This is a genomic window from Paraburkholderia nodosa DSM 21604 (genome assembly GCF_000519185.1).
Lineage (GTDB): Bacteria > Pseudomonadota > Gammaproteobacteria > Burkholderiales > Burkholderiaceae > Paraburkholderia > Paraburkholderia nodosa.
Map to the genome: position 1 here is coordinate 57,672 of NZ_JAFA01000021.1, position 56,809 is coordinate 114,480.

The 56,809-nt window shown below is 64.7% G+C and carries 52 protein-coding genes (2 of these 52 only partly in view); 31 read left to right on the forward strand and 21 right to left on the reverse strand.

Annotated elements, in window-relative coordinates; genetic code table 11:
• The 4 genes from A3CW_RS0126935 to A3CW_RS0126950 all read left to right on the forward strand — a co-directional run.
• Nucleotides 1-930, forward strand: partial view of a cbb3-type cytochrome c oxidase subunit I gene (locus A3CW_RS0126935; RefSeq protein ID WP_028206327.1) — the 3' portion only. The gene continues 696 nt to the left of window position 1, outside the view; only the last 930 of its 1,626 coding nucleotides appear in the window; its start codon lies beyond the left edge, outside the window; its stop codon occupies nt 928-930.
• Nucleotides 927-1,724, forward strand: coding sequence for a c-type cytochrome (locus tag A3CW_RS0126940; protein ID WP_028206328.1), 798 nt, complete (start codon nt 927-929; stop codon nt 1,722-1,724). The genes A3CW_RS0126935 and A3CW_RS0126940 overlap by 4 nt, the downstream gene beginning before the upstream one ends.
• 79 nt (nt 1,725-1,803) lie before the next feature.
• Complete coding sequence (locus A3CW_RS0126945) at nt 1,804-2,232, forward strand: OsmC family protein (RefSeq protein WP_028206329.1); 429 nt, start codon at nt 1,804-1,806, stop codon at nt 2,230-2,232.
• Nucleotides 2,233-2,241: 9 nt separating this feature from the next.
• The gene (locus A3CW_RS0126950) at nt 2,242-2,580 is read left to right on the forward strand and encodes a cupin domain-containing protein (RefSeq protein ID WP_028206330.1); all 339 of its coding nucleotides are present in this window, start codon (nt 2,242-2,244) and stop codon (nt 2,578-2,580) included.
• A 93-nt stretch (nt 2,581-2,673) separates the two neighbouring features.
• On the opposite strand, the gene A3CW_RS0126955 is transcribed toward A3CW_RS0126950, so the two are convergent.
• Together A3CW_RS0126955 and A3CW_RS0126960 are read right to left on the reverse strand one after the other, a co-directional pair.
• Nucleotides 2,674-4,107 (reverse strand): cytochrome-c peroxidase, encoded by a 1,434-nt coding sequence (locus A3CW_RS0126955; protein WP_028206331.1) that lies wholly within the window; start codon nt 4,105-4,107, stop codon nt 2,674-2,676.
• 184 nt (nt 4,108-4,291) lie between these two features.
• Entirely contained in the window at nt 4,292-5,977 is a 1,686-nt protein-coding gene (locus tag A3CW_RS0126960; protein WP_028206332.1) for a phospholipase C, read from the reverse strand.
• A gap of 624 nt (nt 5,978-6,601) precedes the next feature.
• On the opposite strand from A3CW_RS0126960, the gene A3CW_RS47760 reads away from it, so the two are divergent.
• On the forward strand, nt 6,602-6,859 hold the full coding sequence (locus tag A3CW_RS47760; protein WP_035514085.1) for a hypothetical protein: 258 nt from the start codon (nt 6,602-6,604) through the stop codon (nt 6,857-6,859).
• A gap of 106 nt (nt 6,860-6,965) precedes the next feature.
• On the opposite strand, the gene A3CW_RS47765 is transcribed toward A3CW_RS47760, so the two are convergent.
• The 3 genes from A3CW_RS47765 to A3CW_RS47770 form a co-directional block, all read right to left on the reverse strand.
• Nucleotides 6,966-8,303, reverse strand: coding sequence for a multidrug efflux MFS transporter (locus A3CW_RS47765; RefSeq protein ID WP_081771830.1), 1,338 nt, complete (start codon nt 8,301-8,303; stop codon nt 6,966-6,968).
• A 174-nt stretch (nt 8,304-8,477) separates the two neighbouring features.
• Nucleotides 8,478-8,882: a DUF302 domain-containing protein gene (locus A3CW_RS0126975; protein ID WP_028206333.1), complete on the reverse strand. Its 405-nt coding sequence runs from the start codon at nt 8,880-8,882 to the stop codon at nt 8,478-8,480.
• A gap of 118 nt (nt 8,883-9,000) precedes the next feature.
• The gene (locus A3CW_RS47770; RefSeq protein WP_051481745.1) at nt 9,001-10,422 is read right to left on the reverse strand and encodes an MFS transporter; all 1,422 of its coding nucleotides are present in this window, start codon (nt 10,420-10,422) and stop codon (nt 9,001-9,003) included.
• A gap of 142 nt (nt 10,423-10,564) precedes the next feature.
• Here A3CW_RS47770 and A3CW_RS0126985 point away from each other — a divergent pair, with 142 nt between their 5' ends.
• Nucleotides 10,565-11,299: an ArsR/SmtB family transcription factor gene (locus A3CW_RS0126985; protein ID WP_322787971.1), complete on the forward strand. Its 735-nt coding sequence runs from the start codon at nt 10,565-10,567 to the stop codon at nt 11,297-11,299.
• 14 nt (nt 11,300-11,313) lie between these two features.
• Here A3CW_RS0126985 and A3CW_RS0126990 read toward each other — a convergent pair whose 3' ends face one another.
• Both A3CW_RS0126990 and A3CW_RS0126995 read right to left on the reverse strand, forming a co-directional pair.
• The gene (locus A3CW_RS0126990) at nt 11,314-12,525 is read right to left on the reverse strand and encodes a M20 aminoacylase family protein (RefSeq protein ID WP_028206335.1); all 1,212 of its coding nucleotides are present in this window, start codon (nt 12,523-12,525) and stop codon (nt 11,314-11,316) included.
• A 58-nt stretch (nt 12,526-12,583) separates the two neighbouring features.
• Complete coding sequence (locus A3CW_RS0126995) at nt 12,584-13,879, reverse strand: MFS transporter (RefSeq protein ID WP_028206336.1); 1,296 nt, start codon at nt 13,877-13,879, stop codon at nt 12,584-12,586.
• Between the two features lie 436 nt (nt 13,880-14,315).
• Between A3CW_RS0126995 and A3CW_RS0127000 the strand changes: the two genes are divergently transcribed.
• From A3CW_RS0127000 to A3CW_RS47775, 7 genes are all read left to right on the forward strand, one after another.
• On the forward strand, nt 14,316-15,167 hold the full coding sequence (locus tag A3CW_RS0127000) for a transporter substrate-binding domain-containing protein (protein WP_028206337.1): 852 nt from the start codon (nt 14,316-14,318) through the stop codon (nt 15,165-15,167).
• 71 nt (nt 15,168-15,238) lie between these two features.
• The gene (locus A3CW_RS0127005) at nt 15,239-15,970 is read left to right on the forward strand and encodes an ABC transporter permease (RefSeq protein ID WP_035514088.1); all 732 of its coding nucleotides are present in this window, start codon (nt 15,239-15,241) and stop codon (nt 15,968-15,970) included.
• Nucleotides 15,971-15,987: 17 nt separating this feature from the next.
• Nucleotides 15,988-16,734 (forward strand): ABC transporter permease, encoded by a 747-nt coding sequence (locus A3CW_RS0127010; RefSeq protein WP_028206339.1) that lies wholly within the window; start codon nt 15,988-15,990, stop codon nt 16,732-16,734.
• A gap of 25 nt (nt 16,735-16,759) precedes the next feature.
• Nucleotides 16,760-17,551: an ABC transporter ATP-binding protein gene (locus A3CW_RS0127015; protein ID WP_028206340.1), complete on the forward strand. Its 792-nt coding sequence runs from the start codon at nt 16,760-16,762 to the stop codon at nt 17,549-17,551.
• A 25-nt stretch (nt 17,552-17,576) separates the two neighbouring features.
• Nucleotides 17,577-19,190, forward strand: coding sequence for an HAL/PAL/TAL family ammonia-lyase (locus tag A3CW_RS0127020; RefSeq protein WP_028206341.1), 1,614 nt, complete (start codon nt 17,577-17,579; stop codon nt 19,188-19,190).
• 13 nt (nt 19,191-19,203) lie between these two features.
• On the forward strand, nt 19,204-19,953 hold the full coding sequence (gene hutC / locus A3CW_RS0127025; RefSeq protein ID WP_035514090.1) for a histidine utilization repressor: 750 nt from the start codon (nt 19,204-19,206) through the stop codon (nt 19,951-19,953).
• 84 nt (nt 19,954-20,037) lie between these two features.
• On the forward strand, nt 20,038-21,027 hold the full coding sequence (locus A3CW_RS47775) for a LysR family transcriptional regulator (RefSeq protein ID WP_035514093.1): 990 nt from the start codon (nt 20,038-20,040) through the stop codon (nt 21,025-21,027).
• 18 nt (nt 21,028-21,045) lie between these two features.
• Here the strand turns inward: A3CW_RS47775 and A3CW_RS0127035 are convergent, their stop codons facing one another.
• A complete protein-coding gene (locus A3CW_RS0127035) occupies nt 21,046-22,173 on the reverse strand; it encodes a 4-hydroxyphenylpyruvate dioxygenase family protein (RefSeq protein WP_028206343.1) in 1,128 nt (375 codons plus the stop codon).
• Nucleotides 22,174-22,478: 305 nt separating this feature from the next.
• On the opposite strand from A3CW_RS0127035, the gene shiA reads away from it, so the two are divergent.
• Nucleotides 22,479-23,792 (forward strand): shikimate transporter, encoded by a 1,314-nt coding sequence (gene shiA, locus A3CW_RS0127040; protein ID WP_028206344.1) that lies wholly within the window; start codon nt 22,479-22,481, stop codon nt 23,790-23,792.
• Between the two features lie 97 nt (nt 23,793-23,889).
• On the forward strand, nt 23,890-24,660 hold the full coding sequence (locus tag A3CW_RS0127045; RefSeq protein WP_028206345.1) for an IclR family transcriptional regulator domain-containing protein: 771 nt from the start codon (nt 23,890-23,892) through the stop codon (nt 24,658-24,660).
• Between the two features lie 165 nt (nt 24,661-24,825).
• On the opposite strand, the gene A3CW_RS0127050 is transcribed toward A3CW_RS0127045, so the two are convergent.
• From A3CW_RS0127050 to A3CW_RS0127060, 3 genes are all read right to left on the reverse strand, one after another.
• Nucleotides 24,826-26,016, reverse strand: coding sequence for an arginine deiminase (locus tag A3CW_RS0127050; protein WP_245623753.1), 1,191 nt, complete (start codon nt 26,014-26,016; stop codon nt 24,826-24,828).
• Between the two features lie 174 nt (nt 26,017-26,190).
• Nucleotides 26,191-27,615, reverse strand: coding sequence for a basic amino acid/polyamine antiporter (locus A3CW_RS0127055; protein WP_028206347.1), 1,425 nt, complete (start codon nt 27,613-27,615; stop codon nt 26,191-26,193).
• Between the two features lie 87 nt (nt 27,616-27,702).
• Entirely contained in the window at nt 27,703-28,164 is a 462-nt protein-coding gene (locus A3CW_RS0127060) for an outer membrane lipoprotein (protein ID WP_028206348.1), read from the reverse strand.
• 294 nt (nt 28,165-28,458) lie between these two features.
• On the opposite strand from A3CW_RS0127060, the gene A3CW_RS0127065 reads away from it, so the two are divergent.
• The 8 genes from A3CW_RS0127065 (at nt 28,459) to A3CW_RS0127105 (ending at nt 40,489) form a co-directional block, all read left to right on the forward strand.
• Nucleotides 28,459-29,874 (forward strand): basic amino acid/polyamine antiporter, encoded by a 1,416-nt coding sequence (locus A3CW_RS0127065; protein ID WP_028206349.1) that lies wholly within the window; start codon nt 28,459-28,461, stop codon nt 29,872-29,874.
• A gap of 98 nt (nt 29,875-29,972) precedes the next feature.
• Nucleotides 29,973-30,929 (forward strand): cation diffusion facilitator family transporter, encoded by a 957-nt coding sequence (locus tag A3CW_RS0127070; RefSeq protein WP_028206350.1) that lies wholly within the window; start codon nt 29,973-29,975, stop codon nt 30,927-30,929.
• Between the two features lie 657 nt (nt 30,930-31,586).
• Entirely contained in the window at nt 31,587-32,387 is an 801-nt protein-coding gene (locus tag A3CW_RS0127080; protein WP_028206351.1) for a potassium channel family protein, read from the forward strand.
• Nucleotides 32,384-34,117: a SulP family inorganic anion transporter gene (locus A3CW_RS0127085; protein WP_028206352.1), complete on the forward strand. Its 1,734-nt coding sequence runs from the start codon at nt 32,384-32,386 to the stop codon at nt 34,115-34,117. Before A3CW_RS0127080 ends, A3CW_RS0127085 begins: the two co-directional genes overlap by 4 nt.
• 57 nt (nt 34,118-34,174) lie before the next feature.
• Nucleotides 34,175-35,629: a DUF2252 domain-containing protein gene (locus A3CW_RS0127090; RefSeq protein WP_028206353.1), complete on the forward strand. Its 1,455-nt coding sequence runs from the start codon at nt 34,175-34,177 to the stop codon at nt 35,627-35,629.
• A 61-nt stretch (nt 35,630-35,690) separates the two neighbouring features.
• Complete coding sequence (locus A3CW_RS0127095) at nt 35,691-37,244, forward strand: phospholipase D family protein (protein ID WP_028206354.1); 1,554 nt, start codon at nt 35,691-35,693, stop codon at nt 37,242-37,244.
• A gap of 179 nt (nt 37,245-37,423) precedes the next feature.
• A complete protein-coding gene (locus A3CW_RS0127100) occupies nt 37,424-38,041 on the forward strand; it encodes a LysE family translocator (protein ID WP_028206355.1) in 618 nt (205 codons plus the stop codon).
• Nucleotides 38,042-38,113: 72 nt separating this feature from the next.
• Nucleotides 38,114-40,489: a DNA polymerase II gene (locus A3CW_RS0127105; protein WP_028206356.1), complete on the forward strand. Its 2,376-nt coding sequence runs from the start codon at nt 38,114-38,116 to the stop codon at nt 40,487-40,489.
• Between the two features lie 21 nt (nt 40,490-40,510).
• Here the strand turns inward: A3CW_RS0127105 and A3CW_RS0127110 are convergent, their stop codons facing one another.
• Nucleotides 40,511-41,914, reverse strand: a complete 1,404-nt coding sequence (locus A3CW_RS0127110) for an aminotransferase-like domain-containing protein (protein WP_028206357.1) — start codon at nt 41,912-41,914, stop codon at nt 40,511-40,513.
• A gap of 171 nt (nt 41,915-42,085) precedes the next feature.
• On the opposite strand from A3CW_RS0127110, the gene A3CW_RS0127115 reads away from it, so the two are divergent.
• The 3 genes from A3CW_RS0127115 (at nt 42,086) to A3CW_RS0127125 (ending at nt 45,039) form a co-directional block, all read left to right on the forward strand.
• Nucleotides 42,086-43,414 (forward strand): aspartate aminotransferase family protein, encoded by a 1,329-nt coding sequence (locus tag A3CW_RS0127115; RefSeq protein ID WP_028206358.1) that lies wholly within the window; start codon nt 42,086-42,088, stop codon nt 43,412-43,414.
• A 264-nt stretch (nt 43,415-43,678) separates the two neighbouring features.
• Nucleotides 43,679-43,927 carry a hypothetical protein gene (locus A3CW_RS0127120; RefSeq protein ID WP_028206359.1) on the forward strand — a complete coding sequence of 83 codons (249 nt, stop codon included), beginning with the start codon at nt 43,679-43,681 and terminating at the stop codon, nt 43,925-43,927.
• A gap of 44 nt (nt 43,928-43,971) precedes the next feature.
• Nucleotides 43,972-45,039: an NAD(P)/FAD-dependent oxidoreductase gene (locus tag A3CW_RS0127125; protein WP_028206360.1), complete on the forward strand. Its 1,068-nt coding sequence runs from the start codon at nt 43,972-43,974 to the stop codon at nt 45,037-45,039.
• Between the two features lie 37 nt (nt 45,040-45,076).
• Here A3CW_RS0127125 and pcaC read toward each other — a convergent pair whose 3' ends face one another.
• The 5 genes from pcaC to A3CW_RS0127150 form a co-directional block, all read right to left on the reverse strand.
• Nucleotides 45,077-45,466, reverse strand: coding sequence for a 4-carboxymuconolactone decarboxylase (gene pcaC, locus A3CW_RS0127130; RefSeq protein ID WP_028206361.1), 390 nt, complete (start codon nt 45,464-45,466; stop codon nt 45,077-45,079).
• Entirely contained in the window at nt 45,466-46,254 is a 789-nt protein-coding gene (gene pcaD, locus A3CW_RS0127135; protein ID WP_028206362.1) for a 3-oxoadipate enol-lactonase, read from the reverse strand. The genes pcaC and pcaD overlap by 1 nt, the downstream gene beginning before the upstream one ends.
• Before the next feature lie 29 nt (nt 46,255-46,283).
• Nucleotides 46,284-47,651: a 3-carboxy-cis,cis-muconate cycloisomerase gene (locus A3CW_RS0127140; RefSeq protein ID WP_028206363.1), complete on the reverse strand. Its 1,368-nt coding sequence runs from the start codon at nt 47,649-47,651 to the stop codon at nt 46,284-46,286.
• A 129-nt stretch (nt 47,652-47,780) separates the two neighbouring features.
• On the reverse strand, nt 47,781-48,440 hold the full coding sequence (locus A3CW_RS0127145) for a 3-oxoacid CoA-transferase subunit B (RefSeq protein WP_028206364.1): 660 nt from the start codon (nt 48,438-48,440) through the stop codon (nt 47,781-47,783).
• Between the two features lie 17 nt (nt 48,441-48,457).
• Nucleotides 48,458-49,165 (reverse strand): 3-oxoacid CoA-transferase subunit A, encoded by a 708-nt coding sequence (locus tag A3CW_RS0127150; RefSeq protein ID WP_028206365.1) that lies wholly within the window; start codon nt 49,163-49,165, stop codon nt 48,458-48,460.
• A gap of 305 nt (nt 49,166-49,470) precedes the next feature.
• On the opposite strand from A3CW_RS0127150, the gene A3CW_RS0127155 reads away from it, so the two are divergent.
• The gene (locus A3CW_RS0127155) at nt 49,471-50,394 is read left to right on the forward strand and encodes a LysR family transcriptional regulator (RefSeq protein ID WP_028206366.1); all 924 of its coding nucleotides are present in this window, start codon (nt 49,471-49,473) and stop codon (nt 50,392-50,394) included.
• A 90-nt stretch (nt 50,395-50,484) separates the two neighbouring features.
• A complete protein-coding gene (gene folE / locus A3CW_RS0127160; protein ID WP_081771832.1) occupies nt 50,485-51,177 on the forward strand; it encodes a GTP cyclohydrolase I FolE in 693 nt (230 codons plus the stop codon).
• Nucleotides 51,178-51,224: 47 nt separating this feature from the next.
• Here folE and epsC read toward each other — a convergent pair whose 3' ends face one another.
• Together epsC and A3CW_RS0127170 are read right to left on the reverse strand one after the other, a co-directional pair.
• On the reverse strand, nt 51,225-52,154 hold the full coding sequence (gene epsC / locus A3CW_RS0127165) for a serine O-acetyltransferase EpsC (RefSeq protein ID WP_028206368.1): 930 nt from the start codon (nt 52,152-52,154) through the stop codon (nt 51,225-51,227).
• Between the two features lie 124 nt (nt 52,155-52,278).
• Nucleotides 52,279-52,512, reverse strand: coding sequence for a hypothetical protein (locus A3CW_RS0127170; protein WP_028206369.1), 234 nt, complete (start codon nt 52,510-52,512; stop codon nt 52,279-52,281).
• A gap of 324 nt (nt 52,513-52,836) precedes the next feature.
• Between A3CW_RS0127170 and A3CW_RS0127175 the strand changes: the two genes are divergently transcribed.
• Nucleotides 52,837-53,277, forward strand: coding sequence for a DUF3005 domain-containing protein (locus tag A3CW_RS0127175; protein WP_051481750.1), 441 nt, complete (start codon nt 52,837-52,839; stop codon nt 53,275-53,277).
• 465 nt (nt 53,278-53,742) lie between these two features.
• On the forward strand, nt 53,743-54,447 hold the full coding sequence (locus A3CW_RS0127180; RefSeq protein WP_028206371.1) for a helix-turn-helix transcriptional regulator: 705 nt from the start codon (nt 53,743-53,745) through the stop codon (nt 54,445-54,447).
• Here the strand turns inward: A3CW_RS0127180 and A3CW_RS0127185 are convergent.
• Nucleotides 54,431-54,745 (reverse strand): helix-turn-helix domain-containing protein, encoded by a 315-nt coding sequence (locus A3CW_RS0127185; RefSeq protein ID WP_035514098.1) that lies wholly within the window; start codon nt 54,743-54,745, stop codon nt 54,431-54,433. The genes A3CW_RS0127180 and A3CW_RS0127185 overlap by 17 nt on opposite strands.
• Nucleotides 54,746-54,913: 168 nt before the next feature.
• On the opposite strand from A3CW_RS0127185, the gene A3CW_RS0127190 reads away from it, so the two are divergent.
• Nucleotides 54,914-55,504 carry an acyl-homoserine-lactone synthase gene (locus A3CW_RS0127190; RefSeq protein WP_028206373.1) on the forward strand — a complete coding sequence of 197 codons (591 nt, stop codon included), beginning with the start codon at nt 54,914-54,916 and terminating at the stop codon, nt 55,502-55,504.
• Between the two features lie 139 nt (nt 55,505-55,643).
• Here A3CW_RS0127190 and A3CW_RS47780 read toward each other — a convergent pair whose 3' ends face one another.
• Nucleotides 55,644-56,809: the 3' portion of an MFS transporter gene (locus A3CW_RS47780; RefSeq protein WP_051481746.1), read on the reverse strand. The gene runs 397 nt beyond the window's last position; 1,166 of the gene's 1,563 nt are visible here — the last part of the coding sequence; the start codon falls outside the window, past its right edge; the stop codon is at nt 55,644-55,646.

Below are 56,809 nucleotides of genomic sequence, written 5' to 3' on the forward strand. Positions count from 1 at the left end.
ATTCCGCGCGCGATTGGCGGCCGGCTCTACAGCGACGTGATGGCGCGCATTTCGTTCATCCTGTTTCTCGTGGTGGCCATGCCGATCGGCCTGCACCACCTCTTCACCGATCCGCAGGTGGGCTCGGGCTTCAAGTTCGTGCAGTCGGTGTTCACGGCGCTCGTCTCGGTGCCCACGCTGCTCACCGTGTTCACGATCTGCGCGTCGGTCGAAATCGCCGGGCGGCTGCGCGGCGGCAAGGGCCCGTTCGGCTGGATCGCGAAGCTGCCGTGGCAGAACCCGCAAATGCTGGCCGTGGCGTTCTCGTTCGTCATGCTCGGCTTTGGCGGCGCGGGCGGCCTCATCAACATGAGCTACCAGCTCGACCAGACCATCCATAACACGCAGTGGATCACGGGCCACTTTCACCTGATCTATGGCGGCGCGATCGTCATCATGTATTTCGCCATCGCCTACGACCTGTGGCCGCAGATCACGGGCCGCGCGCTCAACAACTGGCGCCTCATGCGCTGGCAGTTGTGGCTGTGGTTCATCGGGATGATCGTGACGACCTTTCCGTGGCACCTGGTCGGCCTCATGGGCATGCCGCGGCGCATGGCCTACTACGACTACAGCGACCCGGCGCTCGCGGGCCAGGGCGCACTCGTGGTGCTCTCGGCCATTGGCGGACTGATCCTCGTGATCTCGGCGGTGCTGTTCTTCACCGTGCTGCTCCAGGGGCATCGCAGCGAGGCGGCCGCGCCCGAGGAATATCGCTTCAGCAAGCCGGTGCACGAGTCGGCCACGCTGCCGGTGGCGCTCAATAGCTTCGGGCTGTGGGTCGTGCTGATGATCGCGCTCACGATCACCAACTATGGCTACCCGATCGCGCAACTGCTGGCGACGCCCGAAACGGCCGTGCCCGCGATCCCGATTGGAGCACAGCGATGAGCGACGAACGCCTGTTCTCGTTTCGCAATGTGTGGTTTCGCGCGGGCGTGGGCACGGCGATCGTCGTGTTCGTCGTCTCCGTGCTGATCGGCTTCATCTGGCTGCCTTCCGCCAAGAGCGACCCGTATTTTCAGGGCATCTGGACGGCGATCTGCAGCGCGGCCGGCGTGCCGCGCGAGTGGCACCCGGTCGGGTCGGCGGTGCCGCCGGGCTACCAGCTGAGCCAGGTCGAACTGACGCCGCACATGCTCGACGGCGCGACGACGCTCTCGGTTGGCCGCGGCGCGACGCTCGCCTTGCGCTGCACGATGTGCCATGGCCCGCGCGGCATCAGCATGGCCAATTCGCCGAATCTGGCGGGCCAGTTCGCCATCGTGGTCTTCAAGGAACTGCACGACTTCCAGACCGGCGCCCGCCAGAACGCGGTGATGTCGCCCATGGCGCGCGACCTGTCCGACGAGGACATGCGCGACCTCGCCGCCTACTACGCCTCGCTGCAGCCGATCGCGCACCTGCATGGCGGCGCACCCGCCATCGTGGCGCACGGCGCGCCGCTGCGCAATATTCCCGCGTGCGCGGCCTGCCATGGCGGCGTGGACAGCAAGATCGGCAGCCCGTGGCTCGACGGCCTGCCGGCCGCGTACACCAAGGCGCAGTTGCTCGCGTTCGCGAACGGCACGCGCCATAACGACATTTCCGAGCAGATGCGCAACATCGCGCGCAACATGACGCCCGAGGAAATCGACGCGGCCGCCGCCTGGTACGCGGGCGAAACGCCGCCGAAGCAACCCTGAACCCAACCACGCGGGGCTTGCGGCGGTACGCAAATTGCGCGCCCTGCACGTCCCTCACCCAACCTCGCGGAGCGACATCATGCAAAAGACGGCATCGGCAAAATGGCACGGCGGCATCAAGGACGGACAGGGCACGATCTCCACGCAAACCGGCGTGCTCAAAGAAGCGCCGTATGGCTTCGCCTCGCGCTTCGAAGACGGTCCCGGCACCAACCCCGAGGAGTTGATCGGCGCGGCGCACGCGGGCTGCTTCACGATGGCGTTCTCGCTCTTTCTCACCCAGGCGGGCTTCACGGCCGAGAGCATCGAGACGAAATCGACCGTCACACTCGACAAGGTGGGCGAAGGCTTCGCCATCACGAGCTGCCAGCTCGACATGACGGCGAAGATTCCGGGCATCGATCAAGCGAAGTTCGACGAGCTTTCGAAGGGCGCCAAGGAAAACTGCCCGGTGTCGAAGCTCTTCGCCAACAACGCGAAGATCACGCTCAACGCGAAGCTCGTTTGAGAGGCTGTCATGGCCATCCCCCATGCCGCGCCGGGTGAGGTCTTCGACGTGCGGCCGCTAGGCGGCGCGCTCAAGACCACGAAGTCGACTACCCTGATCCGCGCGCAGCAACTCGAAGTCATGCGCATCGTGCTGCCCACGGGCAAGCGCCTGCCCGAGCACAGCGTACCCGGCGAGATCACGGTGCAGTGCGTGGAAGGCGTGATCCGTTTCTTCGTGAACGGCGACCCGCGCACCATGCACGCCGGCGACATGCTGCTGCTCGGCGGCGGCGAAACGCACGCGCTGGAAGCGCTCGACGACGCCTCCGTGATCGTCACGATTCATCTCGCCCATGGGGACAAGTAAGGGTTAGTGCAGCATCCGCCACAAAAAAGGGCGTGTCCCGGCGAATGCCGGACACGCCCTTTTACTTGTCGAAGACGGGTTGCCCGGCCTCGCTCATTGCTTCGACGGCTGCGGATCGTCGTCGAGCGTCTTGAGGAACGCGATGATGTCCTGAATGTCGCTTGGCGTCATCGCCGGCTTGTCGCCGAACTTGCGGTCGAACGGCGCATCGGTCACGTCCACGTTCTTCTGGAACTGCGGCGGAATATCGTCGTACTTGTCGATCTTGCCGTCGGCGCCGTGCGGATAGAACTTGCCCGGGTCCGTATTGCGATCGTTGTAGAACGCCATCACGTCGTCGAGGTTGTGGTACACGCCGTTATGGAAAAACACCGTGCGCGTAGCCGAATTGCGCAGCGTGGGCGTGAGGAACATGCCGCAGTACTGCGTCTGGTCCTTGAAGTCCGAGCGGAACGGGCCGCACACGCCCATATCGAAGAAGTGCGGGTCCTTGTTCTGCGCGAGCTTGTTGTTGCGCGGCACGCCCAGCGCCTCGTACTGGTAGTCGGTGAACATGGGCGGCAGGCCGTCCTTGCCGGGCTTCGAGAGGTGGCAGCCCGCGCAGTTCGCCTTGTTCGGGTCGTTGAAGAGGCGCAAGCCGCGCAGCTCGGCTTGCGAGAGGCGCGCATGGCCTTCGAGCCAGCGATCGTACCTGCTGTTATAGGGATGGAACGACTGATCTTCCACCTGGTAGCGCGAGATCGCGAACATCGCCTCCGCCACCGCCAGCTTCGGGTCGCCAAAGATCCGGTCGCCGAACAGCTCCGTGAAGTGCTTCGCATACGGCGCCTTTTCGAGCTTCGTCGCCACCTGTTCGATGCTCGTGTTCGCCATTTCCACGGGATTGAGCAGCGGGCCATACGCCTGCTGCTGCAGCGTGTCGGCGCGGCCGTCCCAGAACAGGCCGCCCTGCGGCACCATCTCCACGGAAGTCGATGCGCCGCCCGCCACCTTCTGCGACTTCACGACGTCGGCTGCGGCCGTGGCCTGCTGGGCGACCGTCGGCGCGTCGTCGGCTTCGCCCTGGTCGGGCCCGATGCTGAAGTTCGGTTGACGGTACAGATACATGAGCGAAGGCGGCGGACGATAACCCTGCTGGTTCATCGCGAGGCCGCCCAGCTGCACGTCGTGCCCATTGGGAGGACCGTAGGAACGATCGGGGCTATGGCACGACGCACAGGACTGCTGACCGGAGCCCGAGAGCGCCGGATCGAAAAAGAGCTGCTTGCCGAGCTGCGCCATCGCCGAAAGCGGTGCGACTGGCGGGCGCTGCAGCACCACCGGGTGCGGATTCGCGCCCGTCAGGTTCTCGACGACCTCGCCCACGGCATCGGGCACGTTGGCCGGAAACGCCACGGCGTAGGCGCAAAAACCCAGTGCGCCGACCGCGATCACGGCGGCGGCAGCGCGCAGGACGACCCGCGTGGGCCTCGCCGCGCTACGCGGTTTGGGTGAAGACGGTGTAGGCGAAGTGGAAAGCTCGGACATGATGCGATCTTTCTTTGCGTAATACCACGAGAAGGAAAAGCCGAACGCCGCGAGCACCCAGCGAACATCGAAGCTGGCGCGCAACGCGGCGAGAGCCACACGACGTGACAACGGCGCGAGGCCGGCCGTCCTGCACGCGCGCGACTTGCGCGTGCCGACGGTCGAACCTCGCGCCGGACGTCGATCAGATCGACGGCGCGGAGCTCAACTGCGTGCCCAGCGTGCCGTCGAGATACAACACCGGCAGATTACCCGTACCGCTAAAGTTGAACAGCGCGCGCATGTCGCCTGCGGCTGCGTCGAACGAACCGCCGCCGAGACGTCCGCCGCCGAGCCAGTTGTCCTCGATGAAGCGCACGACCGAAGCTTGATCGATGAACGTATGGTCGACGTAGTTGGCCTTCGCCCACGGCGAGATCACGAGGAACGGAATGCGCGTGCCCGGACCGCAACGGCCGTTGACCGGTGAGCCCGCGATACCCGTGGGCTGCGTGCCGCTGCCGCACACGGCGTTGCCGTTGAGCTGATCGGCCGCGTTCAGCGACGAATGCACCGGCGCCATGTACTGGTGGTCGTACCAGCCGTCCGAATCGTCATAGGTCACGACGACGGCCGTGTTCTTCCAGTCCGGCTGCTGCATCAGGAAGTTCACGACCTTGGTCACGAACTGCTGCTCGTCGAGCGGGTCCGAATAGCCCGCGTGCGCGTCCTGGGCAGCGGGTGCCTTGAGGAAGCTCACCGACGGGAAGGTGCCCGCCGTCACAGCCGCGAAGAAGTCGTCCGTGTCGTACTGGTGGTTGGCCGGGTCCAGCGTCTTGCCGTCCGCTTCGAGCGTCGAGCCAACGGCCGCCGTCGCGCTCGGGCGCAGATGCTGCGGATTCGCCGTCGTCTTGAAGTACTGGAACCAGTTGTGGTGCGGGCTGTAGTCGGCGGTCGCCGCGTTCACGGCCGTTGCGACCGTGCTGCGCAGGCAGCCCGTCGTGCCGTTGGCGTTGACCGTCTGCAGGTTGAAGCCGCCCATGAAGCCGCCCCACGTGATCTTCTGCGCGTTCAGCAGGTCGCCGATGTTCTGCGCGTTGATCATGCCCTGGTCGGTCTTGCTCGAGCACGTGTCGTAGCCCGGATCCACGTCACCCATCATCGTCAGGCCGCCTGCGCCGTCTTCGATGTAGTAGCTGGGCGCCGCAACCGTCGAAGGCAGCTTCGACGTGTTCACGAGTTCGAGACCGTTGGTCTGGCCCGAGACGACTTCGAGTGCGCCCGGCGTCGACGGACCGTAGGTCGTGGTCCATGCGTTGTCGCTCATCGCGAACTTCTGCGCGTAGTTCCACAGCGCCGTGACGGTGTTGCCGTCGTAGAAGCCCATCACCTGGCCCTTCGTGCCGAAGGCGCCCGCGCCGCCGCTCGTGCCCTTACCCGTGTACGTCGGGAACAGGTCGAGCAAGCCGTTGTCGCCGGCCTGCTGTTCGGCCGTGTAGGCGTGATTCTGATCGGCCGTGGCGGCCTGCGTGCGGTCGAGACGGAACGGCGGCGAAGCGTTCGCGCCGTTGAGCGTCGTGCTCGCGTTGCCGTTAGAGTTGATCAGCGCGGTGGTGAGGCCGTTGACCGTCGGCGTGCCCGAAGCGGCCGTGAAGGCCGGCTCGCCGCTCGGATTCGTGGCGCTCGGGTAGGTGGCGAAGTAGTGGTCGAACGAAACGTTCTCGCCGTAGATCACGACGAGGTGCTTGATCGGCGTGGCCGTCGTCAGCGTATCCTGCGCCGACGCGGCTGCGGCTGCAGACGTCCCCGAATTCGAATTGCTGCTGCCACATGCAAACAGCGCGGCAGCGAGGCCCGCACAAGGCAGGGCGAGTAATGCTCGGCGATACAACATGTAGTTAGGCTCCATCGATTGTTTGAGTTGCTTTTTAGAGTCCTTCAGACGCGGCGCGCACCAGTGCGCCCTGCCGCCGCGCCGTTCAGGCGGCGCCCATCCAGCCTGCGGACGGGCTCCAATGCGCCTTACATCAGAGCGAGCGCATTACAACATCGCAAGATGACTACACGGCGACCGTTTAATTTCCGAATACTTTCAGTAATTTTCAGAATCGAAAGAATCGTTGAAGGGACTGTGTGTGCGGGGTTCTGGATTCGGCCCTGGATTCGGTCCGCGCGCGGGGCCGGGATTGAGCCAATTGCACTCCGTGCGGCGCGAGCTATAACTGAAAGCACAGTGCGGATGTTCTCTGCGCGCCCGCTCGCCCCTTCTTCTTGCGTCGCGCCGCGCTGTGCCGCCCCCGAATGCGTGGGCGAGCTTCCTTCGTGAGCAGTGAGCTAAGACGTTCGGCAGCCGTGCGCTGCGCGCAGGCATCCCGACTTTCCAGATGAGTGTGCGGCTTGAGGCTTTGCCTCTCGCTCGCGCGCACCTTCGCCGCGGAGCCACTCCGCCGTTATCCCGCAGTGACTTCGTCATTGCCGCGAAGGCGCACTCACGAACTCGAGAAAGGAGGTTGATATGACATTACGCCTGGCATTGATCGCCACATGCGTGGCGGCCGTGACAGCCGTTGCGCCCGGCACGGCGCGCGCGAAGGACGAACCCGTTTCGCAGGAGCGCGCGCATCAGACGATGACCGACGACGCCGATGCTTCGGCTCAGGCCAGCACCGACATGTCGTATGGCGGCACGCCCGATACGCACAGCGCCTCAGGCCATCGCACGGGCAAGATGTGCTGGCCGCGTCCCGACTGCGACGTTTTTTTTGGTCACTGACCCGCGCCCGCTGAACGAGCGCCGATGAACCTGAGGCGGCGGCGCGCAAGATCCGCCGCCCTCGCCTCTCACACTTTCAACGCCTGCGCGCAGCCTGCCCGCCGCGTTACGCGCGCCGGGCGAAACCCACCGCGCGCCACGCAAACAGCGCGCCCGCCAGCATCAGCAGGCTCGTGCCGAGGAACACGGCGCGCATGCCCAGATGCCCGCCGACGAAGCCGCCGATCAGCGGCCCGAGCACCTGCCCCGCGAACTGCGCCGATACCGAATAGCCGAGCACGCTGCCCGCGGCATGGTCCGGCGCGTTGTGACGAATCACGGTCGCGATGCACGGCAGCAGCGCCGCGAGCGACACGCCCATGAGAAAGCGCAGCGCGACGAGTTGCCAGCCCGCCGTGACGAACGCCTGCGGCACGAGCAGCAATGCCGAGGCCGCCAGCGCCCCGACGATCACTTTCGCGTGCCCTGCACGGTCCGCGACGCGCCCGAGCCGCGAAGCCGCGACGATGCTGCCGAGCGCCGCCGCCGACATCGCGAGGCCCGCGACGAAGGTCACGCGTGCGGGGTCGTGCACGAGCGTCGCCACGTACACAGTGATGATGGGTTCGATCGACATGTTGGCGAGCATCAGCAGCATGCCGGTCACGAGCATGGCGACGATCGGGCGCTTGTTGGGCAGCGCCGACCAGCCGCCCTTCTGCGCCGCATGCTGCGCGGCGCGCGCGGGGCGCGGCGCTTCCTTGACGAACACGCAGGTCGCGATAAAGGCCGCGAAGATCGTCGCGCCCGCCACCCAGAACGTGGCGCGCAGGCCGATGAGCGGCGGCAGCGTGCCACCCAGCAGCGGCCCGATCAGATTGCCGGCCATGATGCCCGACGACAGCACGCCGAGCGCCCACGCCGAGCGGTGACGCGGCGTTTGCGTGGCGACGAGGATGGTCGAGCCCGACGAATAACCGCCCGCGAAACCCGCGAGCAAACGCAGCGCGACGAGCTGCCAGATATTGCGCGACATGCCGATGAGCGACATCGTGATCGCCATGCCGAGGCTCGCGCGCACGAGCATGGGCTTGCGGCCGTAGCGGTCGCCGAGGCGCCCCCACACGGGAGCGACGAGCGCGGCCGTGAAAAACGTCGCGCTGTACGCAATACCCGACCACTGCACGATCGCCGCGTGGCCGTGCACGCCCAGTTCCTCCACGTAGAGCGGCAGGAACGGCAGCATCAGCGTCATGGCGACGAGCGTCGTGAACGAGCCCACCACGCAGACCGCGAGATTGCGCCGCCAGTGTTGCTCGACATCGGCGTCGTGCGGGTTTTCGGGTAGCGCTTGCTGCGTGCGGGAGACGGCAGGCGATGGCGTCGATGAAGATGCGGAAGTCGAATCGGACACCCCGGCACGATCGCGAGGCGGATCGTCGGGGTCTTCTGCGCGGGAGGTCATCGGCGGATCGAGGCAGCGGCGGGCGACGCGCTTCGCCCGCTCGCCGGGTGAAGTCGCAAGGCACCTACGTTAAGCGAAGCGCGCCGCGGCTGTCAATTTTTTAAGCGTCCGCCGAAGATGGGCGCTCGGGCGCCGGCCGAAGCTACTGGCGCGAGGCGCGCAGTTCGTTTGCCGCTATTGCACGGCGGTCTGCAGCAGCCCCACCACGCGCTGCAGCGGCACGAGCACTTCGGCGTCGATGCCATAGAGCGGGCCGAGCGTCTGCGAGACGTCGCGATAGTCGAGCCGCGTGTGCCCTTCGTTGTCTTCCCAGATCACCATGCGCAGCGGCAACTCGACCGCCGCGTGCGGGTTGGCCGCCATGACGGGCGTACCGGCCTTCGGATTGCCGAACAGGATGAGGCGCGTGCGGCGCAGGTTGAGCCCGGCGGTCTCGGCGGCTTCGCGCTGGTCGACGTCGGCGAAGATATCCGCGCCTGCCTTGGCCAGCGCGGTCTTCAGGCGCGTGATCGTCGTGTCGAAGTCGTGGGCGCTCTTGAGCGCCAGCACGGACGAGGGATGTTGCCCGTATTCGGCCATGACAAACTCCTCCTATGGCGCACGGCCCGCGCGAATGCGCGATGCATGCAACGGCACTTTATCCCAGAATGCACAGCGGATGATCCAGGGCGCGCGCGGGGAGGAATCAGGCGCACGGCTACCCGGCATGGGTCTTCTTCGCGCCATGCGACTCGGCGGCATGCGTTGCGTAGCGGGACCACGCACGCCACCACGCCCACGCCGCGCCTGCCGAGAGCACGACGGCGATCAGCAGATTCACGCGCATGCCCGCGCCGATCGACGCGCGCCCCGCGATCATGGCGCCCGCCACGGCCACGCCGAGCGCCGCGCCGGTCTGCCGGGCGGCGTTGAGCACGCCGGCGGCGATGCCCGCGCGGCCCTGATCGACCGTCGCCATGAGCGCCGCCGTGGCCGCAGGCGTGATCAGACTCGCGGCAAAACCGATGGCCGGCAGCGGCAAGGCCAGCAAGTCGTATCGCGCCGTCGCGCCGCAAACCGCCGCGCCGAGATAGCCGGCCGCCGCGAGCAGGCAGGCGAGCGCGACGAGCGCGCGCGGGCCGAGCCACGCCACCGCGCGCCGCGACAGCAGACTGCCGATCGGCACCACCACGGTGAGCGGCAGGAAGGCGAGACCCGCGCGCAACGGCGCGTAGCCGCGCTCGTGCTGGAGATACAGGCTGAGTCCGAATAGCAGACCGTAGAACGTGAACGCCGAAATCATCGAGACCAGCACGGCCGCGCTGAACACGCTCTCGCGGAAGAAGCCGAGCGGCAGCATCGGTTGCGCGCGGTGCTTTTCGAGCGCGACGAAGGCGATCGCCGCCCCACCCGCCAGCACGAGACCGCCCGCGACGAGCGGCGCATGCCAGCCGTGCGCAGGCGCCTCGATGATGGCGGCATTGAGCAGCGCCAGCGCCGCGATGGCCGCCGCCTGGCCCGCGAGATCGAGCCGGCGTGGCGCGCCTCTTCGCGGCTGCGGCGCCACGCGCGCGGCCATGACGATGCCGGCGAGGCACACCGGCACGTTGAGCAGAAAGATGCTGCGCCAGCTGGCGAGCCCGATCAGCACGCCGCCCAGCAACGGGCCCGCCGCCATCGCGACGCCGCCGAGTCCAGCCCACACGCCGAAGGCGGCCGCGCGCTCGCGCGCGTTGGCGCACGCGCCGTTGATGAGCGCCATCGAGGCGGGCACGAGCAGCGCCGCGCCGAGGCCCTGCAGCACGCGTCCAAGCGTGAGCAGCGCGAGGCTCGGCGCGGCGCCGCACAACGCCGAGGCCGCGGTGAAGACCGCGAGGCCGGCCATATAGACCCGGCGCGCGCCGAGCCGGTCGCCGAGCGTGCCGCCCGAAAGCAGCAGGCTCGCGAACGTGAGCGTATAGGCGTTCACGACCCATTGCAGGCCGGCCACGCCGCCAGCAAGGCTCGCGCCGATGCGCTCCAGCGCGACATTGACGATCGAGGTGTCGAGGATCACCACGACATAACTGATGCTCGTGGCCCAGAGCACCCGGCATTGCTGCTCGCGGCTGTGCGTCTCGTGCGTCTCGTGTATCTGCATGGGCTCTCCCGCTACGCCGGCGCGCGTTGGGCGCCGGTCACGAGCCCAGTATCGGGCGCACGGCAGGGCCGATGCTTCGATGCGTGTCGAAACATGCGACCCGGCTCGCGCGCTACGCTATGCGTATGTCCTGGAGAAACGCATGAATGGCATGAACACGCACCCGAGGGTGTCCGCCACGGCCTTCCTGATCGCCGACCCCGCGCGCGCCGCGATGCTGATGGCGCTAGCCGATGGCCGCGCGCTGCCCGCCGGCGAACTAGCTTACGCGGCCGGCGTGACCGCGCAAACCGCGAGCAGCCATCTGGCGAAGCTGCTGGACGGTGGGCTGCTCACCGTGGAAAAGGAAGGCCGCCACCGCTACTACCGGCTCGCGGATGCCCAGGTCGCGACCTTGCTCGAAAACCTCGCGACGGTCGGCGCGCGCGCACCGGTGCGCCGCAAGCCGCTGGGCCGCGAGGCGCGGGACCTGCGCTTCGCGCGCTGCTGCTACGACCATCTCGCGGGCCAGGTCGGCGTGGCGATCACGGAGCGCCTCACGGACGCGGGGCTCATCACGGCGCAAGCGGACAAACGCTTCGCGGTGACGCCCGCGGGCGAGACATGGTTCGGCGAACTCGGGCTCGACGTCGCCGCGCTCAAGCCGGGGCGCCACGGCATTGCGCGTCAATGCCTCGACTGGACCGAGCGCCAGCATCATCTGGCCGGGCCGCTCGGCGTGGCCTTGCTCACGCTGCTGTGCGAACGCGGCTGGATGCGTCGCACGCGTGCGTCGCGCGCGGTGCAGGTCACGCCGCGCGGCTGGCTCGATCTGCGCGAGCGGCTGGGCCTGACGCCCGACCTGCTGGCCGCCCACGCAGATGATTCGAATGACTAACGACTTGCACTTCGTCACGCGACGAGAAACCGCTGCGCGAGCCGCACCCAGCACGCCGCGCCGAGCGGCAGCACCTGGTCGTTGAAGTCGTAGCCGGGGTTGTGCACCATGCAGCCGCCGAACTCCCCTTCTCCGTTGCCGAGCAGCAGGTAGCAACCGGGCACCGCATTGAGCATCCAGGCGAAGTCCTCGCTGCCGTTCAAGCCCTTGGGCGCCTGCATGACCACGTTGTCCTCGCCCACCAGCTCCGCGCAGACCTGCTGCGCGAGCGTGGTTTCCGCCGGCGTGTTGACCATCGGCGGCGTGAGCTGCCGGTAGTCGATCAGCGCCTCCACGCCGTGTGCCTGGGCGGTGAGCGTCACGATCTCGCGCACGCGCGCTTCCACCAGCGCGCGCGTTTCGGCGCGCGCCGCACGGATGTTCAGCCCGAGCGTGACCGTCTCCGGGATGACGTTGTGGGTCGCGCCGCCGCGAATGTAGCCCACGGACACCACCGCGGATTCGTCGGGCGCCACGTTGCGCGCGACGATGGTTTGCAGCGCCGTCACGAGCGCCGCCGCGGCCACGATGGGGTCCTTCACGCGGTGCGGCATCGCACCGTGGCCGCCCACGCCCTTGAGCGTCACGTCGGCCACATCCGACGAAAGACTCACCGACCCCGGCAGCACGCGAAACGTCCCGGCCGGCACGCCCGGCATGTTGTGCAGCGCGTAGACCGCGTCGCAGGGAAAGCGCTCGAACAGACCGTCTTCGATCATCGCCTTCGCGCCGCACAGGTTTTCTTCGTCGGGCTGGAAGATCAGGTTGAGCGTACCGTCGAAATCGCGCCGCTCCGCCAGCGCTTTCGCGGCGGCGAGCAGGATGGCCGTGTGGCCGTCGTGGCCGCACGCGTGCATCTTGCCGGGCGTCTGGCTCGCGTACGGCAGACCCGTGTTCTCGACGATCGGCAGCGCGTCCATGTCGGCGCGAATGCCCAGGCGCCGCTTGCCGTCGCCCACCTTGAGCTGCCCCACGACGCCGCTCTTGCCGATGCCCGTATGCACGTCGTAGCCCCAATTCTCCAGCAGCATGGCGACGAGCTTCGCCGTGGCGCCCACTTCGAAGCCTAGTTCGGGCTGCGAATGAATCTGGCGGCGAATGTCGATGAACGTCCCGGCGTCGATCTCGATTTCGGGCAGCAAGGTGGGCAGCAACTGGAACGGCGTGAGCGACGGTTCACGTTTCATGAGGATTCCGTTAATCGTGTGAAGGATCGAAAGGCGAAAAGCTGCGCGCAACGCATCGTCAGCCGACGCGCCGCTCGCGAATCGCGCCGACGGCGCACAGCGAGATGAGCCCGCAAACGACGAGATAGACCGCGGGCGAAAGCGGATTGCCGGTCTTCGCGAGCAGCCATGTGACGATGAACTGCGAACTGCCGCCGAACACTGTCACGCCCACGCTATAGATGACCGAAAGACCGCTTGCGCGCACGCCGGCGGGCAGCATTTCCATGAGCATCAGCAGCATGGGGGTGGAGCCGAGATTCGCCGCGGCCGTGATCATGACCGAGAGCGCGAGCACGAGCGGCACGCCCGGCATGCGCGTCATCAGCCAGAACGCGGGCACGATGGCCACGATGTTGAACAGCAGCGCACCGAGCACGAGCCGCTTGCGGCGCGCGAGGCGGTCGGCGAGACGCCCCGAGACGAGCGATGCGACGAGCATCGTGAAGCCCGTGGCGCAGCCCGAAAGCAGCGAGAGCGACGGCGGCATCTTGAGCACGCGGATCATGTAGGTCGGCATGAAGAACACCACGAGATACATGCCCACGGTGCCCGCCGTGATCGAGAGAATGCCGAGACCCACTTTCGCGCCGTGCTCGCGCATGAGCGTGCCGAGCGGGCTGGGCGCGTCGGGCTCGGCCTCGTGCGTTTCGTCGAGTTTCGAGCGGATATAGAGGCCCACCGGCGCGATCAGCAGGCCCCCCAGGAACGGCAGACGCCAGCCCCAGCTCTCCAGCGCCTGCGGCGAGAGCGTGGCGTAGAGCACGGCGCCCGTGAGCGCGCCGACGAGCGCCGAGATGCCCTGGCTGCCCAGCTGCCAGCTCACGCGAAAGCCGCGCTGCCCCACCTCGCCGGACTCCATCAGCATGGCCGTGGACGCGCCGATTTCGCCGCCGAGCGAGAAGCCCTGCAGGAGCCGCCCCGCGAGAATCACGAGCGAGCCCAGCACGCCGGCCTGCGCATAGGTCGGCGCGAGCGAGATGCACAGCGTGCCCGCCACCATCAGCGCGATGGTCAGCGTCATGGCGGCCTTGCGCCCGCGCCGGTCGGCATAGCTGCCGATCACGAGGCCGCCCAGCGGCCGCATCACGAAACCGATGCCGAACGTCGCCACGGCCAGCAGCAGCGAGCCGTAAGTGCTGTCCGAGGGGAAAAAGAGCCGGCCGATCAGCAGCGCGAAAAAGCTGTAGACCGTGAAGTCGTACATTTCGAGCGCATTGCCGATCGAACACGCGGCGATCAGGCGGAACTGGCTCTGGCGAGTGGCCGCGGGCGGCGCAAGCGGGGCGGTGGCGCTGAGCGTGGCGTCATTCATGGCGGATCTCCGCGAGACGTGGAGCGGTGGGAACAGGAAGCGGCCGGTCGATATTCAGGCAGGTCTCACTTTTGAAAGAAGTCACAAATTTTCATCTTGATAACCGGATGGAATCGCAGTGACGCGGAACGGCCATCGAGCGATGGCCGCCATTGCGCGTCTCCTTTTCATTACGGCTCACAGCCCTCGACATGACTAGACAAATTAATGAGGCACACCAATGACTGCGACAGCCCATGCCGCAACGACGTCTCGTCTTGCCACAAGCATGGATTCATCGCGAATCCACGCCTATGCACAGGGTTTTCCATGAGTCTGGATTTATGAAATTCTCTTGCACTCAAATTCTTTTCTCTCCATGCTTGTCTATGCAAGTCGCACGAACGAAAGAACGTCCCCACGAGTCCACGGTACCCACCGACAAAGGAGCATGGTCATGCAGGCGAAGTACACCCGGCTGGCAAAAGCGCTGATTGGCGCAGCACTCGGCGTCACGCTGCTTGGAAGCGGCAGTGCCGGCGCGAAGGAATGGAAAAGCGTGACGATCGCGCTCGACGGCAGCTATGCGCCCTGGAACCTGACACTGCCCGGCGGCAAGCTTGGCGGCTTCGAACCCGAACTCGTCGAAAACCTGTGTGCGCGTGCACAAATCCAGTGCAAGCTCGTCGCCCAGGACTGGGACGGCATGATTCCGGGCCTGCAGGCGGGCAAGTTCGATGTCCTGATGGATGCGATCTCGATCACGCCGGATCGCGAGAAAATCATTGCATTCTCGAAGCCCTATGCGGCCACCCCGGCAACCTTCGCCGTGTCCGATCCGAAGATCCTGCCGAAGGGCGGCCCGAACACGCCGCCTCTGAAGCTCGACGCAGACTCGCGCAGCAACGCGCCCGCCATCGAGTCGATGCGCAAGGCGCTGAAAGGCAAGACGATCGGCATCCAGTCGGGCACGGTGTACACCGGCTTCATCAACGCCAACTTCAAGGACGTCGCGTCAGTGCGCGTGTACAAGACCGCGCCCGAGCGTGATCTCGATCTCACCAACGGCCGCATCGACGCGACGTTCGACGACGTGACCTACTACGCCGCCAACGCCGACAAGTCGCCCGTCGTGATTGCCGGCACGATGATTTCCGGTCCGATCTGGGGTCCGGGCGAAGGCCTCGCGTTCCGCAAACAGGACGCCGACCTGAAGGCGAAGTTCGACAGCGCGATCACGGCGGCACTTGCCGACGGCACCGTGAAGAAGCTCGCACTGAAGTGGTTCAAGACCGACGTGACGCCGTAAGCGTCGCATCCTGGCCGCGCGCGCCGCGCCTGACGCGCGCCTTCGCTTCCCGACCCGCGTGGATCCATGCCATGTCTCTGTTATCGCTATTCAACACACTCGGCCTCGGGCCGGACGGCTGGGGTAGCGTTCTGCTCCTCGGCGCGTTGATGACCGTCGTGCTCACGCTTGCCGCATTAGCAATCGGCGCCGTGTTCGGTGCGCTCATCGCCGCCGCGAAGCTCTCGCGCTTGCGCGTGCTGCGCGTGTTCGGCGACTTCTACACGACCGTCTTTCGCGGCGTGCCCGAATTGCTCGTCATCTATCTGTTCTACTTCGGCGGCTCTTCTCTGGTCACCACCGTCGGTCAATGGTTCGGCGCCGAAGGATTCGTCGGCGTGCCGCCCTTCGCCGTCGGCGCGTTCGCGGTCGGCATGATTTCGGGCGCTTATCAGGCCGAGGTCTATCGCGCAGCCGTGCTCGCCGTGGCACGCGGCGAACTCGAAGCCGCTCGCGCGATAGGCATGCCGACGCTCACGCTGTTTCGCCGGATTTTGATCCCGCAGGTGCTGCGCTACGCGCTGCCCGGCATCGGCAACGTCTGGCAACTGAGCCTCAAGGACTCCGCGCTGATTTCGGTCACCGGGCTCGCCGAGTTGCTGCGGGCGAGCCAGATCGCAGCGGGCTCAACGCACCAGTACTTCCTCTTCTTCGTCGTCGGCGGTCTGCTCTATCTCGCCATGACGGGTGTGTCGAACCGTGTCTTCGGTCGCGCCGAAGCGGTCGTCGGCCGCTCGTTCAAGCGCAACTTTGCGCGCAACTGATCGGGGAGCGCACACTCATGAATATCGATTTCGCGTTCCTGCTCGACACGATGCGCCAGCTCATCGGCGCCGTGCCGACAACGCTCGGTCTTTTCTTCGCGTCGCTCGTGCTGGGCGGCTTGCTCTCGCTCGTGATCGTCACGATGCGGGTCTCGCCGCACTGGCTGCCGAACCGTTTTGCGCGCGCCTACATCCTCGTATTTCGCGGCTCGCCGCTGCTGATCCAGATGTTCCTCGTCTATTACGGCCTCGGGCAGTTCGGCGTGATTCGCGAAAGCTTTCTGTGGCCGGTGTTGCGCGAGCCCTATGTCTGTGCGGTCCTGTCGCTCGCGCTGTGCACGGCGGGATACACGGCCGAGATCATCCGCGGCGGCCTCATGGCGGTGCCCGTCGGACAAATCGAAGCCGGCTACTCGATCGGACTTTCCGGCTTCGCCCTGCTGCGCCGCGTGATCGGCCCGATCGCGCTGCGTCAGTGCCTGCCCGCGTATTCGACCGAAGCCGTGCTGCTCGTCAAGTCGACGGCACTGGCAAGCCTCGTCACCGTTTGGGAAGTGACGGGGGTTGCGCAGCAGATCATTCAGCAGACCTATCGCACCACCGAGGTGTTTACGTGCGCCGCGCTGATCTACCTGTTCCTGAACTTCGTGGTCGTGCGCGTGATCGGCTTCGTCGAGCAACGGCTGTCGCGCCACCTGCGCGCGGCGCCGCCCGCCCCGCGCAAACCCGCCGCGCCGCTCGAAGCCACGCGTGCCGCGTCGTGACCCGCCGCCCTACCTGGAGAGATTGATGAATACGTCAGCACCCGTTGCGCTGTCGGTGCGCAACATCCACAAGTCGTTCGGTGACCATCACGTGCTCAAGGGCATTTCGCTCGACGCTCACGAGGGCGACGTCATTTCGATTCTCGGCGCGAGCGGCTCGGGCAAGAGCACGTTCCTGCGCTGCCTGAATCTGCTGGAGACGCCGGACGACGGTTCGGTCGCGCTCGCGGGCGAGGAACTCAAGATGAAGCGCCGCAGCGACGGCAAGCTGCAACCGGGCGACCGCCGTCAGGTCGACCGCGTGCGCTCGCAGCTCGGCATGGTGTTTCAGAACTTCAACCTGTGGTCGCACATGACCGTGCTGGACAACCTGATCGAAGGCCCCATGCGCGTGCTCAAGCGCAGCCGCGCCGAGTCGGTCGAAGAAGCCGAGGCGCTGCTCGCCAAGGTCGGCCTTGCCGACAAGCGCGGCCACTACCCCGCACATCTGTCGGGCGGCCAGCAGCAGCGCGTGGCGATTGCGCGCGCGCTCGCGATGCATCCGAAGGTGATGCTGTTCGACGAGCCGACCTCGGCGCTCGACCCCGAGTTGGTCGGCGAAGTGCTGCGCGTGATGCGCACGCTCGCCGACGAAGGCCGCACGATGCTCGTCGTCACGCACGAGATGGGCTTCGCGCGCCACGTTTCGAATCGCGTGATGTTCCTGCACCAGGGCCAGGTGGATTCGGATGGCACGCCAGACGAGGTATTCGGCGAACTGAAGTCGGACCGCTTCCGCCAGTTCGTGTCGAGCCACCAGGATCGCAACGCTCACTGAACCCGCACCAGGCACACGCACTCCCATGGCCATCACCCGTACCCAGAATCCGCTCGACTGGCGCGCGATCGCCACCGTCGCCGCAGGCGAGCCGCTGATACTCTGCGCCGATGCGCAGGCGAACATTCGTAGCGCCCGTGTGCTCGTCGAACAGATCGTCGCGCGCGGCATCCGTGCGTATGGCGTGAACACGGGCGTCGGCGCGCTGTGCGACGTGGTCGTCTCGCAAGACGAACAGCACGACCTGTCGCACAACATCCTCATGAGCCACGCAGTGGGCGNGGGCGAGCCGCTAGACGCGGAAGAGACGCGCGCGATCATGGCTGCGGCCATCAACAACTTCGCGCATGGACACTCGGGTGTGCGCCTCGAAGTCGTCGAGCGTCTTGCCGCGCTGCTGGAGGCGAATTGCCTGCCGGAGGTGCCCGCGTTCGGTTCCGTCGGCTATCTGAGCCATATGGCGCATATCGCGCTCGTTTGCGTGGGCGCGGGACATGTGCGCTGGAACGGCGAGCGCGTGAGCGGTGCTCAAGCCCTGCAGCGGCTCGGCTTGCAGCCCCTGTCGCTCGAAGCGAAGGAGGGATTGAGCCTCGTGAACGGCACGCCGTGCGTGACCGGGCTCGCGGCGCTCGCGCTTCACCGCGCGGAGCGCTTGCTCGACTGGGCGGACGTCGTTGCGGCGATGAGCTTCGAGAATCTCGGCGGCCAGATCGCGGCGTTCGACACCCGTTCGCTTGCGTTTCGCGTGTCGCCGGGCCTCGCCCGCGTGGGCGAGCGTCTGCGCGCGGCGCTCGCCGGTAGCTCGCTGCTCGAGGTCTCGCTCGGGCGGCGCACACAGGACCCGCTCAGCGTACGCACGATTCCGCACGTGCACGGCGCCGCACGAGACACGTTCGCTGCAACGGCCGAAGTCGTGAACCGCGAGCTTGCCTCGGTGACTGACAATCCGATCGTTGCCGGCACGCCGGAGTCGCCCCAGGTGTACTCGCAGGCGCATGCGGTCGGCGCCTCGATCGCGCTCGCCATGGACAGTCTCGCAACCGCGATTGCGCAAGTCGCGGCAATGGCCGAGCGCCGTCTCGACCGTTTGGTGAACCCGCTCGTGAGCGGCCTGCCCGCCTTCCTCGCTCACGCATCCGGCACGCGCTCAGGTTTCATGATTGCGCAGTACACGGCCGCGTCGCTCGTCGCGCAGAACCGCCGTGAAGCCGCTCCCGCGAGTCTCGACGGCGGCGTGACATCGGGGCTGCAGGAAGATCACTTGTGCCATGCGACGCCGGCCGCGCTGAAGGCGCTTGTGGTGATCGAGAACAGCAACCGCATTCTCGGCATCGAACTGCTCGCTACGGCGCAAGCCTACGATCTGCAGCCGCTCAACGCGGCGCGCGCGCCCTACACGGATGCGCTTTACGCCAGCGTGCGCGCCACGCTGCCGACCTATCGCGACGACCGCCCGCTCTCCGACGATATGACTTTCGCGTTTCGCCTCATTGCCGACGGCGCCCCACCGCCGCTTCCCAGCCCGGCATGTGATGGCACCAGGACCGTCTCGCGGGAAACGGAGCTGGACATGCCGCCAGTCGCGCGCAGTACGGCGGCCCCGGCGAGCAGCGCGGTTCCCGGCACTGTCGGCGTCTGATGCGAGGTCAGGTATGAACGCGCCATCTTCGCTCATCGACAACTCGACGCATGCCGCGACAGCGCATAAGGCCGCTCCGGCGTACGAGCAGATCAAGCGCTACGTGGTCGATCGAATCACGGACGGGACCTGGAAGCCGGGTGAGGCCATTCCGTCGGAGACCGAGCTCGTCAAGGAATTCGGCGTCGCGAGAATGACCGTATCGCGCGCGCTGCGCGAACTGTCGGCCGAGCATGTGCTCAGACGCGTTCAGGGTGCGGGAACGTTCGTCGCATCGCGCGACGTCGAATCGACCGTCCTCGAGGTTCGCAACATTGCCGACGAAATCGCCGCGCGGGGTCACCGGCATAGCGCGCGGGTGCTGACGCTGGGAGCAAGCTCGAACGATCAGGCGATGGCCGCACTCGAGCTCGGCTGCGGTTCCGTGTTCCATTCGCGTATCGTCCACTACGAGGAAGACGAAGCGATTCTGTACGAGGACCGCTACGTAAACCCTCATGTGTTTCCGGGTTATCTCGAGCAGGACTTCACACTGGAAACACCGAATCACTACATGATGCGGCTCGCGCCGGTTCAACGGGCGGAGTTCCGGATCTACGCGCAAAAACCGGACGCGGACATACGACGCCATCTTTCGATGAATATTGGCGAGCCCTGCCTGCTGATGTGGCGGCGTACGTGGGTCGGCAGCGCCGTTGCGACCGCCGTCGAGCTTTGGCATCCCTCATCACGTTTTCATCTGGTCGGCAAAGTATCGACGTAACACCGGGCGCACCGCGCTCCGATGCTCGCCGCGTTTCGCAACGTTTAGAATCTCTTCCGATCGGAGAACGTTGGAGCACTACAGATGAAACTGCACCAGTTGCGCGTCCTGCTCGCGCTCGCGCAGCACGGCAGCATGCACGAGGCATCGCGCAGCCTGCATATCTCGCAGCCGGCGCTTTCCAAGGCGGTGGCGGAACTGGAGCGCGAACTGGGCGTGACGCTCATGTCGCGCTCGGTGCGTGGCGTGAGCCTCACGAATTACGGGCGCGCGCTCGCGAAGCGCGCGAGCGTGGTCGAACAGGAGTTGCGCCACGCGCTGGAAGATATCGAAGGCATGCGCGGCCATGCCGAGGCGCAATTGAACATCGGCTTTTCCGCCGTTGCATCGAGCGGGCCGCTGCCCGAGTCGATCGCGGCGTTTCGCGCGCGCTTTCCGGGCGTCGCGGTGCACGCCTATGAAATGCGGCCGCAACAGATACTCGAAGGGTTGCGCGAAGGCCGCCTCGACCTCGCGCTCGTCTCGACGAACAGCGGCCCCGGCACGAGCGCGTTTCAGTGGGAGCCGCTTTTTTCGGTGGGCATGGTGCTCGCCACGCGTCCCGGCCACCCGCTTGCACGCACGACGCGCCTGCGCGATCTGCTCGAGGCCGACTGGCTCACGCTCGACCCGCTGGACGATCCCGGCAGCCCGCTCGCGAGCCTCATGCGCCTGAATCGCCTCGAGATGCCGAGGCGCATCGTGCACAGCGTGTCGAACCTGCTCGGCCTGCAGCTCGCGACCTGCACGGATGTCATCAGCATCTGGTCGGACTTCGTGTTCTACGGCATGAGCGGGCCGCTCGTCCTCAGGCGCGACGCGTTGCACACGCTGCCCATTCGCGACGAGCTGCCGGACTTCCATGTGTTCATGGTGTACCGGTCCACGGACCTGATGACGCAGGTGTGCACCGAGTTCAGCAAGGAGGTGCGCCATCGCTGCCGCACGATGGTCTCGCCGCGCGCCGCCGCGCCCGGCACGGCGCGCACGCGCACAACAACGGGCGCAGCCGCGAAGTCACGTCTGGAGCGCTGACGTCGCGGACTGCGCGGTTTAACCGGGTGCGTGGCCCTGCTTCGCGCCCGCCTCGCGCGCCCGCGCGAGCACGTCGAGATTGCCCTCGCCGAAACCGTGGTGGCCGCTGCGCTGCACGACTTCGAAAAAGATCTCGCCCGGAAGGCGTTTGGCAAAGGTCTGGAAAAAGAGCCGCGGCACGCCGTCTTCGCCAATCTCGCCATCGATCAGCACATGACGCTTGTGCAAGGCTTCCAGGTCCGCGCCGTGGCCGGGCAAACGCGCATCCACGGTGTCGTAGTACGCGGGCGGCGGTTCGACGAACTCGACGCCATTGGCCTTGAGCGCATCGACGCTCGCGAGGATGTCGTTGCTCGCGAGCGCGATATGCTGCACGCCTTCGCCGGGGTGCTCGGGCAGATAGTCGTGCAATAGCTGCGTGCGCCGCGTGCCCTCCTCATAAACAGGAATGCGCAGTTCGCCATCGGGCGACACCATTACGCGAGACTCCTCGGACACATGCCAGTTCGCGTTGATCTCGTGGATCTCGCGGAAATGCAGCAGGTCGCGATAGAAGTCGAGCCATTCCGCAATGCGCCCCGCCCCCACCGTTTGCGTAAGGTGATCGACGCGCGTGAGGCCGGTGCCGCCGTGATCGAAATCGGTATGCGCCGTGGCGACGTCGACGGGCCGGAAGTCGATGTCGAAGATCGAAATGTCGCCCACGCCGCCGCGCTGGCCGCCGCGGCCGCGCCAGCGGTCGATGAAATAGAGGTGCGAATCGCCAATGCCCTGGATCGCGGGAATGTGCAGCTCCGCGGGACCCAGCCGCTCGCCCTCGAACGCCCACGCGCCGAGCGAGATGGCGTGCTTGAACGCGCGTTTCGCATTGTCGACGCGCACGCCGATCGCGCAGATGCCCATGCCGTACTCCTGCGCGTAGCGCGCGGCGAACGAATCGGGTTCGGCGTTCAGCAGGAAATTCATTTCGCCCTGGCGGTAGAGCGTGACCGCCTTGCTCACGTGACGCGCGATCGCCTTGAACCCGAATTGTTCGAAACGGCGGCCGAGATCGGCGGGCTCGGGCGCGGCGAACTCGACGAACTCGAGACCGGCCATGCCGAGCGGATTGTCCGCCAGCGGCGGAGGATTACTGGGGCTGGACATGCAATAGGCTCCTGACGCAAGCGCTGAAACGGACACTTCGCCGCCCCGCCGCAAACCTGGAGGGCGCGCAAAGCAGGCCGATTTTAACCAGTTCGTTCATTTAGACGAAGACCGCCGTACGTGGGCGGTCCGCGCGCCATCTCGGTGCAAACCCGCAAAGCGTTCGATAATCGCACGCAGTTGGGCGATAATCGCGCAAAACGGCGCCGCCACGCATTGCCGGAGAGCGCGGGCCGCCCTATGCTGCGTCTCACGTTTCGCGCATCTCGCAGCATGGCACATGCGCAAAAGTCTGGAGACAACTCATGACCCCAAGCCTCGACACCACCGGCTCGCCCGACGCCGCCCCTCTCGCGCCGTCGCGCAGCCAGGCCCGCAAGGCGGCGCTCGGCAGTTTCGTCGGCGCGGTCGTCGACTGGTACGACTTCCTGCTCTACGGCATTGTCGCCGCGCTGGTGTTCAACGTGGCGTTCTTCCCGCAGGTCGGCAGGACCATGGGCACGCTTGCCGCGTTCGCGACCTTCGGCGTGGGCTTTCTCTTCCGGCCGCTCGGCGGCGTCGTGTTCGGCCATTTCGGCGACCGGCTCGGCCGCAAGCGCATGCTCGTTCTGACCGTCATGATGATGGGCCTTTCCACCGTTGCCATCGGGCTCTTGCCGACCTTTGCGACCATCGGCTGGTGGGCGCCCGTGCTGCTCGTCACGATGCGCGCGCTGCAAGGCTTCGCCGTGGGCGGCGAATGGGGGGGCGCGGCGCTCATGGCCGTGGAAAGCGCGCCGCGCGGCAAAAAGGCGTTCTATAGCAGCGGCGTGCAGGTGGGCTACGGCGTGGGGCTCGTGCTCGCCACCGGCCTCGTGGCGCTCCTGAGCCACCTGCTCGGCGACGCGGCGTTCCGCTCGTGGGGCTGGCGTCTGCCGTTCCTCTTCAGCGTCGTGCTCGTGCTCGTGGGCCTGTGGGTGCGCTCGAGCATGGATGAGTCGCGCGAGTTCGTCGAAAAAGTCGAGCACGGTCATCACAAGCTCAAGATGCCCGTGCTCGAAGCGCTCACGCGCCATCCGAAGGCCTTCCTCTACATCATCGCGCTGCGCCTTGCCGAACTCTTCACGATGTATATCGTGACCGCCTTCGCGCTGAGCTATTCGACCAGCAACCTCGGCCTGTCGCGCGATCTCTTTCTCGGCATCGGCCTGTTCGTGGGCGCGCTCTCGTGCGTGACGATCCCCTGCTTCGCGTGGCTCGCCGACCGCCTCGGGCTGCGCCGCATCTATCTGATCGGCGCGTGCATCGGTCTCGTGAGCGCCGTGCCGTTCTTTCTCGCGCTCGAAGCGAGGGCCACGGTCTGGATCGTGATCTTCTCCGTGATGCTCGCGAACATCGCCCATGACATGGTCGTGAGCGTGCAGCAGCCGCTCTTCACCGAGCTGTTCGGCGCGGAGTACCGCTACAGCGGCGCGGGCGTGGGCTACCAGTTCGCGAGCGTGGTGGGTGGCGGCTTCACACCGTTCATCGCCGTGGCGCTGGTGGGCGTGGGCGGCGGTTCGTGGCACCTCGTCGCCGCGTACCTCGCGATTGGCTGCCTGATCTCGCTGATCGTGGCGGCGCGCATGAAGCCCGAGTGAGCAAGAGCCGATCGTTCGCTCGCAAGCCGCAGGCGTCCCTCGCCTGCGGCTTTTTCCGTTGTTTGAGCCACCCTGCAGCACAGGGTCTGGCACGCCGATGAAGAAACCGCCACTGGACCGGCGCGACTGGATCGCCGGGCTCGAAAAAGGCCTCGCGATTCTCGAAGCCTTCGACAGCGAGCACGCGCGCATGACCCCCACCCAGGCGGCGGAGCGCACGGGCCTCTCGCGCACCGCCGCGCGCCGCTATCTGCTCACGCTCGAATCGCTGGGCTATGTATACACGGACGGCCGTCTGTACGGCCTTACGCCGCGTGTGCTGCGCGTGGGCTGGTCCTACTTCGATTCGGCGCGTCTGCCGCGCACCGTGCAGCCCTATCTGCAGCAGCTGAGCGCGACGCTCAACGAATCGGCCTATGTGAGCGTGCTCGACGGTTGGGAACTCGTCGTGATCGCGCGCAATGGCGTGTCGCGCGTGATGACGACGGGGTTCGTGCTCGGCGCGCGCGTGCCCGCGCCGCTGATTTCGCCCGGCGTGGTGCTGCTCGCGCACGAGGCCGACCAGGACGCGGTTTCGGCGTGGCTCGATACCGTCGAGCTGTCACCCTTCACGCCGCATACCATCACGAGCGGCGCGCGCCTGCGCGAGAAGATCGGGCGCGCGCGCGTGGACGGCTATGCGATCATCGAGCAGCAGTTGCAGGTGGGCGTACGCGGCATTGCCGTGCCGCTCAGGAATCGCAACGGCGAGGTGGTCGCCGCGCTGAGCACCAACATGCCGATGGGCGAAGAAAGCCCCGAGGCCGCTCTCCAGCGCGTCCTGCCGCATCTGCAGGAAAGCGCGCTCGCCATGCTCAACGTGCTTTAACACGGTGTCTGAACCACGGCTCACGAGCGCGTGAGCGCTGCATGATCGCCCGTCATGCGCGCGCTGCCCGTCACGGCGAGTCCCGCTGTGGCGAGCGCTTCGCGCGCATTCCCTTTGATCCGGCACCATTGCTTGCGCCCGCAACGATCTCCTCGCACTTCGACGCTAGAAGTCCACCGCATCGCGGACGATCGGACACGTCATGCAATGTCCGCCGCCGCGCCCGCGCCCCAGTTCCGCGCCCACGATGCTCACGACCTCGATGCCGGCCTTGCGCAACAGCGTGTTCGTATAGGTGTTGCGGTCGTAAGCGAACACCACGCCGGGCGAGGTGCACACGAGGTTCGCGCCGCTGTCCCACTGGGTGCGTTCGCGCTGGTAGTCGTTGCCGCCCGCTTCGACCACGCGCATTTTCTTGATGCCGAGCGCCGCGCTCACCACCTCGACAAAGGACTTTTTCTCCTGGTGCAGTTCCACACCCGCCGGATGATCGCTGGGCCGGTACGTGAAGGTTCGGGTACGTGCGAGGAAATCCGGCGCGATCAGCACGCAGTCGCGATCGGCAAACGTGAAGACCGTATCGAGGTGCATGGCCGCGCGAATTTTCGGCATCGCCGCCACGATCACCTGTTCGGCGGCGCCCTTCTTGAACAGCGTCGCGGCGAGCTGGCTGATCGCCTGGCGCGAGGTGCGCTCGCTCATGCCGATCAGCACGGTCTTGTTGCCGATGGGCATGACATCACCGCCTTCGAGCGTCGCCATGCCGTGGTCCTGGGTGGGGTCGCCCCACCATACCTTGACCTTGCCCGCGAAGTCCGGATGAAACTGGTAAATCGCCGCGGCAAGAATCGTTTCCTCGTGCCGCGCGGGCCAGTACAGCGGATTGAGCGTCACGCCGCCGTAAATCCAGCAGGTGGTGTCGCGCGTGTAGATCGTGTTCGGCAACGGCGGCAGCAGATATTCAGTGGACCCGGCCGCTTCGCGCACGACCTTGAGCGCCGCGCCGCCATGCGATTCCGGGAAATCGTAGATCGACAGGCCGCCAAGCAAGGTCTCGGCCAGCTTGCGATCGTCGAGCCCTTCCAGATAGCTGCGCAATTCGTCGATGAAACCCAACCCGACCTGGTTCGGCACGATCTGATTGTCGAGAATCCACTTCTTGCCTTCGGGCACGGCAACGGTTTCGGCGAGCAGGTTGTGCATTTCCACGACCTCGACGCCGCGGTCGCGCATCTTCGTGACGAAATCGAAATGGTCGCGCTTCGCGTTGTCGACCCACAGCACGTCGTCGAACAGCAACTCGTCGCAATTGCTCGGCGTGAGCCGCGAGTGCGCCATGCCGGGCGCACACACCATCACCTTGCGCAGTTGCCCGACCTCCGAGTACACGCCAAGCGCGCTCTCTTCCTTCGCCCTGGCCTTGCCGCCCTTCGCGGCTTTTTCCGCCTTTTCTACCTTCTCTACCTTTTCGCCCTTCTCACTCTTGCCACCGCCCTTCGCCTTGGACATATCGATCTCCGCTCGTTCTCGTTAGACCGCCATGGTGCCCGTGGCCAGCGCAACGACGCCTACAATGGCCGCTACGGCCGCCACGATGAAAATGACCCAGTCGCTCGTACGCTGGAAAACCTTCAGCTTGCGCTCGCGCCGCGCGAGGAAATACAGCACCGTGCCAGGCGCGTAAAGAATCGCCGATAGCAGGATGAACTTGAGACCACCGGCAACAATCATGAACAACGTGTAGATCACGGCGACCGAGGCCAGCGCGAGATCGCGCTTGCGCTCTTCAGGCCGCACCTCGTAGCTCTCGCCACGGTTCGAAACCATAAACCCGTAAGCGGCGACGAAGAGATAAGGAATCAGCGACATCGAGCTCGTGAGGTTGAGCATCAGTGCGAACGCGTCGCGCGAGAAATACGTGCTCGCCACCAAAATCTGTACAACGATGTTGGTGATCCAGAGCGCATTGGCCGGCACGTTGTTGGCGTTTTCGCGCGCAAACACCGCTGGCATATCCTGATTGCGCGCCGCCGCGAACATCACCTCGGCGCAGATGAGCGACCACGCCAGATACGCGCCCAGCACGGAAACGATCAGGCCGATGCTCACGAAAATCCCGCCCCACGGACCGACCACGCTTTCGAGCACGGCCGCCATGGAGGGCTGGCGCATGCCCGCCACGTCACCGCGCGGCAGCACGGCGAAAGGCAGCATGGAAACGAGCACCATGAGCGTGGTCACGCCCGCGAAGCCGAAGATCGTTGCGCGCCCGACGTCCGTGCGCTCTTTTGCATAGCGCGAATACACGCTCGCCCCTTCGATGCCGATGAACACGAACACGGTCACGAACATCGTCGCGCGAATCTGCTGGAGGAGGCCGCCCTCTTGCGCCGCAGACTGGATATTCAGGTGGAAAGTCCCGTACTTGAAGACGAACAGGAGGATGACGATGAACACCACGATCGGAATGACCTTGGCGAACGTCACGACAGTGTTGATGAACGCGGCCTGCTTCACGCCGCGCAGAATGAGAAAGTGAAACAGCCAGATGCCGATGGAGGCGACGATGATGGCCGTGACCGTATTGCCGTCGCCGAAAACCGGGAAAAATGCGCCTAGCGTGGACTTGATCAGCACCCAGTACGAAACGTTGCCGATGCAACTGCCGATCCAGTAACCGAACGCGGAGAGGAAGCCGGGGTAATCGCCGAAGCCCTCTTTGGCGTACACGAACACACCGGCGTCGAGGTTCGGCTTGCGCTCCGCGAGCGCCTGGAAGACGCGTGCGAGCGTGTACATGCCCACGCCCGCCACGAGCCACGCAATCGCCGCGCCGACCGGCCCCGTTGCATTGGCGAAGGTTCGCGGCAGAGAAAAGATCCCGGCGCCCACCATGCCCCCGACTACCATCGCGGTCAACTGCACGCGACTCATCTTCTGCTCGGTATCGGCCATCGGTTTCCTCGCTTTGTTCGGAACTTCGCGTTATCGGGCGGCCAGCGCACTTCTGCGCCGCCGCTCAAGCTTCAGGCGTCTGCGGTGTCACCGCGTCACGCGCACAGAGTTGTTACCAAGCAGCACGCGCACGCGGTCGCCGGGAACGAACTGTTGATCCGCATCCTGGACCACCGACATCAGTTGCCCCGAATCCAGACGCACGACGATTTCAAGGCCTTGCCGCTGCGTGACGCGCTGCTCCACGGCATTGCCTGCCGCACCGCCCAGCACGGCGCCGCCGATGCCCGCCGCAACGGAGCCCGTGCCGCGCCCGATGTTGCTGCCTGCCGCGATGCCGCCGAGCGCGCCGCCCGTTATCGCGCCGATGCCGGTTGGACCCGGCTGAATCGTGACGGGCCGCACGGATTCGACCGCGCCGAGTTCGACCACGAACACCTGCTGAGCCTGGGCCGGTGTGAAGACAGAGCCTGAAGTCGGTGCCTCACAGCCGGAAAGCGCGACCGAGACAACCACGGACCCAAGAAGTGTTGCAGCGAGATATCGCATGACATTCCCCCCTAATGCGGCGCATTGCGGTTTCGCTAATTCATTCGGCCTGTTTGCTAACGATTCCACGTATAGTCATTAGCGAACATTTAGCCAATACGTGCCCGGCGATTCTCATTGCCCAATCCATCCTCCGGACACCTGACGAACATTATGGAATACGATTCGCACATGAGGTATTCAACGTGACATTCGTTCGAGAATAGTTCAGTAATTCAATGTGGCGCGCATTTTTTATCCGCGATTTCCCGCGTTCGCATTTCGACCGGTCAAAGATCAGAAAAAGGCTCGAACATGAAATCGACGGATGACCAGAAATTGTCGCTGCCGGTACTGACGGCCATGGTCGTGGGCTCCATGGTCGGCGCCGGCATCTATTCGCTGCCGCGCAACTTCGCGCTCGAAGCGGGCCCGACGGCTGCCGTCATCTCATGGTGCATTGCGGGAGGCGGCATGTACATGCTGGCCCGCGTCTTCCAGCTTCTCGCCGAAATCCGGCCCGACCTCGACTCCGGCATCTTTGCCTATGCGCGCGACGGCTTTGGCGGCTACGCCGGCTTTCTCTCCGCGTTCGGCTACTGGATGGCCGGTTGCTTCGGCAATGTCTCTTATTGGGTGCTGATCAAATCCACGCTCGGCGCATTCGTGCCGGCATTTGGAAACGGCAATACGCCGATTGCCATTGCGGTTTCGTCGGTCGGCATATGGGCATTTCACTGGATGCTGTTGCGCGGCATTCAGCAGGCCACGCTCATCAATGCGATTCTGACTGTCGTCAAGATTCTGCCCATTTTCGTTTTTATCGGCATTTTGAGTGTCTATGCGAGCGCGGAGCCATTCACGGACAATCTCGCGGAAAGCGCCCAAGGGCTTGCCCCGCAGGTCAAGGGAACCATGCTCGTGACGGTATTCGTGTTTCTCGGCATCGAAGGGGCGAGCGTGTATTCGCGCTACGCGAAAAAGCGCTCGGACGTGGGCGCTGCCACGATACTCGGCTTCGCCTTCGTGCTGTTGCTGCTCGTGCTCGTGACGCTGCTGCCCTACGCGCATCTCATGCGCGCGGATATCGCCGCCATGCGGCAACCTTCGATGGCGGCGGTGCTTGGCGCCGTAGTCGGCTCGCCAGGCGTGGTGTTCATCGGCGGCGCGCTCATCGTCTCCGTTCTCGGCGCCTACCTCGCATGGTCGCTGATCTGCGCGGAAGTGCTGTATGCCAGCGCGAAAGCGGACGCCATGCCAGCCATCTTCGCGCGCCGCAACGCGCGGCAGCTTCCCACCGCCGCGATCTGGCTCACGAGCAGTGTGGTGCAGGCCTTCGTCATCAGCACGTACTGGTCCTCCGACGCCTTCTCGCTCATGCTGCGCCTCACGAGCGCCATGGCGCTCATCCCCTACTTTTTCGTGGCGACTTTCGGGCTCAAGGCCATCCGCGCACTGCCGCAATCGGCCATGAGCGCGCGAAAGCGCACGCTGAGCTTTGCCACGGCGATCATCGCCACGATTTATACACTGTTCCTGCTTTACGCTTGCGGAGTGGAACTGCTCGTCATGTCCGCGCTGCTCTATGGGCCTGGCAGCCTGCTCTACATGTGGGCGCGGCGCGAGCGTGGCGAAGCGCTCTTTTCCCGGCCCGAGTGGTGCGCGTTTCTCGTGGTGATGGGCGGCGGACTCGTTGCGATATTCGGGCTGAGCGCCTCCGCATGGCGTTAGCCGCGCGCCGTTGCGCCGGCCCGCATCCATCGGTCTCGTGACTGCTGTTCGCCTCACCGCCGCCATTCAAACGTTCCACCGTTCGACAGCGAGGAACCATGCCTATCAGCTACGCTCTGCGCAAGGCGCAGCTCGCAGCGGTCGAGCAGCGCGCGATGAAGATTTCCATTTACGTCGTGTGCCTCGGTTTCGCGGCCAACGTCGGTTATGGCTTCTTCGTGAAATCCGATACGCTGCTGCTGACCGCCATTTTCTATCTGCTCAATCTCGTGAGTGCCGCGCTTGGATTGCTCGCAGCCTCCGTGATCACCCGGCCCGCGACGACCCGCTTCGAATATGGGTATTGGTTCCTCGAGCCGCTCGTGAATGGCATAAACGGCCTCATGATGCTGCTGGTATGCGTGTATGGCTTCGTGAACGGCATTGAGGGGATACGTTCAGGCGGCCACGTGGTGAACGCGCGCGGCGTTATGCTGATTAGCGTCGCGAGTTGCGTGATCTGCCTTGCCATGGTGGTCTACAAAAAGCGCGCGGCCGCGCAAATCAATTCCAAGCTGCTCAAAACCGACGGCTGGAAATGGATCATGAAATTGTCGTTCAGCGCGGCCACGCTGCTCGGCTTTTTCGTGTATTCGATCTTGCCTGAAAGCTTTCACGAAGTATGGGCGCGCTATATCGACAGTGCGATGACCGCGGGGCTCTCGCTGATATTTCTCTCGGTGCCCGTGAAAATCGTGCGCACCAGCTTTGCTGAATTGCTGCACATGAGCCCCGAAGAGAACAATCCGCGTTCGGCGATCGAGAAGGCGCTTTCCAAGCTCGAACGCGAGCTTGGCATTCTGCGCCATCACACGCATGTCATTCAGGCTGGCCGGCGCAATTTTGTCGAGGTCAGCGTGCTTGTCGGCGCGACGTCCGCGTTAAGCGATCTCCCCTCGCAAGACCGATTGCGCGAACGCATCTGGGAAACGCTCGGCGCGAATCCGCTGGAAAACCGCCTCACCGTGCAGATCACCGCGGACCCGCGCTGGGAAGACGGACGCCAGCCGGGATGACGCGCGCCGCCGCCTGGCGTTGCGCCTGCCGCGATAGCCGCGTAAGCGCGTTCGAATACATCGATTTCCCACTGCGTCTGCAAGCCCACGCGCCAGAACTGCGCATCGAGATCGATGAATCAGCGTGTTGAGCGCTGGGTCGTTGTACCGGGGCCACCCGCTCGCGAGCTGGGTTTCATCGAGCGATGGTGGCGCTCGCTGCTTCGTTCCGCTGATATGGCGCAGGCTCTGCCTGCGTTTACCGGCACGGTCAATGACGACTGCGCCCTGAGCGTGCTGCCGAACAGACGTGATTCGGCGGATCCGGCGACTGACGACCCAATAGAATCAACTGGCCGAAGACCTCGAGCGCAAGTCCGCGACTTGTCTCGTCGTCGACCGAATGCGCCCCCGGCAAGTGTTTTCAGCACAGGTTCGCTAACGTTTCTTAATCGGCTAACGACTACGACATGCACAGTCGCGGCTACAAAGTTTTTCTTTTCACTTACGACGTGCTTTACCGTCTGAAACAGGTTGCCGTACGGCGTCGTCACTCGCCTGCCCGATATATTGGGCTCCTGATTATTTACTATTGACTATGGACACAAAAAGGGAGAGCGTATCTGCCTGGCATCAGGTTCGCTGTTGTCTCGATCAGACCAACAATCCGAGGTAACCATGTGGATCTTCCGTGTCGATGAACCTCGTCTTGGGGTCATCCGTATTCGAGAATGGCGCCGTCGCGCGCATCACACAATCGGCCTTCTCGTCATGCTGCTGGGCGGCGCCACCATCGGGCTGGTCGCTCTCGATCAGTCCGGCAACTCTTTCCCCGACAAACTGTTTACGGCTCTTTGGAACGGAGTCAATCTCATTACGACACTCGGCGCCTTCAGCGAATTCAGTCCGCCTCAAAAGGTCTTCATGCTTCTGGCCATGGTCGCGACGCTGCTGGTCGGCGGATTCGCAGTTTCGAGACTCACAGGCATGCTATCGGGCGATGACGTGATGGCTTATCGGGAGAACAGGATCATGGAACGCAAGTTCGAACAGCTCGCCAATCATGTCGTGGTAGTTGGCTTCCATGCTCTCGGCGAACGGGTCGCAAACTACCTGCATGAAGCGGGAAGCACGGTGCTCGTACTCGTGGGCGATCAGGATCAGGCCAACCGGGCAACGGATTGCGGGCATCTGGTCGTACTCGGCTCGCCGGACGCCTTTGACGACGTGCTCAAGCGTGCGCGACTGGATAGCGCGAAAGCCATGTTCGTCACGACACCGGACAGCAATAACAATCTGGCAATCACACTGCTGGCCCATACGCTCAACCCGTCGCTCGCCATTGCGGTACCTGGCGAGACCCCCTTGCGAAAAGAGCTGCTTGAGAACGCTGGCGCGACCAACGTCGTCATTGCCGACGATATCGTTGCCAAAGCGTTGATCAGCAAGATTGCGACTGTAGCGGGGACCGCACCATGAAACCCGCCACTCCCACACCGCACCGCCTGCCTCATCTACCTTTCCTGCAAGGGCTCCTGCCCTTTAATCCCGCGCAACTGCCGCACGACATCATCGCCGGGATCACGCTGGCGGCACTCGGGATTCCCGAAGTGATGGGGTATACGAAAATTGCCGGCACGCCCACCGTTACGGGCCTCTATACGATCCTGCTGCCGCTCCTGGCGTTCGCCCTCTTTGGTGCGTCGCGTCAACTGGTCGTCGCCGCCGACTCGGCTACCGCCGCCATTCTCGCGGGTACGTTGACGGCCGTCGCCGCGCTCGGCAGCAAGGACTATGTCGCCCTGACGAGTACCGTCGCCTTGACCGTCGCTGTGATGCTGGTGATCGCGCGTGTCTTTCGTCTGGGTTTTCTGGCCGACTTTCTTTCCCGCAGTGCGTTGATCGGATTCCTGACCGGCGTCGGCATCCAGGTCGCAGCGGGCGAGCTTGCCGGACTGATCGGGATCGCCAAGCAAGGGCATGGGCCGTTGATGCAGATCGCATCCGTGTTGCAACGCGTAGCCGAGGCGAACTATCCGACCACGATGCTCTCGATCGGCGTGCTCGTGGTGATCATCGGCTGCAAGCGCTTCGTGCCGCGAGCACCGGGTGCGCTGATCGCGGTGATCGGCTCCATTGTGGCAAGCGGCGTGTTCAATTTCGCCGGACATGGCATCGCAGTCACGGGCGAAGTGCCGGGTGGACTCCCGTCATGGTTCCTCCCACCATTGCATATGGGCGAGATCAACCAGGTACTGGTCACGGCCGCCTCATGTTTCATCGTCATCATTGCCCAGAGCGCTGCAACGGCACGTGCGTACGCCAATCGCTATAACGAGCGGGGCGACGACAACGCCGATATCATCGGGCTCGCGGCCGCCAACGCAGCAGCGGCCTTCACGGGAACGTTCGTCGTGAACGGCAGCCCGACCAAGACCGAGATGCTCGACGACGCGGGCGGCCGCACCCAGGTCGCCCACCTAACGACAGCCGCCATCGTGCTGCTGGTGCTGCTATTTCTCACGAAACCGCTGAGTCTTCTGCCTGCCGCAGTGCTGTCGGCCATCGTCTTCATGATCGGCGTAAAGCTGATCGACGTGAAAGGCATGATCGAACTGTTTCGCATGCAGAAGGACGAGCTCGTCGTGGCGTTGCTGACTGCGGGCGTCGTCGTGTTCGTCGACGTGATGCACGGCATTCTTGCTGCCGTCGTGCTTTCGCTGATCGCGCATGCACGCCACAGCTACCGCCTGCGGACTCGGGTGCTGACGCGAGGCCCCGGCGACAGCTGGATCGCGCGACATGTCGAGCCCAATCTGCTCGCCGCGCCCGGTATCGTCGTCTACCGTTTTGAAGCCGACCTGTTCTACGCGAACACCGGCCGATTCACGGAAGAGGTGCTGAAGCTTGTCAACGAAGCGAGTCCGGGGCTGCGCTGGGTGGTGATCGACGCATCGGAGATCAACAACATCGACTACACGGCAGGCAAGACCTTGATCCAGCTGGGCGGCGAGCTCGACAAGCACGGCGTGGGCATCGCCGCGGTCGCCCTCCCCTCGGGCGTGCGACACGAAATCGAGCGGTACAAGGCGTTGCGTGTGACCGGCGTGCATCGCGAGGTCTTTGCCACAGTCGATGCCGCAATCGAGGCGCTGCGGGATATTTCGCCATCTACGTCCTCAACTTCCCAGGACGCCAAACCGAAATGAAGCGACCTGAAATGACACAGGTCCGGTTCGGCCTGGCATCGATCAAAGGAGTAATGCGTGCCTGATTCCGCTAACACAAAGCGCGCCGCGCCTGGCGCCGATCTCGCTGCGCCGGGTACACCTGCGGTGCAGGAAGACCCATCCACACTCTTTGCGGGGCGTGGCTCGCTGGCCGATCGCGTCAGACGGGGCAAGACGGCTCGCAGAGAAGTGCCGCGCGAGAAGCTCGCCGAATGCAGGATTGGCGATCGCGACCCCATCGCACTGCTCGACGCTTCCAATGTGGGTCGGGTGACGGAACTGATACCCATCCGTTATGGACGGATGGTCGCGAGTCCGTTCGCGTTCTATCGCGGCGCGGCGCCGCTCATGGCGCACGATCTGTCGAAGCTGCCGCATTCCAATGTGATCGTGCAACTGGGTGGCGATGCGCACCTGGCCAACTTCGGTCTGTTCGCAAGCCCGGAGCGGCGCATTCTCTTCGGCCCCAACGACTTCGACGAGACGCTGCCTGGACCATTCGACTGGGACGTGCGCAGACTCGCGACATCGTTCGTGATCGCTGCGCGCGAACGCGGATTTGCCTTGCGCGACCAGCAAGGCATCGTGCGCCGGTTGTGCGCAACGTTCCGCCAACGGCTCGCCGACTTCAGCCGCATGGACACGCTCGACGTCTGGTACTGCCAGTTCAAGGCGGCGACCATGCTGGCCATTGCCGATTCGGTCGAGGAAAGGAACAAGGAACTGGCCGTCATCGAAAAGGCAAGACAACAGTCGTCGCGTTCCGTGCTGACTCATGCAACCGAGGTAGTCAATGGCAAGCTGCGGATCAAGGACGTACCGCCGCTCGTGTATCACGTACCGCTCGAGAGCGCGAGTGACAGCAAGCAGTACAACGCGATGGTACGGCGCTTCTTCGCCGATTACCGGCTGACGCTTCCCGACGACAGGCGCGCACTGTTCGACCGATATGAACTGGTTGATGTCGCCATTCGTGTCGTGGGCATCGGGTCGGTCGGAACGCGTTGCTATGAGGCGCTTTTCATGGCCGACGGCGAGTGCCCGCTTTTCCTTCAGCTCAAGGAGGCGCGCGCTTCCGTGCTGGAGGGTTATCTGCCGCCGAGCCGTTATCCAAATCATGGTCAACGTGTGGTCAACGGACAGCGTCTGCTGCAGTCGGCCAGTGACATCTTTCTCGGGTGGTCCAAGATGCGCCACACCGGCAACGACTTCTATGTGAGGCAGTTGCGCGACATGAAAGGCGCATTCGACTTCACGGCATTCGACGTTGAAGATCTCGGCGAGTATGCGATTTCCTGCGCTCACGCGCTAGCCCATTCGATGGCGAAGGCAGGCGATCCCGCGCTGCTCAGCGGCTATGCCGGCAAGTCGGCGGCATTCGACGAAGCCATCGTGCGATTCTCGCTCGCCTACGCAGAACAAAATGAGAGAGACTGGGCGGTTTTGAAAGCGGCAGTCAAGGCGGGACGCATTCAGGTCATTCGTCAATAGGATTCGGGCGCCCTTCGCCGAACGCGGTTGATCCGACTGGGCCCGACAGCAAGGTGAGGACATGACAAAACTCAGGCGCCTTACGGCCATCGTTCTTGCTTTCCTGTTGGCCGCGTGCGCCAGTCTGCCGCCGCAGACGAACCAACCACAAACGCTTGCCCTTAAGAACACGGAATCCACTCGACTCGGCGTGCTCTTTGTGCCTGAAGAGCAGAAGCACCCGGGTGACAGTGCGTTCCACTTGCTGCCCGACCCCACCGATGCAATTGTGGCCCGCATCGTACTCGCGGCAACGGCAGAGCGTTCGCTAGACCTGCAGTACTACATCTGGCACGACGACCTGACGGGCCGCGAACTGGCGGCCGCGTTGCTCAAGGCGGCAGACCGTGGCGTACGCGTTCGTGTACTGCTCGATGACCTCGGCACGAACGCAGATGACCAGGTTCTGCTCACACTCAGCTCGCACCCCAACGTAAAGGTACGGCTATTCAATCCGGTCGCGAGCCGTCACTTCAAGTCACTCGCGACTGCCCTGGAGTTTTCCCGCGTCGACCGGCGTATGCACAACAAGGCGATGATTGCGGACAATGAAGCCGCCATTCTAGGCGGACGCAATATCGGCGACGAATACTTCGGCGCGTCGAACGTGGTGGCGTTCGGCGATCTCGACGTGCTGGTGCATGGTCCCATCGTCCGGAAAGTCTCCGGAGCATTCGATGCGTTCTGGAATTCCGAATCGAGTTATTCGATAGAACAGCTGGTGGGGCATCCGGCGGATCCGTCCGCGCTAGCCGCCTACCGCGCGAAGCTGGACGAATATATCAAGTCCGAACATGACGCGCCTTACGTCGTGCAAGCGAGAGAGCAGTTGGCCACGGTCCTGATACCTGGCGATACCGCCTTTTCATGGGGAAAAGCCACGCTTCTATACGACGACCCTTCCAAGGTGACACGCGCCCCGACTGACCCGCAAGGTCACCTGATGACGCAATTTGCGGCCCTGAATCTCAAACCCACGCACGAGATGCTCATCATCTCGCCATACTTCGTGCCGGGAAAAGAGGGTGTTGCGTGGATAAGCGACTTGACCGCGCACGGCGTACACGTCACGGTGCTCACAAACTCGCTGGCTGCAACCGACGTCGTTGCCGTCAATGCCGGATACCAACACTATCGTGAAGCCCTGCTAGCGGCAGGCGTGCGCCTCTATGAACTGAAGCCGGTGGGGTCGACCAGCGTCAAATCGCAACGCAAGTTCTTTGGCTCTTCAAGGGCCTCGTTGCATGCGAAAACGTATGTATTCGATCGACAGAGCATCTTCATTGGCTCGATGAATCTCGACCCTCGCTCTAGCAAACTCAATACGGAAGTTGGCGTACTCTGCGACAGTCCGGCGATTGCGGGCCAGGTGATCGATGACGTCGAGCCGCATCTGGACCAGATTGCCTGGCGAGTGGAATTACGCACTGACACGAACGGCAAAAGCCGGATTGTCTGGATTGATACCGCCGCAAACGGGACAGAAACAGAACTCGACTCGGAACCCGACGTCTCGTTCATGCGGCGTACAAGCGTCTGGTTCCTTGGCCTTCTGCCGATCGAATCCGAGCTATGAACGCGCGTGGCGCGCGCCGCTCGCGCCCTGCGCGCCGGTTGCGTGGATGCCACTCAGCGCCTTCACGCCCCCAATCCGTACTGCTCAGCGTCCTCACAACTGTACCGGTACTGTACCGATTACTGTCGATAAACTGGTTCCGTCGATTCTGTCTTCTCTTTCCGGAGCCCCCTCGCATCATGCTGCCCGAAATGCTCAGCGCGCTGCCCGCCGGCATGCTCTTCGTCGTGGTCACGAGCATCACGCCCGGCCCCAATAACACCATGCTGCTCGCTTCCGGCGTCAACTTCGGTTTTCGTCGCACGGTGCCGCACATTCTCGGCATTAGCGCGGGCGTGGTCGTGCTGATGCTCTCGGTGGGCTTCGGGCTTGGCCAGGTGTTCAGGCACGTCCCGTCGCTCTATACCGTGCTGGAGGTCGCGAGCATTGCGTACCTGCTGTATCTGGCGTGGAAAATCGGCACCTCGGGCGACATCAAGGTGAAGAGCGGCGAACACCGGCCCATGCGCTTTCACGAAGCCATCGCGTTCCAGTGGGTCAATCCCAAGGCGTGGATGATGGTGCTCACGGCCGCCACCACGATCCGCCTTTCCGCCAACTTCGGCACCAACACGATGGCGATGGCCTTCCTGTTCTATGTGATCGGTCTGCCCTGCATCTGCATCTGGGCCGCGTTTGGCACCAGCATGCGGCGTTTCCTGTCGAATCCGCGGCGGCTGCGCGCGTTCAATATTTTCATGGCGCTTTCGCTGCTCGTTTCGCTGTATCCGATGTTCGTGCACCTGCTTCAACGTTAAAACGACCCGCCGCCATACTCCGGCTCAACCGCTACAATCGCAAGCGGGAAACATAGGCGGCGGAGTCACACTTTGTCTGAGTTTGAAGCGGGTTTTATTCTTACCCGCCATTGGCGCGATACGGGCCAACACACCGAGGTCGACTTCTGGCTCGCGACCGATGCGGGGCCGCGCCAGCTGCGCCTGCGCCCCCAGCCTTCTGTCGCATTCGTGCCGGTCGCCCAGGAAGCCGCGGCCCGCGCCGCGCTAAAGGGCGACGCACGCACCGAGCTACGCCCGCTCAATCTGTGCGACTTCCAGCGCCGCCCGGTGCTGGGACTCTATTCGCCGCAATATCGCGCCCTAGCCGGGCACGCCAAGCGCCTCGCCAAAGCGGGCGTCGACGTCTACGAAGCCGACATCCAGCCGCCGGAGCGCTACATGATGGAGCGCTTCATCACGGCGCCCGTGCTGTTTCGCGGCGATGCGGGCAGCCCGGACGAAAGCGGCGTGCTGCTCGACGGCGAGATGAAACCCGCCAACGGCTATCGCCCGCGCCTGCGACTGGTGTCGCTCGACATCGAAACGAGCGCCCAGGGCGAGCTTTATTCCATCGCGCTCGAAGGCTGCGAACAACGCCAGGTCTACATGCTCGGCCCCGCAAACGGCGACGCGAGCCAGATCGACTTCGACTTCGAATACTGCGAAAGCCGCGCGCAGATGCTCGAACGCCTCAACGCATGGATGGCGAAACACGATCCCGACGCGATCATCGGCTGGAATCTCGTGCAGTTCGATTTGCGCGTGTTGCACGCGCACGCCCAGCAAACCAGCGTGCCCCTGCGTCTTGGGCGCGGCGGCGAGGTCATGGAGTGGCGCGAGCACGGCATGCGGGAGAATCACTTCTTCGCGGGCGCCGCGGGTCGCCTGATCATCGACGGTATCGAAGCGCTACGCTCGGCCACCTGGAGCTTTCCGTCGTTCAGCCTCGAATACGTCGCTCAGGCGCTGCTCGGCGAAGGCAAGTCGATCGACAATCCGTATCAGCGCATGGACGAGATCCAGCGCCGCTTCGACGAAGACAAACCCGCGCTGGCCCGCTACAACCTCAAGGACTGCGAGCTGGTGACGCGCGTCTTCGAGAAAACCGAACTGATGGCCTTTTTGCTCGAACGCGCATCCGTAACCGGACTTCCCGTAGATCGCAGTGGCGGCTCGGTGGCCGCGTTCACGCATCTGTATCTGCCGAAAATGCATCGGCTCGGCTACGTCGCGCCCAATCTCGGCGACGTGGTGGGCGAAAACAGCCCCGGCGGCTTCGTCATGGACTCGCGCCCCGGCATCTACGATTCGGTGCTCGTGCTCGATTACAAGAGCCTCTACCCCTCGATCATCCGCACCTTCCTGATCGATCCTGTCGGGCTCATCGAAGGTCTGGGCAACCCCAGCGACGACGCGTCCGTGCCCGGCTTTCTCGGCGCGCGCTTTTCCCGCGAGAAGCACTGTCTGCCGGAAATCGTGCGACAGGTCTGGGAGGGCCGCGAACATGCGAAGCGGCAGCACAACGCCGCGCTTTCGCAGGCGCTCAAGATCATCATGAACGCGTTCTACGGCGTGCTCGGATCGACCGGCTGCCGCTTCTTCGACCCGCGCCTCGCCTCTTCGATCACGATGCGCGGGCACGAGATCATGCGCAGAACCCGTCAGCTCATCGAGGCGCAAGGCTACGACGTGATTTACGGCGACACCGACTCGACCTTCGTCTGGCTCAAGCACGCGCACAGCGAAGCCGACGCCACGCGAACCGGCAAGCAACTCGTCGAGCACGTCAACGCCTGGTGGAAGACCGAACTGCAGGAACGCTTCGGTCTCCAAAGCGCTCTGGAACTGCAGTTCGAACGCCACTACTCGCGCTTTCTCATGCCCACGGTGCGCGGCGCGGAAGAAGGCAGCAAAAAGCGCTACGCCGGCCTCACGCTTGCGAAGAACGGCGGCGAAGAAGTCGTGTTCAAGGGCCTCGAAACCGTGCGCACCGACTGGACGCCGCTCGCGCAGGAATTCCAGCGCGAGCTGTACCGGCGCATTTTCCAGCGCGAGCCCTACGTGGAGTACATCCGCGACTATGTGCGGCGCACGCTCAACGGCGAGCTGGACGACCAGCTCGTCTATCGCAAGCGCTTGCGGCGGCCACTCGCCGAGTACCAGCGCAACGTGCCGCCGCATGTGCGGGCGGCGCGTGTCGCGGACGAGTTCAATCGCGCGAAAGGCCGTCCGCTGCAGTATCAGAACGGCGGCTGGATCAGCTACGTGATGACGACGGCCGGCCCCGAGCCGCTCGAAACGCTGAGTTCGCCGCTCGATTACGCGTTCTACGTGAGCCGGCAGTTACAGCCCGTTGCGGACGCGATCCTGCCTTTCCTGCGCGAGGATTTCGATACGTTGATGTCGGGGCAGCAGAGTCTGTTTTAACCATGCGCCCTCTCGCACGCCCTAGCGCGCGCGCTCGATAAACCGCCACAGCGCATCGTCGGTCGAATACGGCGCGTTGAAGCGAAACCACGCGCTCGGTTCGTCGTCGGGTCTGAAATAGGAGCCAGGTGCGAGCCAGATGCCATCGCGCAGCGCCGCCGTGGCGATCGCGCCGGCCCGTTCGGGTTCGATGGCAAGCCGCGCCCACACGAACAGCCCCGCGCGCGGCCGGTGGAATATCTCGAGCCCCAGCGCGTCGAGCCGCTCCTCCACGCAGGCATGCGCGGCCTTCAGCCGTTCGTTCACGAGTTCGACATGGCGCGCGTGACGCCCTTCGAGCAAGACCTTGTCGACCATGCGCTCGATGGTCGCCGACGAGGTGAGCCCCACCGCCATCTTCGCGCGCGCCAGCTCGCGCAGCACATCGCGCTCGGCGACCACATAGCCGCAACGCAGCGAAGGCGTGACCGTCTTCGAAAAGCCGCTGACGTACAGCACGCGCTGCAAGCCTTCCATCGCCGCGAGCAGCGGCGCGCCAGGCGGCGCAAGCTCGCGGCTCACATCGTCCTCGACGACCCACATGCGCTGGCGCTCGGCGATCTGCAGCAAGCGGAAGGCGTTGGACATCGCATACGTCGCACCGGTGGGATTCTGCAGCGTCGTGTTCACGAAGATCGCCTTCGGCTGGTGCGCCGCCACCTGGCGCTCGAGCGCCTCGATGTCGAGCCCGGCGGGCGTGCGCGGCACGCCGTGCACCGTGAGCCCCGCGAGCTTGAGGATCTGCAGCAGATTGCAGTAGCCGGGGTCTTCCACGAGCACCGTGTCGCCGGGCCGCAGCAGCGTACGCACGATGAGATCGAGCCCCTGCGTCGCGCCCTGCGTGAGCAGGACGTTCGACACTTCGACCGGCAGCCCCTGCCGGTCCAGCTGCGCCGCGATGCGCTCGCGCAGCGGCGCGTAACCGTACGGGTGCCCGTAGTCGCCAAGCCGCACGGCCGGCACCCGGCTCATGGCGCGCAAGGCGTGCTGCAGGCCGCTTTCGTTGATCCACTCGCCCGGCACCCAGCCGCAGCCCGCCTTGATCGGCACCGAATGATCGGCGAACACGTCGGAGAGCAGCCAGGTCGCCGTCAGCGTGGGCGGCTGCCAGCCCGCTGCGCTCGCGCGCGCCGACTCGTTGCGCGGCGCCACGCGGTAGCCCGAGCCGCGCCGCGCAACGACGAAGCCCATCGAAACGAGACGGTTGTACGCCTCGGTCACTGTATAGGTGGATAGCTCGTGGCTTTGCGCGAGCTGCCGCACCGAGGGCAGCAACGCGCCGGCGCGCAGCGATTGCGCTTCGATCGCGCGCGTGAAGCCCTGCACGAGCTGCTCGACAAGCGTCGTCGTGACGCCGCGGCCGCGCTCCAGTTCGAGTTCGATCATCGGGAAAGCAAGCGTATAGTGCGAGGGAAAACCCGTACGATTTAGGGCGCCGACCAATACAGTTGGCGAGAATTGTCCAGCACGGTTTGCAGAGCAGTATAGAGACTGTCTATGCCGTCGTTCAAGCCTCGGCGCTACAGTTGAGCCAAACCCACCTGAGGAGAAGCACGCATGACTTCGCGCCCCGTCATCGACGATCTCTCGTCGTTCTGGATGCCCTTCACCGCCAATCGCCAGTTCAAGGCCGCGCCGCGCCTGCTCGAATCGGCGAAGGGCATGTACTACCGCACGACCGATGGCCGCGAAGTGCTCGACGGCAGCGCGGGCCTCTGGTGTGTGAACGCGGGCCATGCGCGCGAGGAAATCGTCGCGGCCATCGCCCAGCAAGCCGCGACGCTCGACTTCGCCCCCACGTTCCAGATGGGCCACCCGCTCGCGTTCGAAGCGGCCCGGAAGATCGCGGAAATCATGCCGGCCGGGCTCGACCGCGTGTTCTTCACGAATTCCGGCTCGGAGTCGGTCGACACCGCACTGAAGATCGCGCTCGCCTACCATCGCGCACGCGGCGAAGGCCAGCGCACCAAGCTGATCGGCCGCGAGCGCGGCTATCACGGCGTGGGCTTCGGCGGCATCTCGGTGGGCGGCATCGGGCCGAATCGCAAGGCGTTCTCGGGCCAGCTGCTGCCCGCAGTCGATCATCTGCCGCACACACATGATCTCGAGCACAACGCGTTCTCGAAGGGCCAGCCGGCCTGGGGCGCCCATCTCGCTGAAGACCTCGAGCGCATCGTCGCGCTGCACGACGCCTCGACCATCGCCGCCGTAATCGTCGAACCCGTGGCGGGCTCGACCGGCGTGCTGATTCCGCCGCAAGGCTATCTGCAGCGTCTGCGCGAGATCTGCACGAAGCACGGCATCCTGCTGATTTTCGACGAGGTCATCACGGGCTTCGGGCGCCTCGGCAAGGCCACGGCCAGCGAGTATTTCGGCGTGACGCCCGACATCATCACCATGGCCAAGGCGATCAACAACGCCGCCGTGCCGATGGGCGGCGTGGCCGCGAGCCGCACGGTTCACGACACGATCGTGAACAGCGGCGCGCAGGGCGCAATCGAGCTGTTCCACGGCTATACGTATTCGGCGCACCCGCTCGCCGCCGCCGCCGCGATCGCGACGCAGGATCTGTATCGCCGCGAGGGCCTGTTCGAGCGCGCCGGAGCGCTCGCGCCGAAGTTCGAGGCCGCAGCGCATGCGCTGCGCGGCGAGAAGCACGTGAAGGACGTGCGCAATCTCGGCCTCGTTGCCGGCGTCGAACTCGACTCGCGCGACGGCGCACCGGGCGCGCGCGCTTACGAGGTTTTCGTGAAGTGCTTCGAGGCGGGCGTGCTGATCCGCTTCACGGGCGACATTCTCGCGTTCTCGCCGCCGCTGATCGTGACCGAAGAGGAAATCGCACGCCTGTTCGGCACGGTGCGCGACGTGCTCGCCACGGTGCAGTAACGCGCGAGGCGCGAGCGAACCAACACTCGCGCCTGCTTTCATTTGGTAATCCGCCGCAAAGGCGGCCCGGGGTCGGGCCGCCTTTTCTTTTTTCGGCCGTTCGACCCATGCAATACGCAGGCAGCAGGATTGCGCAGCCGTACGCGCGAGGACCGGGTTCAAGCACAGCGCGCGCCATCGGCGTATCGTTGCCCTATCCGCCATAACAAACGCGATTGCGGCGAGCGCGCATCGACCGACGTGCGCTGGCCAGGAGGGAATCTCATGAAGATGCCAGTCCGCATCGGCACGCATATCGAGGGCGTCCACTGGATCGCCGAGTATGGGGAAGCGACCCATCAAATCCGTGTGTTCCGTGACGGCCGCGTGGTCGACACGATCCCCGCGCCCGCGGCCATGTTCGGCGAAGAACGCGACGCGGGTTCGGCCAGCGACGCGGCGAGCCGCGCCGAGGAAGCCGCGCTGCTCGCCTGCCTGCGCCGCTACGTAGCCGACGTGCAGCCAGAAGAATAGGACTCTTGATCATTATCCCTGCCTCTTGCAAGGAGAGCTCGCCGATGAACGAGCGCAACGATCACTTCCCGCCCCAGCTTGTCGAAACCGATGCGCTCATCATCGGTGCCGGGCCGGTGGGACTTTTCCAGGTGTTCGAACTCGGCCTGATGGAAATCCACGCACACGTGGTCGATTCGCTGCCGGTGGTGGGCGGCCAGTGTGCCGAGCTTTACCCCGACAAGCCGATCTACGACATTCCGGCGGTGCTGATGTGCACCGGGCAACAGCTGGTCGATGCGCTGATGCAGCAAATCGAGCCTTTTGGCGCGACGTTCCATCTCGGCCAGGAAGTGCAAATCGTCGAGCCGCGCGCCGACGGCCGCTTTTTCGTGCAGACGAGCAAGGGTACGCAGTTTCTGACGAAGACGGTGTTCATCGCGGCGGGCGTGGGCTCGTTTCAGCCGCGCACGCTCAAGCTGAGCGGTATCGAGCGTTACCGCGACACGCAGTTGTTCTATCGCGTGCGCGATCTCGAGCGCTTTCGCGACAAGGACGTCGCGGTGTGCGGCGGCGGCGATTCGGCGCTCGATTGGGCGCTGCAACTCGTGGACGTCGCGCAGAGCGTGATTCTGCTGCATCGGCGTGAGGGCTATCGCGCGGCGCCGGCAACGGTCGCGAAGATGCACGCGCTATGCGAGGAGTGGCGCATGCAGTCCATTGTCGGCCAACTGACGGGCTTCGACGACGAAGGCGGCAAGCTCAAGCGCATCAAGGTGACCGGCGGCGACGGCATCACGCGCGCGCTGGATCTCGATTACCTGCTCGTGTTCTATGGCTTGTCGCCGCAACTCGGGCCGATCGCGCAATGGGGCCTCGAGATCGAACGCAAGCAGTTGCCGGTGGATACGGCGCGCTTCGAAACGAGCGTGCCGGGCATCTTTGCCGTCGGCGATATCAATACTTATCCGGGCAAGAAGAAGCTGATTCTCTCCGGCTTTCACGAAGCCGCGCTCGCTGCATTCGGCGCGGCACATCATGTGTTTCCCGAGAAGAAAATCCATCTGCAGTACACGACGACCAGCACGCGCCTGCACAAGGTGCTCGGCGTGGAGTCGCCGGTGTTCGACTGAACGCGGGGCGAGTGCCCCGCGTGTTGAGGCCATACGATCAGGCCTGCTCGGCGTCCTGCTCGCGGAAGATGCGGTCGGCGAGATGGAACGCCGAGTTCGCCGCCGGCACGCCGCAGTAAATCGCCGTTTGCAGCAGCACTTCCTTGATCTCGTCGCGCGTGACGCCGTTGTTGCGCGCAGCGCGCAGATGCAGCGCAAGTTCTTCGCTGCGGTTGAGCGCGACCATCATGGCGATCGTCAGCAGGCTGCGCGTGTGGCGCGGCAAGCCATCACGCGTCCAGATCTCGCCCCACGCGTAGCGCGAAATGAAGTTCTGGAATTCTTCGGTCACTTCGGTGCGGTTGGCGAGCGAACGATCGACGTGCGCGTCGCCCAGTACCGCGCGGCGCACCTTCATGCCGGCTTCGTAGCGGTCTTCGTCGTTCATCACGCCCCCAGCAGGAAATCGACCACGATCTTGTTGTACTCGTCCGCCTGCTCGACGTTCGAGATGTGCGCGGCGTTCAGCTCGACATAGCGTGCGCCCGGCACCGATTCGGCCAGTTCGCGTCCTTGTGCGGGCGTCGCGGCCAGATCGTGCGTGCCAGAGATCACGAGCGTGCGCGCCTCGATCGACGGCGCCTCGCCGCGCAGGTCGGCTGCGTTGATCGCTTCGCAGTTCGAAGCATAGCCGTCCTTGTCGGTATGCACGAACACGTCGCGCACCTGCGACATCACGAGCGCATTGTTCGCGATGAACTCGGGCGTGTACCAGCGCGGCAGCACCGCGTCGGCGAGCGCGAGCATGCCTTCGCTGCGAGCCTTCGCGGCGCGCGGCACCCACACTTCCGGCGAGCCGATCTTCGCGGCCGTGTTGCACAGCACGAGGCGATCGATGCGGTTGGCGTAACGCGCGCCGAGGCCGACGCCAGTCAGGCCGCCCATCGAAACCCCGACGAAATGCGCGCGTTCGATGCCGAGCTGGTCCATCAGGCCGATCACGTCGCTGGTCAGCTGCTCGATGGTGTACGGGCCCTGCGGCGCCGCCGAGTGGCCGTGGCCGCGCGTGTCGTAGCGCAGCACGCGGAAGTGCTTCGTGAACTCGGCGATCTGCGGCGTCCACATCGACACGTCGCTACCGAGCGAATTCGACAGAACCACCCATGGCGCCGAGCGGTTCTCCGAACCGTCGATGCGGTAGAACAAATGCGTGTCGTTGACGGCTGCGTAAGGCATGCGTGTTACTCCTCGTGTGTCTTCTGTGATCAATGGGACGTGCGCTGCGTGGCTTTCGCTGCATACGACGCGAGCACCGCGTCGACGAACGCGTGCGCCTGCCCCACGTAATTGGCCGGATCGAGCAGCGCCTTGAGGCGCGCTTCGTCCAGGTGCCTCGTCACGGCGGGCTCCGCCGCGAGGACTTCGTACAGCGTGCGGCCGCTTTGCACCGCCGATTTCGATGCGTGCTCAACGAGATGATGCGCGTCCAGACGCCCGATCTGGTCGCCGAGCGCGAGCATCACGGCTTCGCCGAGAATGAGGCCGTGCGTGATGTCGAGATTCGCCGCGAGCCGTTCGGGGCGCACTTCGAGTCCAGCGGTAATCTGTTCGATCTGCGCGAGCGCGCCGCCGGCGAGGCGCGCGAGATCGGGCAGCGCATCCCACTCGGCTTGCCAGCCGCCGAGCGCGCGCTCGTGTTCCTGAACCATGCCAGCGAACACCGTCGCGACGAGGCCCGGCGCGCGCACGGCAGCCGTCAGGACGGCTGCGCAACCCACGGGATTGCGCTTGTGCGGCATGGTCGAGGAACCGCCCTTGCCTGCCGCCGCCGGTTCGCCCAGCTCGCCGATTTCGGTCTGCATCTGCAAGGAAATGTCGCGCGCGATCTTGCCGAGCGTGCCGATGAGCATGCCGAAGAACGACGCGGCTTCGGCAATGCGATCGCGCTGCGTGTGCCACGGCATGGCGGGCAGCGCGAGCCCGAGTTCTTGCGCGAGCGCGGCGCTCACCGCCGGGGCGGCGTCGCGCAGGCTCGCGAGCGTGCCGGCCGCGCCGCCGAACTGCAGCACGAGCGCCCGCTCGCGCAGCACGGCAAGGCGTTCGCGATGGCGCAGCATCGCGTCGAGCCATTGCGCGAACTTCAAGCCGAGCGTGATGGGCAGCGCCTGCTGCAGCCACGTGCGCCCGACCGCCGGCGTCGCGCGATGCGTGCGCGCGAGGTCCGCCAGCGTCGCGCAGAGCGCGTCGATGCCGCGCTCGATCAGCGCGAGCGCGTCGCGCAACTGCAGCACGGTGGCCGTGTCGATGATGTCCTGGCTCGTGGCGCCCCAGTGAACGTACTTGGCGGCTTCGGGGTCGGCGGACTTCACGCGCGCCGTGAGCTGCTTGACGAGCGGGATCGCCAGGTTGCCGCCCAGCGCGGCGTCGCGTGCGAGCGCCGGCGCGTCGAGCTGATCCGCCGCGCAGGCCTCGACGATCGCACCCACGGCCGACTGCGGAATCACGCCATGCGCCGCCGAGGCGCGCGCGAGCGCCGCTTCGACGTCCAGCATGCGTTGCAGCGTGGCATCGGGAGACCAGACCGCATTCATCGGTTCGGTCCCGCAGATCAGGCTCGTGAGGCGTTCAATCATGGAGTGTGGCGCGTGGAAAAAGGCGGGCGTTCAGAGACAGACGGAACGAAGCGGGCGCGGCAACCGTCGACGAATGCCGACGGTTGCCGCGCCACTCACGTGCGAATGATGCGCACGTCTACGAACAGTTTACGCTGCGCGACGGTTTTGCGTCGCGTCGATCAGCGGCACGCCGGCGAGCTTCTGCAGCGCGTCGAAATCGATGTCCGAATAGATCTCGCGCACGGCGAGGCCTTCGGGCGTGACGTCGAACGCGGCAAGGTCGGTATAGATGCGGCCCACGCAGCCCACGCCCGTCACCGGGTACGAGCATTCGCTCACGAGCTTGCTTTCGCCCTGCTTGGTCAGCAGTTCCATCATGACGAACACCTGCTTGGCGCCGAGTGCGAGGTCCATCGCACCGCCCACAGCCGGAATCGCGTCGGGCGCGCCGGTGTGCCAGTTCGCGAGGTCGCCACTGACCGACACCTGGAACGCGCCGAGCACGCAGTAGTCGAGGTGGCCGCCGCGCATCATCGCGAACGAGTCGGCGTGGTGGAAGTAGGCGCCGCCGGTGAGCAGCGTGACGTGCTGCTTGCCCGCGTTGATGAGTTCGTCGTCTTCCTCGCCGGGCGCGGGCGCCGGGCCCATGCCGAGCAGACCGTTCTCGCTGTGCAGGAAGATTTCCTTGCTCGGATCGAGGTGGTTGGCCACCAGCGTCGGAACGCCGATGCCGAGATTCACATACGCGCCTTCGGGAATGTCCGCGGCCACGCGCTTGGCCATTTCATCGCGATTCAGTCGTTTCATTGCCTCTCTCCGTTCCTTCAGGCTGCCTGGCCGCTTTGGTCGGCGTGCGCTTGATGCGCCGCTTGCGGCACTGCCACGACGCGTTGCACGAAAATGCCGGGCGTCACGATGTTTTCCGGATCGAGCTGGCCGAGTTCGACGACTTCCGAAACCTGCGCGATGGCGACCTTCGCCGCGCTCGCCATGATCGGCCCGAAGTTGCGCGCCGTCTTGCGATAGACGAGGTTGCCCCAGCGATCGCCCTTATACGCCTTGATGAGCGCGAAGTCGGCGTGCAGCGGCGCTTCGAGCACATAGTGACGGCCGTCGATCAGGCGCGTTTCCTTGCCTTCGGCCAGCTTCGTGCCGTAGCCCGTGGGCGTGAAGAAGCCGCCGATGCCGGCGCCGGCGGCGCGGATGCGCTCGGCCAGATTGCCTTGCGGCACGAGTTCGAGCTCGATTTCGCCGGCGCGATAGAGCGCGTCGAACACATACGAGTCGGTCTGGCGCGGGAACGAGCAGATGATCTTGCGCACACGCTTCGCCTTGAGCAGCGCGGCAAGGCCGATGTCGCCGTTGCCTGCGTTGTTGTTGACGATGGTGAGGTCGCGCGCGCCCTGCTCGATGAGCGCGTCGATCAGTTCGGCGGGCATACCGGCCGTGCCGAAGCCGCCGATCATCACCGTGGCGCCGTCATGCACATCGGCCACGGCGGCTTGAAGCGAGTCGAAAATCTTGTTGATCATGCCTGTTCCTGAAAGCGATGCGCATCGCGGAAGGTCCACGTCACTCGATCGCGAAAAGTTCTATATACGAACACTGATTCGTTTAGCGAACGTCCAGCGCATTATCGGAGTGGATTCAAGCGCTTGTCAAGGCGGGTCTACCCACACAGGCAATCTACTTCATGTCGGCGCCGGTGCGCGCCGGATCGCACGCGCGGCCCGTCCTTCAGGCCGGGCGCACCCGTGGGCACATACCCCAATATCCGGAATTCCGATTCATCGACTAGTCTTTATCCGATTTCGACATAGTCAGCGCCGCCGCCTTCATGCAAGACCTCGATCTGAATCTCATCCCCTTTCTCGTGGCCATGGAGGAAACGCGCAACGTGAGCCGCGCCGCCGAGCGGCTCGGCGTGAGCCAGCCGCGCGTGAGCACGGCGCTCGGCAAACTGCGCGAGTTTTTCGGCGACCCGCTCTTCGTGCGCACCTCGCGCGGCATGGAGCCCACGCCGCGCGCGCTCGGTCTCATTCCCGCCGCGCGCGACGCGCTGGTGCGCATCGAGAAAGGCATGCTGCAGGCGCAGGACTTCGATCCCGCCACCAGCACGCACACGTTCTCCATCGCGCTCTCCGACGTCGGCGAGATCGTGTTTCTTCCGCGCCTCCTGCAGGTGTTCGCCGAGCGCGCGCCCAACGCGAACCTGCGTTCGGTGTCGCTGCCGCCAAGCCAGGTCGAGCGCGGTCTCGAATCGGGCGACATCGATCTCGCGGTCGGTTATTTCCCCGACCTCGGCGGCAACAACTTCTTCCAGCAGCGCCTCTTCACGCACCGCTTCATCTGCATGATGCGCAGCGGGCATCCGCTCGCGGGCAAGGCCATGACGATCGAGCAGTTTCTCGCCATGGGCCATGCCGTCGTGCGCGCCGAGGGACGCAGCCAGGAAGTGCTGGAACAGTATCTGGAGAAAAGGCGCATGCGCCGCCGCGCCGTGCTCGAAACGCCTCACTTCATGAGCTTGCCGTTCATTCTCACGCGCTCCGATCTCATCGCGACCGTGCCGCATGCCATCGGCTTCGCCTATGTGTCCGAGCATGCATCGATCACGCTCGTCGAGCCGCCGTTGCAGTTGCCACGTTTCGATCTCAAGCAGCACTGGCATCGCAAGTATCACAACGCGCCGCGCGGCGAATGGCTGCGAAGCATCGTGGCAGAACTGTTCAACGACGCCATGGACGAATGGCCCAAATGACCCCTCGCGCCAAGCACGGCAAAACATGAAACAATGGGGGCTCGTGGTGCACGCCAGAGCGGCGTCCTCCCACCTGTCAGGAGCCCATGCATGAGCGAAGAAAAAAAGGCCGGGAAATCGAAGCAAAGCGCGAAACAAAGCGCGACCCAAGGTGCGAAGCAACGCAAGAGCGTGACGAGCACGACCGCCACGCGCCCGTCGCGCGCCGAAGCCGAGGACGCCGTGCGCGTGCTGTTGCGCTGGGCCGGGGACGATCCCGCTCGCGAAGGGCTGCTCGATACGCCGGGTCGCGTCGTGCGCGCCTATGAGGAATTCTTCGCGGGCTATGAGGTCGATCCGCGCGAAATCCTGTCACGCACCTTCTCGGAGGTGGACGGCTACGACGAAATGATCGTGTTGAAGGACATCCGCTTCGAGAGCTACTGCGAGCATCACATGGTGCCGATCATCGGGCGCGCGCACGTGGCGTATTTGCCCGAGCATCGCGTGGTGGGCATCTCGAAGCTCGCGCGTCTCGTCGACGCATTCGCGAAGCGCCTGCAGATCCAGGAGAAGATGACCGCGCAGATCGCCGACACGCTCAATGAGATCCTGCAGCCCAAGGGTGTGGGCGTGATACTCGAAGCGGCGCATCAATGCATGTCCACGCGCGGGGTGCACAAGGCGGGTGTGGCGATGGTGACGTCGCGCATGCTCGGCACGTTTCGCACCGATCCTTCCACGCGCCGCGAGTTTCTCGCGATCGTCGGCAATCCGAGCGCAATGAGCGTCGCGAATACCTGAACGCAACCCGCCGATAAGGAACGGGACCGCGTGTCCCGTCCCTCTCCTTACTTCAGCGGACCGTCGTCGCCCCGCTCGATCTCGCGAATCTTGCCCTGGCGCACGCTGCTGCCCGGCGGCACACTATGCGTGAGCCACACGTTCCCGCCAATCACGGAGCCGCGCCCGATCGTCACGCGGCCGAGAATCGTCGCGCCCGCGTAGATCACCACATCGTCCTCGACGATCGGATGGCGCGCATTGCCCTTCACGAGCGTACCGTCGAGGTCGGCCGCGAAACTCTTCGCACCGAGCGTCACGGCCTGGTACACGCGCACGCGCTCGCCGATGATCGCCGTCTCGCCGATCACGACGCCCGTGCCGTGGTCGATGAAGAAGCTCGAACCGATCTGTGCGCCCGGGTGAATGTCGATACCCGTTGCCGAATGCGCGATCTCGTTGATGAAGCGCGCGAGCAGCGGCACGCCGAGACGGTGCAGCGCATGCGCGAGCCGATGATGCGTCATCGCCCACACGCCCGGGTAGCACAGCAGGATCTCGGTGATGTGCTGCGCGGCCGGGTCGCCCGTGAACGCTGCCTGAATGTCGCTCACGAGCAGCGCGCGAATGTCGGGCAGTTGCCGGCCGAACTCGCGCGCCACGTCGAATGCGCGCGCGCGCAGTTCGTCGTCGCTCGCCTGCGAGCTTTCCGGCAGGAAGCGCAACGCGCGGCGAATCTGCTCGGCAAGCAGCCGCAAGGTGCTGTCGAGCGTATGGCCCACGTAGTAGTCGATGCTCTCGTCGGTCAGGTCGGGCGCGCCGTAATGCGTCGGAAAGAGCGCGGCGCGCAGGCCGGCCACGATGTTGACGACCGCATCGCGTGACGGCAGTTCGCGGATACCGAGTGGATGGCGCGTGCGGTGCCGCTCTTCACGCGACGCACGCAGATCGGCGACGATCTGTTCGAGACCCCAGTCGGGGGAAGCAGCTTTGGACATGGTAATGCGGCAGCAGACGCAGGGCCCGTGCAGGAGTGAGTGTATCGACCCCAGAGATTACCGCGTTTTGCGGGAGTTCGCCGAAGCGCCCTCGAAGCCGGCTACGCCCGCGGGGCGCGCGCGCTCAAAGCGTGACCGTGCTCGCGTCGATCCAGCGCACGGCCCAGTCGCGCGCATGGGCGATGGCGGCCGCCTCATCGGAAAAACGCAATTCGGCAGGGAAAAATCGGTTGGCAACGAGTTCGCCGTCGCTCGAGCGCGAAATCACCACATACGGCTGATACGTGCCGTCACCGGCACGCGCCGGTGCGCAATTCAGCAAATAGCCACGATGCGTAAATGCAGCGTCGAAGTGCATGTGTGTCACCCGCCCCTGACTGCCTCGTCCATTTTATTTGGCGCGTGCATTCAGGATCGTGCGGCAAAGCCACAGCATGGGCCCTCGCCCGGCCCATTAATCGAAGCGCGCCAACTCGTTGAAAGAGGATCATACTCCTGGGAAAAAGCGCAAACCAACGAAAAAAATGCAACATCGCTGGAGGCGTTCTCCTGGCGAACCGGCTTGCTTTTCATTCCGATTCAAGGGTGCGGCGCTGCAGCGGAACGGCGCTTGCGGAATGGCCTGCTGAACGCAGGCACCCAGATCTTCCAAGGAGGAAGCATCATGAATCGTCCCGACGACATGCAAAAATCGAATGTGGGAGATGTGAGCGCGTCGACGTCGCGGCCGCGCAGCGCCGAACTCCACAACGACCGCACGCACGACAGCTCGGTCGACACCGACGGCAAAAACCGCGAGGCGGCACGCCTGGCGGGCGAAGGCTGCATCGGCCCCGATGAAGTGACGACCAGCAACGCGACGCTCGTCAACAGCGTGGCCGAAGCAGATGACGGCCTGGCGGGCTTCGACAGCCGCAAGGGCGTACACCGGCTGCCGATCGCGCCGGAGTCCGGATACGAGGCCGTCGACCTCGGCATGAGCGCGCCCGAAGGGCCCGGCGACGTCGACTGGCAGCGCAACGCCGCACGCGAAGCGGGCGTGCGCCGCAGTCCGGGACGCCTGCACTTCGCGCTCAACCACCTGCGACCGACGCGCGTGATCGAGTTGCACCGCAAGCCCTGAACAACGGTTCGTCGCTCACGACGCGGCGAATCGTTTGCGATTATCCAGGCGATTTCGTAGCAATGGCGGATATAGACAGTATCCAGTCGAGTGCAGTTAAAACTCGAAATGAAAAGCCTGAAAATTAATGAAAGCCGATAAATCGGCGGCATTATCCCGGCGAATTGCACGCTTTTGCCGCTTTCGAAATGCCGTCTGGCTTTGTCTCAGCTTCGGTGCAGTGCACTTTTTTCGTGCAGACCTGCGCTTGTTCAGGAGACGCAGAACTCTCTCCGATGTCACCGAAATCTGACAGAAATGACCCCACAAAGCGGGAGGATTGCAGACGAGGGGGGATCAGATAGGAATTTAGTGATAAATTCTTACATCATAAGAAGCGAGGAGCGAGTGTCTGAGGGCTTGCCCCGCGATCTCGCCCAGCGCTGATGGAGAGTGTTGAACGTGCCTCTACATTTTATTGAGCAGATGTCGCCCGTGCTCGACGCGCCCGAAGAGGCAGCGTGGTTCGACGCGGTGGCGAAGCTCGCCAGCTCGTGGGGATTCAGCCAGCTCATGCTGGCTATCTTGCCGCGCCCGGGCATGAGGCTCGAGGACGCGTTCATTCGCACGAACTACTCGGCCGCCTGGCGGCAGACGTACAACGATCACGGTATGGCGTACTTCGACCCGACCGTGTCGCATTGCACCACGCGTTCGGCGCCGCTCATCTGGTCGCCGGAGCTTTTCGCGACCGAGCAGCAACAATCGATGTATGAGGAGGCCCGCTCGTACGGGCTGCGCGCAGGCATCACCCTGCCGATCCATGGCCCACGCCAGGAAATCGGCATGCTCTGCTTCGTCAACGACGCGAATCCCACGGACAAGTTCTGGGACGACGTGAACCGCGCGTTGCCGAATCTCGTCCTGCTGCGCGATCTCGTGCTGGACACGAGCCAGCGGCACCTGAACGACCACGTTCAGTCGCTGATTCCCAAGCTCACGCCACGGGAAAAGGAATGCCTCAAGTGGACTGCGCTAGGCAAGTCCACTTGGGAAATTTCTCACATCCTGAATTGCTCTGAGGCCGTCGTGAACTTCCACATGAAGAACATTCGCGGGAAGTTCGGCGTGAACTCACGGCGAGCGGCAGCCGTGATTGCGACCCAGATGGGTCTTATTGACCCGGGCTAAGCACCATCGGTGCTTCGCCGCGCAACACGCGCTCGGCACGGCCAAGGTCGCCGTCCGAAATCGTCTTGTTGAAATACAGCCCGAGCAGGATCGACACCGGCGGCGGAATCTCCGCGCCCGACTCGAACCGGCTGCCGCGCGACTGCGTCACGCCGAAACGCGCCCAGAAGCGGCGCTGGCTCTCTTTCTTCTTCTTCCGATACGCAATGATCAGGACGCGGTCGACGACCGAGGACAGATCCCCGGGAGACGACATGGTATTCGCACCCGAGTGCCATTGATTGCCCATAAGTTCCATGATGACTCTCGCTGTCAGATATGCCTGATGAGTGACTGCCGCGGAAGTGNTTCTCCTTAAGAGGCCCTATTTGCGCACCTACCTATCTAGATAGGTGTTTTTTTATATTCATAACGCATAGCTTTCGAACCGTACTGCCGCGCTTCCACACAAATCGGGAGAGTTGTCATGCAAGCTGCGATACGGATCGGACTGAGACAGGACTTCGACAACGAGGACATCAATGAAATGTACCGGCTGCGCGCGCGGGTGTTCCGCGACCGCCTCGGCTGGGACATTCCCACCATCGCGGGGATGGAAATCGACGGCTACGACGCGCTCGGGCCCCATTACATGCTGATTCAGGACGGCACGGGCCACGTGCGCGGCTGCTGGCGCCTGATGCCCACCGAAGGCCCCAACATGCTGCGCGACACCTTCCCGCAACTGCTGCAGGGCAAGGCTGCGCCCACGGCCCGCAACATCTGGGAACTGAGCCGCTTCGCCATCGAGTCGGGCAACGACCAGGCATTCGGCTTCGCTGACGTGACCATGAGCGCGATGCGGGCGGTCGTCTCGTTCGCCGACCGGGCGGGCATCAACAGCTACGTGACGGTGACCACGACGCCGATGGAGCGCCTGCTGCGCCGCACCGGCATCGAGCTGACGCGGCTTGGCGCGCCGATGCGCATTGGCGTGGAGAACGCCGTCGCGCTCGAAATCGCCATGAGCCAGCAAACGCACCACGCGCTGTTCGGGGCGATGGCCCACGCCGCCTGAAGGCGACGCCGCGCAGGGACAAATACGCGCTGGCTGGGTGTTGCCACCCTTCTCGCTCAGCCAGACACACTGTTGTTTTTGTCTGACAAATATAACGCGAAAACCTGCGCCGACTGCGTACACCGGAACGCGGCGGCGCCTAATCGGCCTTGACCTCGTCGGCGCGCGCTTCAGCAGTTTTCTGCGCCGCCGAGGCGCTGCGGCTGAAGCGGATATGGGAAATCCGCCCCACGCACAGGGCCGCCGCGAGCGCCGCGCAGCCCGTCAGGCCGATGCCCAGATGGATCGCATCCACCAGTACGTGGCGCACCGCATCGATCAGCGCCGCGCCGTCGAGCCCCGCCGCCTTCATCTGCGCGACGAGACCCTCGCGCAACGAGGGGTCGATGAGGACGCGCGGATCGGCCAGCTGGGGCTGCCAGCGCTGCTGCAGCGGCGCGCCGATCACCGCCAGCGCGTCCCCCACCCCGGCCGCATAGCGATGGTTGACGATGGTCGCCACGACGCTGGTGCCGAGCATGCCGCCCACCATGCGCGTGGATTGCAGCAAGGCGGTCGTGATGCCGAAACGCTCCCGCCCGGCAATCTCCTGGCCGAAGATATTCAGGTTGTTCAGGATGAAGCCGAGCCCGATACCCACCGCCGACATCGCCAGCTCGAGCCAGAGGTGCGCCGTGTGCCGGGACGCGAAGGCAAGACCGGCGGAAGCCGCGACCAGCAAGCTGAAGCCGACCGTCAGAATCGTCGTGGGCTTGCGCAGCCGGATCACGATGCGCGTGTTGATCAGGCTGCCTAGCGCGATACAGGCGGCGATCGGCGTGGCGAGCAGCCCCGCCTCCTGGGGCGACAGCCCGAAACCGCCCTGCAGCAGGAGCGGCGCGAAAAAGATCAGCGAGAACATCACGAAGCCCGAGAGCGTCGAGAGCGTAAACAACGTGACGAGCTGCGGGTCGCGAAACAGGTCGAGCGGGATGATCGGGTGCGTCGCGCGGCGCTCGCAGGCCAGCAGCGCCGCCGCGCCGGCGAGCACTGCCAGCGCGAGCGCGCCGTTGCCGGTCGTCAGGCCGCTCCTGGGCACCGCCTCGATCAGGGTCTGGAAACCGCCCAGCACCAGTGCGACGAGCGCGGCGCCCGTCCAGTCGATGCGCACCTCGCCGGTACGCCCCGGCTGGTAGCGCGGCAGATGCGCCCAGATGAAATAAAGTGCAAGCGCGCCAACCGGCAGATTGACGAGAAAGGTCGAGCGCCAGCCAAAGTGCTCGCTGAGCCAGCCGCCCAGCGAAGGCCCCGCCGCCGTGCCGATGC

Bases quoted from the DNA above. Each gene is read 5' to 3' on its own strand.
- A3CW_RS0126940 (WP_028206328.1), top strand. From the start codon at position 927: ATGAGCGACGAACGCCTGTTCTCGTTTCGCAATGTGTGGTTTCGCGCG.
- A3CW_RS0126945 (WP_028206329.1), top strand. From the start codon at position 1,804: ATGCAAAAGACGGCATCGGCAAAATGGCACGGCGGCATCAAGGACGGA.
- A3CW_RS0126950 (WP_028206330.1), top strand. From the start codon at position 2,242: ATGGCCATCCCCCATGCCGCGCCGGGTGAGGTCTTCGACGTGCGGCCG.
- A3CW_RS0126955 (WP_028206331.1), bottom strand. From the start codon at position 4,107: ATGTCCGAGCTTTCCACTTCGCCTACACCGTCTTCACCCAAACCGCGT.
- A3CW_RS47760 (WP_035514085.1), top strand. From the start codon at position 6,602: ATGACATTACGCCTGGCATTGATCGCCACATGCGTGGCGGCCGTGACA.
- A3CW_RS47765 (WP_081771830.1), bottom strand. From the start codon at position 8,303: ATGACCTCCCGCGCAGAAGACCCCGACGATCCGCCTCGCGATCGTGCC.
- A3CW_RS0126975 (WP_028206333.1), bottom strand. From the start codon at position 8,882: ATGGCCGAATACGGGCAACATCCCTCGTCCGTGCTGGCGCTCAAGAGC.
- A3CW_RS47770 (WP_051481745.1), bottom strand. From the start codon at position 10,422: ATGCAGATACACGAGACGCACGAGACGCACAGCCGCGAGCAGCAATGC.
- A3CW_RS0126985 (WP_322787971.1), top strand. From the start codon at position 10,565: ATGAATGGCATGAACACGCACCCGAGGGTGTCCGCCACGGCCTTCCTG.
- A3CW_RS0126990 (WP_028206335.1), bottom strand. From the start codon at position 12,525: ATGAAACGTGAACCGTCGCTCACGCCGTTCCAGTTGCTGCCCACCTTG.
- A3CW_RS0126995 (WP_028206336.1), bottom strand. From the start codon at position 13,879: ATGAATGACGCCACGCTCAGCGCCACCGCCCCGCTTGCGCCGCCCGCG.
- A3CW_RS0127000 (WP_028206337.1), top strand. From the start codon at position 14,316: ATGCAGGCGAAGTACACCCGGCTGGCAAAAGCGCTGATTGGCGCAGCA.
- A3CW_RS0127005 (WP_035514088.1), top strand. From the start codon at position 15,239: ATGTCTCTGTTATCGCTATTCAACACACTCGGCCTCGGGCCGGACGGC.
- A3CW_RS0127010 (WP_028206339.1), top strand. From the start codon at position 15,988: ATGAATATCGATTTCGCGTTCCTGCTCGACACGATGCGCCAGCTCATC.
- A3CW_RS0127015 (WP_028206340.1), top strand. From the start codon at position 16,760: ATGAATACGTCAGCACCCGTTGCGCTGTCGGTGCGCAACATCCACAAG.
- hutC (WP_035514090.1), top strand. From the start codon at position 19,204: ATGAACGCGCCATCTTCGCTCATCGACAACTCGACGCATGCCGCGACA.
- A3CW_RS47775 (WP_035514093.1), top strand. From the start codon at position 20,038: ATGAAACTGCACCAGTTGCGCGTCCTGCTCGCGCTCGCGCAGCACGGC.
- A3CW_RS0127035 (WP_028206343.1), bottom strand. From the start codon at position 22,173: ATGTCCAGCCCCAGTAATCCTCCGCCGCTGGCGGACAATCCGCTCGGC.
- shiA (WP_028206344.1), top strand. From the start codon at position 22,479: ATGACCCCAAGCCTCGACACCACCGGCTCGCCCGACGCCGCCCCTCTC.
- A3CW_RS0127045 (WP_028206345.1), top strand. From the start codon at position 23,890: ATGAAGAAACCGCCACTGGACCGGCGCGACTGGATCGCCGGGCTCGAA.
- A3CW_RS0127050 (WP_245623753.1), bottom strand. From the start codon at position 26,016: ATGGTGTGTGCGCCCGGCATGGCGCACTCGCGGCTCACGCCGAGCAAT.
- A3CW_RS0127055 (WP_028206347.1), bottom strand. From the start codon at position 27,615: ATGGCCGATACCGAGCAGAAGATGAGTCGCGTGCAGTTGACCGCGATG.
- A3CW_RS0127060 (WP_028206348.1), bottom strand. From the start codon at position 28,164: ATGCGATATCTCGCTGCAACACTTCTTGGGTCCGTGGTTGTCTCGGTC.
- A3CW_RS0127065 (WP_028206349.1), top strand. From the start codon at position 28,459: ATGAAATCGACGGATGACCAGAAATTGTCGCTGCCGGTACTGACGGCC.
- A3CW_RS0127070 (WP_028206350.1), top strand. From the start codon at position 29,973: ATGCCTATCAGCTACGCTCTGCGCAAGGCGCAGCTCGCAGCGGTCGAG.
- A3CW_RS0127080 (WP_028206351.1), top strand. From the start codon at position 31,587: ATGTGGATCTTCCGTGTCGATGAACCTCGTCTTGGGGTCATCCGTATT.
- A3CW_RS0127085 (WP_028206352.1), top strand. From the start codon at position 32,384: ATGAAACCCGCCACTCCCACACCGCACCGCCTGCCTCATCTACCTTTC.
- A3CW_RS0127095 (WP_028206354.1), top strand. From the start codon at position 35,691: ATGACAAAACTCAGGCGCCTTACGGCCATCGTTCTTGCTTTCCTGTTG.
- A3CW_RS0127100 (WP_028206355.1), top strand. From the start codon at position 37,424: ATGCTGCCCGAAATGCTCAGCGCGCTGCCCGCCGGCATGCTCTTCGTC.
- A3CW_RS0127110 (WP_028206357.1), bottom strand. From the start codon at position 41,914: ATGATCGAACTCGAACTGGAGCGCGGCCGCGGCGTCACGACGACGCTT.
- A3CW_RS0127115 (WP_028206358.1), top strand. From the start codon at position 42,086: ATGACTTCGCGCCCCGTCATCGACGATCTCTCGTCGTTCTGGATGCCC.
- A3CW_RS0127120 (WP_028206359.1), top strand. From the start codon at position 43,679: ATGAAGATGCCAGTCCGCATCGGCACGCATATCGAGGGCGTCCACTGG.
- A3CW_RS0127125 (WP_028206360.1), top strand. From the start codon at position 43,972: ATGAACGAGCGCAACGATCACTTCCCGCCCCAGCTTGTCGAAACCGAT.
- pcaC (WP_028206361.1), bottom strand. From the start codon at position 45,466: ATGAACGACGAAGACCGCTACGAAGCCGGCATGAAGGTGCGCCGCGCG.
- pcaD (WP_028206362.1), bottom strand. From the start codon at position 46,254: ATGCCTTACGCAGCCGTCAACGACACGCATTTGTTCTACCGCATCGAC.
- A3CW_RS0127140 (WP_028206363.1), bottom strand. From the start codon at position 47,651: ATGATTGAACGCCTCACGAGCCTGATCTGCGGGACCGAACCGATGAAT.
- A3CW_RS0127145 (WP_028206364.1), bottom strand. From the start codon at position 48,440: ATGAAACGACTGAATCGCGATGAAATGGCCAAGCGCGTGGCCGCGGAC.
- A3CW_RS0127150 (WP_028206365.1), bottom strand. From the start codon at position 49,165: ATGATCAACAAGATTTTCGACTCGCTTCAAGCCGCCGTGGCCGATGTG.
- A3CW_RS0127155 (WP_028206366.1), top strand. From the start codon at position 49,471: ATGCAAGACCTCGATCTGAATCTCATCCCCTTTCTCGTGGCCATGGAG.
- folE (WP_081771832.1), top strand. From the start codon at position 50,485: ATGAGCGAAGAAAAAAAGGCCGGGAAATCGAAGCAAAGCGCGAAACAA.
- epsC (WP_028206368.1), bottom strand. From the start codon at position 52,154: ATGTCCAAAGCTGCTTCCCCCGACTGGGGTCTCGAACAGATCGTCGCC.
- A3CW_RS0127170 (WP_028206369.1), bottom strand. From the start codon at position 52,512: ATGCACTTCGACGCTGCATTTACGCATCGTGGCTATTTGCTGAATTGC.
- A3CW_RS0127175 (WP_051481750.1), top strand. From the start codon at position 52,837: ATGCAAAAATCGAATGTGGGAGATGTGAGCGCGTCGACGTCGCGGCCG.
- A3CW_RS0127180 (WP_028206371.1), top strand. From the start codon at position 53,743: ATGTCGCCCGTGCTCGACGCGCCCGAAGAGGCAGCGTGGTTCGACGCG.
- A3CW_RS0127185 (WP_035514098.1), bottom strand. From the start codon at position 54,745: ATGGAACTTATGGGCAATCAATGGCACTCGGGTGCGAATACCATGTCG.
- A3CW_RS0127190 (WP_028206373.1), top strand. From the start codon at position 54,914: ATGCAAGCTGCGATACGGATCGGACTGAGACAGGACTTCGACAACGAG.